This window comes from Pseudomonas sivasensis (assembly GCF_013778505.1).
Taxonomy (GTDB): domain Bacteria; phylum Pseudomonadota; class Gammaproteobacteria; order Pseudomonadales; family Pseudomonadaceae; genus Aquipseudomonas; species Aquipseudomonas sivasensis.
This window is the reverse complement of the sequence record NZ_JAAOWU010000004.1, coordinates 173,015-230,520: the sequence shown is the minus strand read 5'-3', so window position 1 is coordinate 230,520 and position 57,506 is coordinate 173,015. Positions and strand designations below refer to the sequence as shown.

General features: G+C 60.1%; 54 protein-coding genes (1 of these 54 cut by a window edge). 43 read left to right on the top strand and 11 right to left on the bottom strand.

What is annotated here, in order from left to right:
- Positions 1–185 precede the first annotated feature (185 nt).
- Positions 186–491: a hypothetical protein gene (locus G9Q84_RS10020; protein WP_099603008.1), complete on the bottom strand. Its 306-nt coding sequence runs from the start codon at positions 489–491 to the stop codon at positions 186–188.
- Between the two features lie 456 nt (positions 492–947).
- Here G9Q84_RS10020 and G9Q84_RS10015 point away from each other — a divergent pair, with 456 nt between their 5' ends.
- Positions 948–1,271, top strand: a complete 324-nt coding sequence (locus tag G9Q84_RS10015; RefSeq protein ID WP_032887821.1) for an SEL1-like repeat protein — start codon at positions 948–950, stop codon at positions 1,269–1,271.
- A 61-nt stretch (positions 1,272–1,332) separates the two neighbouring features.
- On the top strand, positions 1,333–2,811 hold the full coding sequence (locus G9Q84_RS10010; RefSeq protein ID WP_375803671.1) for a DNA recombination protein RmuC: 1,479 nt from the start codon (positions 1,333–1,335) through the stop codon (positions 2,809–2,811).
- 32 nt (positions 2,812–2,843) lie between these two features.
- On the opposite strand, the gene G9Q84_RS10005 is transcribed toward G9Q84_RS10010, so the two are convergent.
- The 3 genes from G9Q84_RS10005 to G9Q84_RS09995 form a co-directional block, all read right to left on the bottom strand.
- Entirely contained in the window at positions 2,844–6,314 is a 3,471-nt protein-coding gene (locus G9Q84_RS10005) for a hybrid sensor histidine kinase/response regulator (protein ID WP_032887824.1), read from the bottom strand.
- 120 nt (positions 6,315–6,434) lie between these two features.
- Positions 6,435–6,818 carry a YbaN family protein gene (locus G9Q84_RS10000; protein WP_032887826.1) on the bottom strand — a complete coding sequence of 128 codons (384 nt, stop codon included), beginning with the start codon at positions 6,816–6,818 and terminating at the stop codon, positions 6,435–6,437.
- Positions 6,819–6,838: 20 nt separating this feature from the next.
- Positions 6,839–7,426 carry a UPF0149 family protein gene (locus G9Q84_RS09995; protein WP_032887828.1) on the bottom strand — a complete coding sequence of 196 codons (588 nt, stop codon included), beginning with the start codon at positions 7,424–7,426 and terminating at the stop codon, positions 6,839–6,841.
- A gap of 279 nt (positions 7,427–7,705) precedes the next feature.
- Between G9Q84_RS09995 and recQ the strand changes: the two genes are divergently transcribed.
- Entirely contained in the window at positions 7,706–9,832 is a 2,127-nt protein-coding gene (gene recQ, locus G9Q84_RS09990) for a DNA helicase RecQ (RefSeq protein ID WP_032887830.1), read from the top strand.
- Between the two features lie 121 nt (positions 9,833–9,953).
- A complete protein-coding gene (locus tag G9Q84_RS09985) occupies positions 9,954–10,388 on the top strand; it encodes a MarR family transcriptional regulator (protein WP_032887832.1) in 435 nt (144 codons plus the stop codon).
- Between the two features lie 101 nt (positions 10,389–10,489).
- On the opposite strand, the gene G9Q84_RS09980 is transcribed toward G9Q84_RS09985, so the two are convergent.
- A complete protein-coding gene (locus G9Q84_RS09980; RefSeq protein WP_122754437.1) occupies positions 10,490–12,679 on the bottom strand; it encodes a patatin-like phospholipase family protein in 2,190 nt (729 codons plus the stop codon).
- 84 nt (positions 12,680–12,763) lie between these two features.
- Here G9Q84_RS09980 and G9Q84_RS09975 point away from each other — a divergent pair, with 84 nt between their 5' ends.
- Positions 12,764–13,051 (top strand): Rdx family protein, encoded by a 288-nt coding sequence (locus G9Q84_RS09975; RefSeq protein WP_032888088.1) that lies wholly within the window; start codon positions 12,764–12,766, stop codon positions 13,049–13,051.
- 39 nt (positions 13,052–13,090) lie between these two features.
- Here G9Q84_RS09975 and G9Q84_RS09970 read toward each other — a convergent pair whose 3' ends face one another.
- From G9Q84_RS09970 to G9Q84_RS09960, 3 genes are all read right to left on the bottom strand, one after another.
- On the bottom strand, positions 13,091–13,372 hold the full coding sequence (locus G9Q84_RS09970) for a hypothetical protein (RefSeq protein ID WP_095185420.1): 282 nt from the start codon (positions 13,370–13,372) through the stop codon (positions 13,091–13,093).
- Positions 13,373–13,504: 132 nt separating this feature from the next.
- On the bottom strand, positions 13,505–14,389 hold the full coding sequence (locus tag G9Q84_RS09965; RefSeq protein ID WP_032887838.1) for a DMT family transporter: 885 nt from the start codon (positions 14,387–14,389) through the stop codon (positions 13,505–13,507).
- Positions 14,390–14,488: 99 nt separating this feature from the next.
- Complete coding sequence (locus G9Q84_RS09960) at positions 14,489–15,238, bottom strand: AraC family transcriptional regulator (RefSeq protein ID WP_122754436.1); 750 nt, start codon at positions 15,236–15,238, stop codon at positions 14,489–14,491.
- A gap of 133 nt (positions 15,239–15,371) precedes the next feature.
- Here G9Q84_RS09960 and G9Q84_RS09955 point away from each other — a divergent pair, with 133 nt between their 5' ends.
- A complete protein-coding gene (locus G9Q84_RS09955; protein WP_053133181.1) occupies positions 15,372–16,181 on the top strand; it encodes a UDP-2,3-diacylglucosamine diphosphatase in 810 nt (269 codons plus the stop codon).
- Positions 16,182–16,307: 126 nt separating this feature from the next.
- Here the strand turns inward: G9Q84_RS09955 and G9Q84_RS09950 are convergent, their stop codons facing one another.
- The 3 genes from G9Q84_RS09950 to phhA all read right to left on the bottom strand — a co-directional run bounded on the left by G9Q84_RS09950 (position 16,308) and on the right by phhA (position 18,754).
- Entirely contained in the window at positions 16,308–17,501 is a 1,194-nt protein-coding gene (locus tag G9Q84_RS09950; RefSeq protein WP_122754435.1) for an amino acid aminotransferase, read from the bottom strand.
- Entirely contained in the window at positions 17,501–17,857 is a 357-nt protein-coding gene (locus G9Q84_RS09945) for a 4a-hydroxytetrahydrobiopterin dehydratase (RefSeq protein ID WP_010208721.1), read from the bottom strand. Before G9Q84_RS09945 ends, G9Q84_RS09950 begins: the two co-directional genes overlap by 1 nt.
- Before the next feature lie 105 nt (positions 17,858–17,962).
- Positions 17,963–18,754: a phenylalanine 4-monooxygenase gene (phhA, locus tag G9Q84_RS09940; RefSeq protein WP_032887847.1), complete on the bottom strand. Its 792-nt coding sequence runs from the start codon at positions 18,752–18,754 to the stop codon at positions 17,963–17,965.
- A gap of 258 nt (positions 18,755–19,012) precedes the next feature.
- Here phhA and G9Q84_RS09935 point away from each other — a divergent pair, with 258 nt between their 5' ends.
- From G9Q84_RS09935 to flhA, 37 genes are all read left to right on the top strand, one after another.
- Positions 19,013–20,575, top strand: coding sequence for a sigma-54-dependent phenylalanine hydroxylase transcriptional regulator PhhR (locus G9Q84_RS09935; protein ID WP_032887849.1), 1,563 nt, complete (start codon positions 19,013–19,015; stop codon positions 20,573–20,575).
- Between the two features lie 273 nt (positions 20,576–20,848).
- Positions 20,849–21,589, top strand: a complete 741-nt coding sequence (locus G9Q84_RS09930; RefSeq protein WP_032887850.1) for a flagellar basal body rod protein FlgF — start codon at positions 20,849–20,851, stop codon at positions 21,587–21,589.
- 62 nt (positions 21,590–21,651) lie between these two features.
- The gene (flgG, locus tag G9Q84_RS09925; protein WP_032887852.1) at positions 21,652–22,437 is read left to right on the top strand and encodes a flagellar basal-body rod protein FlgG; all 786 of its coding nucleotides are present in this window, start codon (positions 21,652–21,654) and stop codon (positions 22,435–22,437) included.
- Between the two features lie 53 nt (positions 22,438–22,490).
- Positions 22,491–23,186, top strand: a complete 696-nt coding sequence (flgH, locus tag G9Q84_RS09920; RefSeq protein ID WP_032887854.1) for a flagellar basal body L-ring protein FlgH — start codon at positions 22,491–22,493, stop codon at positions 23,184–23,186.
- A 27-nt stretch (positions 23,187–23,213) separates the two neighbouring features.
- Complete coding sequence (locus tag G9Q84_RS09915) at positions 23,214–24,302, top strand: flagellar basal body P-ring protein FlgI (protein WP_081797739.1); 1,089 nt, start codon at positions 23,214–23,216, stop codon at positions 24,300–24,302.
- A 10-nt stretch (positions 24,303–24,312) separates the two neighbouring features.
- Positions 24,313–25,578: a flagellar assembly peptidoglycan hydrolase FlgJ gene (gene flgJ / locus G9Q84_RS09910; RefSeq protein ID WP_032887857.1), complete on the top strand. Its 1,266-nt coding sequence runs from the start codon at positions 24,313–24,315 to the stop codon at positions 25,576–25,578.
- 10 nt (positions 25,579–25,588) lie between these two features.
- On the top strand, positions 25,589–27,637 hold the full coding sequence (gene flgK / locus G9Q84_RS09905) for a flagellar hook-associated protein FlgK (RefSeq protein WP_181643240.1): 2,049 nt from the start codon (positions 25,589–25,591) through the stop codon (positions 27,635–27,637).
- A gap of 14 nt (positions 27,638–27,651) precedes the next feature.
- Positions 27,652–29,292: a flagellar hook-associated protein 3 gene (locus G9Q84_RS09900; RefSeq protein ID WP_122754434.1), complete on the top strand. Its 1,641-nt coding sequence runs from the start codon at positions 27,652–27,654 to the stop codon at positions 29,290–29,292.
- Between the two features lie 276 nt (positions 29,293–29,568).
- Positions 29,569–30,498 (top strand): ketoacyl-ACP synthase III, encoded by a 930-nt coding sequence (locus G9Q84_RS09895; RefSeq protein ID WP_032887863.1) that lies wholly within the window; start codon positions 29,569–29,571, stop codon positions 30,496–30,498.
- A gap of 265 nt (positions 30,499–30,763) precedes the next feature.
- Positions 30,764–32,242, top strand: a complete 1,479-nt coding sequence (locus tag G9Q84_RS09890) for a flagellin N-terminal helical domain-containing protein (protein ID WP_122754433.1) — start codon at positions 30,764–30,766, stop codon at positions 32,240–32,242.
- Positions 32,243–32,316: 74 nt separating this feature from the next.
- A complete protein-coding gene (locus G9Q84_RS09885; RefSeq protein ID WP_122754432.1) occupies positions 32,317–32,667 on the top strand; it encodes a flagellar protein FlaG in 351 nt (116 codons plus the stop codon).
- Positions 32,668–32,747: 80 nt separating this feature from the next.
- Positions 32,748–34,151: a flagellar filament capping protein FliD gene (gene fliD / locus G9Q84_RS09880; protein WP_122754431.1), complete on the top strand. Its 1,404-nt coding sequence runs from the start codon at positions 32,748–32,750 to the stop codon at positions 34,149–34,151.
- Positions 34,152–34,290: 139 nt separating this feature from the next.
- Entirely contained in the window at positions 34,291–34,695 is a 405-nt protein-coding gene (fliS, locus tag G9Q84_RS09875) for a flagellar export chaperone FliS (protein ID WP_122754430.1), read from the top strand.
- 26 nt (positions 34,696–34,721) lie between these two features.
- A complete protein-coding gene (gene fliT / locus G9Q84_RS09870; RefSeq protein WP_028617332.1) occupies positions 34,722–35,018 on the top strand; it encodes a flagellar protein FliT in 297 nt (98 codons plus the stop codon).
- Between the two features lie 170 nt (positions 35,019–35,188).
- On the top strand, positions 35,189–36,664 hold the full coding sequence (locus G9Q84_RS09865; RefSeq protein WP_032887872.1) for a sigma-54 dependent transcriptional regulator: 1,476 nt from the start codon (positions 35,189–35,191) through the stop codon (positions 36,662–36,664).
- Positions 36,665–36,774: 110 nt separating this feature from the next.
- On the top strand, positions 36,775–37,986 hold the full coding sequence (locus G9Q84_RS09860; RefSeq protein WP_032888090.1) for a sensor histidine kinase: 1,212 nt from the start codon (positions 36,775–36,777) through the stop codon (positions 37,984–37,986).
- A 6-nt stretch (positions 37,987–37,992) separates the two neighbouring features.
- A complete protein-coding gene (locus G9Q84_RS09855) occupies positions 37,993–39,369 on the top strand; it encodes a sigma-54-dependent transcriptional regulator (protein ID WP_122754429.1) in 1,377 nt (458 codons plus the stop codon).
- Positions 39,370–39,497: 128 nt separating this feature from the next.
- Positions 39,498–39,827: a flagellar hook-basal body complex protein FliE gene (fliE, locus tag G9Q84_RS09850; protein WP_017134937.1), complete on the top strand. Its 330-nt coding sequence runs from the start codon at positions 39,498–39,500 to the stop codon at positions 39,825–39,827.
- Between the two features lie 16 nt (positions 39,828–39,843).
- On the top strand, positions 39,844–41,625 hold the full coding sequence (gene fliF, locus G9Q84_RS09845) for a flagellar basal-body MS-ring/collar protein FliF (protein ID WP_032887876.1): 1,782 nt from the start codon (positions 39,844–39,846) through the stop codon (positions 41,623–41,625).
- Positions 41,618–42,634, top strand: a complete 1,017-nt coding sequence (gene fliG, locus G9Q84_RS09840; RefSeq protein ID WP_032887877.1) for a flagellar motor switch protein FliG — start codon at positions 41,618–41,620, stop codon at positions 42,632–42,634. Before fliF ends, fliG begins: the two co-directional genes overlap by 8 nt.
- Before the next feature lie 10 nt (positions 42,635–42,644).
- A complete protein-coding gene (fliH, locus tag G9Q84_RS09835) occupies positions 42,645–43,409 on the top strand; it encodes a flagellar assembly protein FliH (RefSeq protein WP_032887879.1) in 765 nt (254 codons plus the stop codon).
- Positions 43,399–44,757 (top strand): flagellar protein export ATPase FliI, encoded by a 1,359-nt coding sequence (gene fliI / locus G9Q84_RS09830; protein WP_032887880.1) that lies wholly within the window; start codon positions 43,399–43,401, stop codon positions 44,755–44,757. The genes fliH and fliI overlap by 11 nt, the downstream gene beginning before the upstream one ends.
- 3 nt (positions 44,758–44,760) lie before the next feature.
- On the top strand, positions 44,761–45,210 hold the full coding sequence (gene fliJ, locus G9Q84_RS09825) for a flagellar export protein FliJ (RefSeq protein ID WP_032887882.1): 450 nt from the start codon (positions 44,761–44,763) through the stop codon (positions 45,208–45,210).
- A 167-nt stretch (positions 45,211–45,377) separates the two neighbouring features.
- Positions 45,378–45,683, top strand: coding sequence for an STAS domain-containing protein (locus tag G9Q84_RS09820; RefSeq protein WP_095185430.1), 306 nt, complete (start codon positions 45,378–45,380; stop codon positions 45,681–45,683).
- The gene (locus G9Q84_RS09815; protein WP_122764586.1) at positions 45,680–47,398 is read left to right on the top strand and encodes a SpoIIE family protein phosphatase; all 1,719 of its coding nucleotides are present in this window, start codon (positions 45,680–45,682) and stop codon (positions 47,396–47,398) included. Before G9Q84_RS09820 ends, G9Q84_RS09815 begins: the two co-directional genes overlap by 4 nt.
- Positions 47,399–47,428: 30 nt before the next feature.
- Complete coding sequence (locus tag G9Q84_RS09810) at positions 47,429–47,773, top strand: Hpt domain-containing protein (protein ID WP_032887887.1); 345 nt, start codon at positions 47,429–47,431, stop codon at positions 47,771–47,773.
- 131 nt (positions 47,774–47,904) lie between these two features.
- On the top strand, positions 47,905–49,239 hold the full coding sequence (locus G9Q84_RS09805; RefSeq protein ID WP_122754427.1) for a flagellar hook-length control protein FliK: 1,335 nt from the start codon (positions 47,905–47,907) through the stop codon (positions 49,237–49,239).
- 222 nt (positions 49,240–49,461) lie between these two features.
- Positions 49,462–49,968, top strand: a complete 507-nt coding sequence (gene fliL, locus G9Q84_RS09800; protein WP_032887891.1) for a flagellar basal body-associated protein FliL — start codon at positions 49,462–49,464, stop codon at positions 49,966–49,968.
- Between the two features lie 9 nt (positions 49,969–49,977).
- A complete protein-coding gene (gene fliM, locus G9Q84_RS09795; RefSeq protein WP_010208755.1) occupies positions 49,978–50,946 on the top strand; it encodes a flagellar motor switch protein FliM in 969 nt (322 codons plus the stop codon).
- Between the two features lie 43 nt (positions 50,947–50,989).
- A complete protein-coding gene (gene fliN, locus G9Q84_RS09790; RefSeq protein WP_032887893.1) occupies positions 50,990–51,457 on the top strand; it encodes a flagellar motor switch protein FliN in 468 nt (155 codons plus the stop codon).
- A 1-nt stretch (position 51,458) separates the two neighbouring features.
- Positions 51,459–51,899: a flagellar biosynthetic protein FliO gene (gene fliO / locus G9Q84_RS09785; RefSeq protein WP_032887895.1), complete on the top strand. Its 441-nt coding sequence runs from the start codon at positions 51,459–51,461 to the stop codon at positions 51,897–51,899.
- Positions 51,899–52,642, top strand: a complete 744-nt coding sequence (gene fliP, locus G9Q84_RS09780) for a flagellar type III secretion system pore protein FliP (protein ID WP_032887897.1) — start codon at positions 51,899–51,901, stop codon at positions 52,640–52,642. The genes fliO and fliP overlap by 1 nt, the downstream gene beginning before the upstream one ends.
- 4 nt (positions 52,643–52,646) lie before the next feature.
- A complete protein-coding gene (gene fliQ / locus G9Q84_RS09775) occupies positions 52,647–52,916 on the top strand; it encodes a flagellar biosynthesis protein FliQ (protein ID WP_003214552.1) in 270 nt (89 codons plus the stop codon).
- A gap of 4 nt (positions 52,917–52,920) precedes the next feature.
- The gene (gene fliR, locus G9Q84_RS09770) at positions 52,921–53,706 is read left to right on the top strand and encodes a flagellar biosynthetic protein FliR (protein WP_032887898.1); all 786 of its coding nucleotides are present in this window, start codon (positions 52,921–52,923) and stop codon (positions 53,704–53,706) included.
- Between the two features lie 3 nt (positions 53,707–53,709).
- Positions 53,710–54,846 (top strand): flagellar biosynthesis protein FlhB, encoded by a 1,137-nt coding sequence (gene flhB, locus G9Q84_RS09765; protein ID WP_095185434.1) that lies wholly within the window; start codon positions 53,710–53,712, stop codon positions 54,844–54,846.
- Between the two features lie 411 nt (positions 54,847–55,257).
- Positions 55,258–55,461, top strand: a complete 204-nt coding sequence (locus G9Q84_RS09760; protein ID WP_122754426.1) for a cold-shock protein — start codon at positions 55,258–55,260, stop codon at positions 55,459–55,461.
- Positions 55,462–55,619: 158 nt separating this feature from the next.
- On the top strand, positions 55,620–57,506 hold the 5' portion of the coding sequence (flhA, locus tag G9Q84_RS09755) for a flagellar biosynthesis protein FlhA (protein ID WP_185160066.1). Its footprint extends 228 nt past the window's final position; only the first 1,887 of its 2,115 coding nucleotides appear in the window; it begins with the start codon at positions 55,620–55,622; the stop codon falls past the right edge of the window.

The following is a 57,506-nucleotide window of genomic DNA, read 5'->3' as shown; positions in this document are numbered from 1 at the left end:
GCGACACCCTTTGCTTGTTCAAAGGCAATGTCGTCGCAAGTGATACCTGGAAACCTTCGAGGTGGTCGATCCCGTGTTGTTCAGGGGAGTTGTTCGACCAGAATTGACTTTCAGCTTGGTACTAACGCCGCGGATAGTAACGGAATGAAACAGGTAATGGAAGTGTGTTACCAAAAAAACTTCAATCAGCCAGCCAGCAGGCTGCGGTAGACCAGTACGGTGATAGCTGCGGCCATCGAACAGCCCAGACCATAGGCGGCTAAGGTCAGGCGCAGTGATTGGCCGGTCTCAATGACCTTCATCACATCGCGCATATCGTTGATGCGGCCATCGCCGAGCTCGATGCACAGGCTTATGGCCGTGAAAGCGGCCGACAGCAAGATAGCGATGGCGAACAGCGCGCCATCCGGCGATGGCAGCGCGGCATTAATCCACAATGAGATGGCGCAGATGGCCAGTAACAGCACAGCGAATAACAGAATTCCTTTCATCGACCTAGTCCGCATTGCGTTGCCCGTCGGGCAGTGTGGAGAGCCGGTAAAGATTTGAAAAGTCCCCAATTGGCTTCGCGGTAACGTTTTTGAAGGCAGTCGCTCCAAAAAAAGCCGGGGATATAACCATCGGATCGGTACTTGTGCACATTGGTTGCGGCAGGTGTAACCAGGCTGTCCATCGCATCGCAGCCTCGCCATTTGCCTGTAATGGAAATTTAAGTCAATGAAAAATCTGGCTTTTTTTTATTGGTGAAAAAATCGTCAGTTTGACTGCGAGCCCCGCTCCATGGGCCTTTGCGCGAGTTTAAGGTAGGTTGTCCACTGAGTTATCCACAGCTTCTGTGGATTGTCCCAAGCGCTTGCTCTAGCACGGGCGTGCACGGTTTTTTGAGCTTTACCTGTACGAAAAAAAGAGTAGAGTGGCGCGCCTTCCGTTCTGTCCCACAGTGCTTTATGAAGTTTCGCTCAGTATCACCTTCTGTTACCGACACCCTACAGACTGTTACCGCACCCAAGCGCTTCTCATTGAAAGTGGCCCTGTGGTTGCTCGACAGCCCGCGCCTGGGACACAGCAGCAACGTCAAACACTTCGCCGGACGCTTGCTCAAGCAGCCGGCTCGTGAAGGCGTCGTCGCCGCACAAAGCCGCCTGGGCCAATTGATGTGCCGTGAATGCGGCAATGCCCGCGACCGCCGTATCGGTCACGACCTGCTGCGCATGGCCGCCCGTGCCGGTGACCTGCGCGCCCAACGCGAACTGGGCCAGGTCGAAGACTGAGCTGTCTTCCCGCCCTATGCTTGGTTAACCTTGCTCCTTTTCGGTGATGGCAGAAATGGCTATGGCTTTTGACTGGACCAGTATTGCCCTGGGCCTTGCAGGCGCTGCAGTGCCGTTGTTGGTCGTGTGCTGGCAGCTCCAGCGGCGGTTGACCGCGCGCACCACTGGCTGGGAACTGCTTGAAGAGCGCCTGGCCACTGCGCAACTGGCCCAGGAAGGCCTCGCCGCCCAACTGGATGCCAGCCGCGATGAAATCAGCGACCTGAGCCAGGCCAACGCCGCCAAGCAGGCCGACCTCGCCGCTGTGCGCCGTGAAGTCGAACTGCTGCAGATCGACCGTGACAACGCCCGCGACGCCGCCCACGCCTGGAACCTCGACCGCAGCGCAAAAGACACCGAATTACGGCGCCTCGACGCCCTGGCGGCCGGCTTGCGCGCCGAACTGCGTGAGCAACAGGACAGCCATCAACAGCGTCTGACTGACCTGCAAGGCTCGCGAGATGAGCTGCGCGCGCAGTTCGCCGAATTGGCCGGCAAGATCTTCGACGAGCGTGAACAGCGCTTTGCTGAAACCAGCCAGGAACGCCTCGGACAGTTGCTCGATCCGTTGAAGGAACGCATACAGTCCTTCGAAAAGCGTGTGGAAGAGAGCTATCAGAACGAGGCGCGTGAGCGTTTTTCCCTGGCCAAGGAGCTTGAGCGCTTACAGCAACTGAACCTGCGTCTGTCAGACGAAGCCACCAACCTGACCCGCGCCCTCAAGGGCCAGAAAACCCAGGGCAACTGGGGCGAACTGATCCTTGAGCGCGTGCTGGAACATGCGGGACTGGAGAAGGGGCGCGAGTACCAGACCCAGGTCAGCCTCAAAGGGCCGGACGGCGAACGCTTTCAGCCGGATGTGCTGATCATGTTGCCTGGCGACAAGCAGGTGGTGGTGGATTCCAAGGTCAGCCTGACGGCGTATCAACAGTACGTTGCGGCTGATGATGAAGTGATTGGCCAAGCGGCGCTGAAACAGCACGTGCTGTCGCTGCGCAATCACGTCAAAGGCTTGGCCGGCAAGGACTATAAGCGCCTGGAAGGCCTGCACAGCCTGGATTTCGTCTTGCTGTTCGTGCCGATCGAAGCGGCGTTTTCCGCTGCGTTGCAGGCCGAGCCGAATCTGTTTCAAGAGGCCTTCGACCGCCATATCGTGATCGTCAGCCCTACGACCTTGCTTGCGACACTGCGGGTGATCGACAGCCTTTGGAAGCAGGAACGCCAAAGCCAGAACGCCCGGGAAATCGCCGAGCGCGCTGGTTGGCTGTATGACAAGTTTGTGCTGTTTATCCAAGACTTGGACGAAGTGGGCAACCGTCTTCAGCAGTTGGATAAGGCCTACAGCGCCGCGCGAAACAAGCTGACAGATGGACGCGGAAATCTGGTCAGCCGCACCGAGCAATTAAGGCTGCTGGGTGCTCGCGCGAGCAAAAGCCTGCCGGCGGACTTGCTGGAGCGGGCGATGACCGATTCAGACGGCGTCGCACACCTTCCCGAATAAACGCAGCGCTAAATGTGGGGGGCGCATCCGGTTTATAGAGGTAAGTGTCGACTCAGCAACGCCCGCAACGCCGCCGGCTTCACCGGCTTGGCCAGATAGTCCAAGCCAGCCGCATGCACCTCGGCAACCATCTCCGGACGGCCGTCGGCACTGATGACCACACCGGGAATAGGCTCCGCCAACTGCGCGCGCAGCCAACCCATCAATTCAGTGCCGGTTTCTCCATGATCCAAGTGGTAATCCACCAGCGCCAGTTGCGGCCGCACCCCTTCGGCTAACAACGCCGCGCACTGCGCCTGGTCGGTGGCGGTCCACACTTCGCACCCCCAGCGCGTCAGCAGGCTGCGCATGCCGATCAGGATGCTTTCTTCGTTATCCACGCACAGCACTTGCGCGCCGCTCAATGGCTGGCCGTTATCCGCTGTCGGCTTGGGCTGCGGGCTGGCCTGGTTGCGCGCCAGTGGCACGCGCACGCTGAACACGCTGCCTTTGCCCGGCCACGAGCGCACGCTCAGACGATGGCCCAGCACCCGGCACAGGCCGTCGGCAATCGCGAGGCCCAGGCCCAGGCCTTTCTCGGCGCGGGTCTGATGGCTGTCCAGGCGCTTGAACTCTTCGAAGATCACCTTCTGTTTATCTTGCGGAATACCGGGGCCTCTGTCCCACACCTCCAGGCACAACTCGCCCTTGCGCCGGCGTACGCCAAGCAGCACCGGGCCGTCGGCATAACGGAAAGCGTTGGTCAGGAAATTCTGCAGGATTCGTCGCAGCAGCTTGATGTCGCTGTCGACCCGCAGGCGGCTACCGCGCAGGCGGAAGCGCAAACCTTGTTCCTGGGCCAGTGCCTTGAATTCCGCGCCCAGAGTGTCGAACAGCTCGTTGAGCACAAAGGGCTGGCGTTGCGGATTGATTTTGCCGTTTTCCAGGCGCGAGATATCCAGCAGGTCGCTGATCAGGTCTTCGGCGGAGCGCAGCGAACTGTCCAAGTGCTGCACCAGTTGCCGGGCTTCGCTGGACAGGCCGTCGTTCTGGTGGGAGAGGGCGGCTGAGAACAGGCGGGCGGCGTTCAATGGTTGCATCAGGTCATGACTGACGGCTGCGAGAAAGCGTGTCTTCGACTGGCTGGCGGATTCGGCCACGCCTTTGGCATCGGTGAGCGCCACATTGAGCTGCGACAGTTCATGGGTACGTTCGGTCACCCGCTGCTCAAGGCCTTCGTTCGCTTCGGTGAGCGCCTGCTCGGCTTCGCGGAACGCGGTGATGTCAGTGAAGCTCATGACAAATCCACCACCGGGCATCGGGTTGCCAATCAGCTCAATCACCCGTCCATTCGGGAACAAACGCTCGGAGGTGTGCGCGCGGCCCTGGCGCATCCAGTGCAGGCGTCGCGCCACATGCACTTCGGCTTCGCCCGGGCCACAAAGGCCGCGCTCGGCGTTGTAGCGGATGATGTCGGCGATTGGCCGGCCGACGCTGATCAGCCCGTCGGGGTAGTTGAACAGTTCCAGGTAGCGTCGATTCCAGGCCACCAGCTTGAGCGACTGGTCGACGACGCTGATGCCTTGGGTAATGTTTTCGATAGCACCTTGCAGCAGCGCGCGGTTGAACTGCAGCACTTCCGACGCTTCATCGGCGATGCGTACTACGTCCTCCAGCTGCATTTCCCGCCCTTCAATCGCAGCTTTTACCACCGCACGCGTCGAAGAGGCGCCGAGCACACCGGCCAACAGGCGTTCGGTGTGGGCGATCCAGTCGTTATCGGCATTCTGATTGGGGTTGAAGCCTTTGCCCTGGCGGTAGGCAAAGCGAATAAAGCTCTGCTGGGCACGTTCTTCACCAACAAAACGTGCCGCCAGGCTGAGGAGGTCGCTGATCTGTACCGACAGCATTGAGCGGGCGTTGGCGCGCTGGCTGATTTCCTGGCCGATAAAACGCCCGGCTTGCCAGTGCTCCGACACCCGCGTGCGCGACAGCATCGACACCCACACAAACAGCGTGAAGTTACCCGCCAGGGAGAACACCGTGCCTAGGGTCAGCGAGGTGACGGATAAACCCAACGGGTGTGAATGCATCCACGTAAGCCCTGGGAAAAGGCTGAGGGACCAGCCCAGGCTTTTCGCCGTTACGGGTAGGACCAATGTGTAGAACCACAGGAATGTGCCCGCCGCCAGGCCGGCAAACACACCGCGGCGGTTGGCCTGCTTCCAATACAGCGCGCCAAGCATGGCCGGGGCGAGCTGGGTCACGGCGGCAAAAGCGATCTGTCCGATAGTTGCCAGGCTTGCCGTAGAACCCAGTAAGCGGTAACTCACGTAAGCCAACAGCAAAATGATCACAATGCTGACCCGGCGCACCGAGAGCATCCAATGGCGGAACACCTCGAACGGGCGCTCTGCGCTGGAACGGCGCAACAGCCACGGCAGCAACATGTCGTTGGAGACCATGGTCGACAGTGCGATGCTCGCCACGATTACCATGCCGGTGGCCGCAGAGGCGCCGCCGATAAATGCCAGCACCGCCAACGCCGGATGGGCTTCGGCCATGGGCAGGCTGATCACGTAGGAGTCCGGCAATACGGAGCCGGGCAGCAGCATCTTGCCGCCGAGAGCGATGGGGATGACGAACAGAGCGGCGAGGATCAGGTAGGCGGGAAATACCCACTTGGCTACGCGCAGATCCTGCGGGTCGATGTTCTCTACCACCGTCACGTGAAACTGTCGGGGCAAGCAGATGATCGCCATCATCGCTACGCCGGTCTGCACCACCATTGACGGCCAGTTGACGGTCTCCTTCCAGTATTCCTCCAAGCGTGGCGCGAGCATTGCCTGGCTGAACAGGTCGCCGAAACCGTCGTAAAGGCCGTAGGTCACGAACGCGCCCACTGCAAGAAAAGCGAACAGCTTGACCAGGGATTCAAACGCAATCGCCAGCACCATGCCACGGTGGTGTTCCGTGGCGTCGAGGTTGCGCGTACCAAACACAATGGTGAACAGCGCCAGCACCAAGGACACGATCAGTGCCGTGTCCTGGGCCCGCGTGCCGGTGGTATCGGCGCCCGCGCCGATCAGCAGGTTCACCCCCAGCACGATGCCTTTGAGTTGGAGGGCGATATAGGGCAGCACGCCCACCAGGCAGATCAGCGCGACCACCACTGCCAGGGACTGGGATTTGCCGTAGCGCGCGGCAATGAAGTCTGCGATGGAGGTGATGTTTTCCTGCTTGCTGATCAGAATCATCTTCTGCAGCACCCAGGGTGCCAACACAAGCAACAGCACCGGTCCCAGGTAGATCGGTAAAAACGCCCACAACTGTTCGGCGGCTTGGCCTACGGCGCCGAAGAACGTCCAACTGGTGCAATACACCGCCAGAGACAGGCTGTACACCCAGGCGCGCACGCGCGGCGGCAATGGCGCGCGACGGCGGTCACCGTAGAAGGCAATGGCAAACATAATGGCCATATAGGCCAGGGCAACGGCTGCAATCAGCCCGCTGGACAGCGTCATGGTAACTCCGAGCATAGAAACACCCGGGTATTCCTGCCCCGGTTGGACAGTCTCGCATGATGGCTGAGGTTAGTCAGTGTCGACCAAGGTCGTGTGGGATCTAATGTCGCAGGGCGACACTTAGCGCGGTGGCAGGGTTTTCTGGCGCAGGATGTAGATCGTGACGAGTACCGCACTGGTCAGCATGAACCCGCGTGCCCACGGCAGCGGCACCAAGTAGCACGAGAGGCCGATGCTCAGCCACATCAAGCCAATGGCGTAGACCTTACCCTTGAGTGGGATGCCATTGCCGTCCAGATAATCGCGAATCCAGGGGCCCAGGCGCGGATGTTCCACCAGCCACTGGTAGAAACGCGGGGAGCTTCGAGCGAAGCAGGCGGCGGCGAGCAGGAGGAAGGGCGTGGTCGGCAATACCGGTAGGAAAATGCCGATTACCCCCAGCGCTACGCTTAACCAGCCGATGGCTAGCAGCACGTAACGCAGGAGGAGCGAGCGATTGCCCATGGGTGTCACGGGCAAGGGACTCAGTGGTGACGAGGCTTGAGGATCGCCGGTTTTTCGTCAGGGGCGTTGCACAGCAGGTACAGGGCGGTCAGGGCTTCCGGGATCTGTACGATCATGTCGTCCATCAGGTTGGCGTCGGCGGCGATGTCGGAAAACTCAGCTTCTTCTTCAAACAGCCCCGAACCGACCATGATCGGCAGCAGCATTTCGCTGACTTCTTCCTCGGCGGTTTCGAACCAGGCAGCTTCACGCAGGAACACGCCTTCCATGAAACCGATGCACCAGCCGCGCAGGTCGGAGTCGTCCGGATCTTCGCCCAGGTCCAGCTCGCATGGCAGTTCGAATTCCTCATCGGAGGCCAGTTGGCGAGCGATGTGGGCCTTGAGGGCCAGCAGGGTGGATTCGATTTCTTCGCGCTGGGCGTCGTCTGCGTAATGAGGCTCTTCAGCGAATAGCGCGTCAATCCATTCACGGTCGGGAACGACGTCGGAGCAGATCGAAAGGGCGGTCAGGTAGCCGTGGGCGGCCACATAGTCCAGCGCCTCGTCATGCAGCTCATCGGCGTCGAGGAAGGCTTGCAGGCGGGTTAGTTGCTCAGCGAAGGACATTGAAGGACTACCTTGGGAATAAACGATGCTGAATTCTAGGCGTTCTTGCGCGCCCAAGCCAGTCGGCATGCAGATTTGCCCGGTTTTAGAGACGGGCTGCAATTCGTCAGCGGCGCCCTTTGCCGGATGGTGCTCGGGTATACTGCCGCGTTTTGTGATGCCCCAGCAGGCCAAGCGCCAGGTCGAGAAAACTCCACTTACGGATTATTTTCCGTGAGGTCGGATTTTTTCGACCAGCCTGTACAGAGGGATTTCGGCACTATTTTGTTGGAGTTATACATGCTCGATCAGGCTCAACGCGTCCTCAAGGACATCTTCGGCTACGACAGCTTTCGTGGCCGCCAGGGTGCGATCATTGAGCGCGTGGCCAAAGGCGGTGACGCCCTGGTACTGATGCCTACCGGCGGCGGCAAGTCGTTGTGTTTCCAGGTGCCTGCATTGTTGCGCAACGGGCTGGCCGTGGTGGTGTCGCCGTTGATTGCATTGATGGACGACCAAGTGGCGACCCTGGAAGAACTTGGTGTCGCCGCCGCCGCCTTGAATTCCACCCTCAGTGCCGAGCAGCAGCGTGACCTGGCCGCACGCATCAAGCGCGGTGAAGTGAAAATGCTCTACCTGGCCCCCGAACGCCTGGTGCAGCCGCGCATGCTGGCGTTTTTGCAGAGCCTGGAAATTGCCCTGTTCGCCATCGACGAAGCTCACTGTGTATCCCAATGGGGGCACGATTTCCGCCGCGAATATTTGCAGTTGGGTCAACTGGCGGAGCTGTTCCCGGACGTTCCGCGCATCGCCCTGACCGCCACCGCCGACAAGCGCACCCGCGAAGAAATCGTCGAGCGCCTGCACCTGCAGAACGCCGAGCGTTTCCTATCGAGTTTCGACCGACCGAATATTTTCTACCGCATCGTGCCCAAGGAGCAGCCGCGCAAGCAGTTGCTCGCGTTCCTCTCTGAACGGCGCAGCGACGCGGGCATCGTCTATTGCCTGTCGCGCAAGAAGGTCGATGAGGTGGCCGCGTTCCTCTGCGAGCAAGGCTACCCGGCGCTGCCGTACCACGCCGGTCTACCTAATGAAACGCGCTCCGCTCACCAGAAGCGCTTCCTCAACGAGGAAGGCCTGATCATGGTGGCGACCATCGCGTTCGGCATGGGCATCGACAAATCCAACGTGCGTTTTGTCGCCCATATGGACCTGCCAAAATCCCTTGAGGCGTACTACCAGGAGACCGGGCGTGCTGGTCGTGATGGTTTGCCGGCGGATGCGTGGATGGTCTACGGCCTGCAGGACGTGGTGATGCTCAAGCAGATGCTGCAGAACTCCGAAGGCGATGAACGGCACAAGCGCTTGGAGCAGCACAAACTCGACGCCATGCTCTCGTTGTGTGAAGAGACTCGCTGCCGTCGTCAGACCTTGCTGGCGTATTTCGACGAAGACATGCCGGAGCCTTGCGGCCATTGTGATAACTGCATTGATGGCGTGCAGACCTGGGACGCTACCGAGCCCGCACGCCAGGCGTTGTCGACCATCTACCGCACCGGTCAGCGTTACGGTGTGGGCCATCTGGTGGATGTGTTGCTGGGTAAGGACAACGAAAAAGTCCGCAGCTTCGGTCACGAAAAACTCTCGGTCTACGGCGTCGGTAAAGCCCGCGCTGAGGGCGAGTGGCGTTCGCTGTTCCGCCAGATGGTCGCGCGCGGCCTGGTGGATATCGACATTGAAGGCTACGGCGGCCTGCGTCTGAATGACAGTTGCCGCCCGCTGCTCAAGGGCGAGGTCAGCCTGGAACTGCGTCGCGACCTCAAACCGCAAACCACTGCCAAGACCAGCACCAGCCAGGCCAGCCAGCTCGTGCGAGGCGAGGAGCGCGAGCAATGGGAAGCCTTGCGCACCCTGCGGCGCAAATTGGCACAGGAACACAGTGTGCCGCCTTACGTTATTTTTCCCGACTCCACCTTGCTGGAGATGCTGCGCGAGCAGCCCACCACCATGGCCGAGATGGCGCGGGTCAGCGGCGTCGGTGCACGCAAACTGGAGCGCTATGGCCAGGCGTTCCTCGAAGTGCTCGGCGGCCAGGCCGAAGCACCTAAGGAAATCGCCGACATTCGGCACGAGCTGATCAGCCTGGCGCGCGCTGGCATGACGCCGATCCAGATCGCGGGCCAACTGCAATGCTCGGAGAAAAACGTCTACACCCTGCTTGCTGAATCCATTGGCAAGCAGCAGTTGTCCCTGGAGCAGGCCCTTGATTTGCCGGAAGATTTGCTCGGTGAAATCCAGGATGCATTTCTCGACGGAGAAGGCGAACTGCCACCGGTAGCCGAGATTGCGCCACTGTTCACAGGACGTGTTCCAGAGGGTGTTTTGTACTGCGTGCGGGCCGCTTTGCAGTCTGAATTCGAAATTTAGTGTGCCAATTACGACAATGTAACGATTCAGTTCATAGCAACTCTTGCCTAGTGGCATGGCTCATGCTTAGCTGGCTAATAATTAGCCACACTTTATTTTCAGTCTAACCCATGAGTTTTTTATGCCGTTAACCGATCAACACCGATTTGGCATGCAGCTGGCGCAAATGTCCCGAGGTTGGCGCGCCGAGCTAGACCGCCGTTTGGCGGGGCTGGGCTTGTCCCAGGCGCGCTGGCTGGTGCTGCTGCACTTGGCCCGTTTTGAAGAAGCTCCCACTCAGCGTGAGCTGGCGCAAAGCGTTGGCGTAGAAGGGCCGACCCTGGCTCGCTTGCTCGACAGTCTCGAAGGCCAGGGCCTGGTGCAACGCCAGGCAGTGGTTGAAGACCGCCGCGCCAAGCGCATTCTGCTGTGTGACACCGCGCGGCCGCTGATCGAACAGATTGAAACCATCGCCACTGAGTTGCGTCACGAGCTGTTCGTGGGCGTGGATGAAGCGGATTTGAGTGTGTGCATGCGCGTGCACGGGCACATCCTGGCGAATCTGGAAAAGTCCTGAACCCAAGTGCAGTGAAGATCAACGTGTGTGGGGCTAATTGTGGTGAGCGGGGCAAGCCCGTTCACCACAATTAGCCGCTCCAACACTGATTCAGCGTTGTCTCAGAACGTCTGCCCCAGGTTCAGGTACACCGCCTTCTGATTATCATCGTTGAACCCGTAGCTGAAATTCAGCGGCCCCAACGGTGTATCAAACCCCAGAAAAATACTCGCAGCGTTGATATAACCGCTGTCGAACTCATTGTCGTTGTTCCATGCCCGGCCCCGCTCCAGAGACGCGCCCAGGTACAACGGGAAATCCAACGGTAAGTACGAGCGCGGCGTCAGTCGGCGGTAGTACACCGCGCGCATCAGGCTGATGTTCTGCCCGGAAATCGCATCCTGGCGGAAGCCCGACAACTGTCGCGCACCGCCCAGCAGGAAGCTGGAAATCACCACATCGGAATCATCCAGGGTGCGCCCATACCGGCCGCCCAGCACCAGCGTGTCCGGGCCATGGCTCATGGCCTTGTCCAGCTTGAATTCCCATTGTCGATAGCGCTGGTCCGAACCCAGTCCCGGTTCGAACTCGCGGTAGGCCAGGCCGATGTCCTCACCGGTGTGCGGGAAGTACACGTTATCCAGGGTGTCGAAGGAGTACTTCAGTTCATAGAAACCTTCGCTGAAGCTCACACTCGGCAGGTCGCGGTCGCCAATGCGCACATCCGCCTTGCCCCAGGCCTCGCCGACACCGAAGCGGATCTCGCCGCTGTTGCCGATCTGCCGCCCCACGTTCAGGCCGAAACCATAGCGTTCCAGGCGGTATTCGGAGATGGGGTCGTTGTCCAGAATCAGCTCGACGTTCTGCGCCTGGGCGCTGAGATAGGGCGCGATGAAGTAGCGCGAGCCAGCGTCCATCGGTTGATAGAACTCGCTGTACAACTCTTGCCGATCACCGATCTGCACGCGGGTCAGCCACTCGGCACCGAGGCGATTGATGCCGTTCATGCGGTAGCTCGCGCCGAGGTTGAAGGCGCTGTCGCCGCGCATATCGTCCGACAGGTTCAAGCCCAGGCGCAGGTAGTCGGTGCCGCTGCGCTTGCCCCGCGCGCTGATCACCAAGGTGTTGTCGTGGCCTTTTTTCACCACGCGGTATTGCACCTGCTCGAAGTAATCCAGGCCGTACAACGTGCCCATGTCGGTTTGCAGACGGCCAAGCTCCAACGGTTCGCCCAACGGTTGGCGGATGTAGTAGCGGATCACGTCGTCGCTGACTTTCGAATCGTTCTCCAGCTTGATCGCGGTGATCACCGGGGTTCGCTCGCCTGGAGTCCGCGCGGCCACCAATTCGGGGTCAACCGGTTCGGCAGGGCGCAAATGGGCCAGGCGAACGTCAAGGGCGCGGGTGGCACGGTAGCCGGCGTCGATCATGTCTTTGGCGCGGCCGAAATCGGTCACGCCAAAAGCGGACAGTGGCGGCTGGATCAGTACGTCCTTGGGATTGAGGGCCTTGAGCTGTTCTTCTGAGTTGCGCCGGGTCATCAGGGTGATGGACTGGTTGAGCACATCTACCACGGTCGCGAGTTGCTTGCGTGAGCGCAGCGGGGTGCCGATGTCGACCACGATGGCGATGTCCACGCCCATCTCACGCGCCACATCCAATGGGATGTTATCGGTCATGCCGCCATCCACCAGCAGCCGGCCATCCAGCTCTACAGGGGCGAACACCGCCGGGATCGACATACTGGCGCGGATTACCTGGGGCAGGTGGCCCTTGCGGAACACTACTTTTTCGCCGGTGGTGATGTCGGTGGCCACGGCGCGAAAGGGGATCGGCAGCTTGTCGAAATTACGCGTGTCGCTGCTGTGGGCGAACATGCTTTCCAGCAGCAGCGCCAGATTCTGGCCCTGGATCACGCCCAGGGGCAGGCCGAGGCTGCCGTCATCGCGGAAGCTGAGCTTCTGCTTGACCAGGAAGTCCCGGTCATCCTGCTTGCGCCGAAACGGCACGTCTTCACGCGGCGGTGCGTCGGATAACGCCTGCTGCCAGTCGATGCTCAGGGCGAGCTTTTCCAGCTCGTCGATCTTGTAGCCCGAGGCGTATAACCCACCAATCACCGCGCCCATGCTGGTGCCAGCGATGGCGTCGATATGGATGCCCTGTTCTTCCAGGGCCTTGAGCACGCCAATGTGCGCCAGGCCGCGGGCGGCACCGCCGGACAGCACCAGGCCGATTTTCGGTCGGGGTGGTTCAATGGCGTCGGCAAGCAGGGGGACGAGGCACAGAAACAGGCAGGACAGCAGGCGGCGCATCAGGAATCTCAGGGCTGGGCGATAAAGGCCGGTATTATAGCCACTCGATCCTCATCACTCGTCATGCCAGGAACTTGTCAAATGATGTCCGTCAGCAAACCCGAGATCGTTATCACCTATTGCACCCAGTGCCAGTGGCTGCTGCGCGCCGCGTGGTTGGCTCAGGAACTGTTAAGCACCTTTGCCGATGACCTGGGCAAAGTGTCGCTGGAGCCAGCGACTGGCGGCGCATTTCGTATCACCTGCGATGGCGTGCAGCTTTGGGAGCGCAAGGCTGACGGTGGTTTCCCTGAGGCCAAGGTGCTCAAGCAGCGCGTGCGCGATCAGATCGACCCGCAGCGTGACCTGGGGCACAACGACCGTACACAGTGAAGGTCACCGCCATCGGCTGACGGTGACTGATGGAGGCCGCTACTTGGCGGCCATTTTGCTTTTGATGAAGCCCACGACCCACGTCAGCACCAGGCCTCCGACGCCGCCGCCGACAATATTGCTGCCGACCGCCGCCACATCCAGCGCCTCACCGCCCGAAGCGCCCGTCAGTGCCGTCACTATCTGGCCCAGTACAAGCCCGCCGACACCGCCCAGCATGGTATTGAGCCCGGTCCCCAGGCTTTGTTTGGTCATGCCGGCCAAATTGCCGCCGACGGCACCGCTGATGATTTGAACTAGTAAGCTGATAAACATTTCCATGATGTAGCCTCTGCATCGCGTTTAAGGAGTGACTACTCGCTTGCAGCAACTGCAGGGCACACCAAGGCTGTCGTCGAGCGGTCAGTTATCCGTTGAACGACTCCAGACTGTTGCGGATGTTTAAAGTATAGATCAGGTCGTTGCAGTCGGCTGTTTGGCCTGGCTGGCGCTGCCCATCAGCCCTGAGAGCACGATGGCGACGATGATCAGCGCGCCCCCCAGCAGCATGCGCAGCGTCGGGGTTTCGGCGAACAGCAGCCAGGCCGCGGTAATGCCGTAGACCGGCTCCATGGCAAATACCACGGAGGCGGTACGCGCCTTGATTACTGCGAGGCTGGCGACAAACAGGCTGTGGGCCAAGCCTGTGCAGAACACGCCGAGCAGGCCGATCCACAACCAGTCCAGCGCACGCACATCCGCCAACCCCGGCGCGGCCACGGGCAATAGGCACACCGCAACGACCACGTTCTGGCACAGGGCTGCCTGTACGGCAGGAATGCGCCCGGAGCTGGCACGGTTGTTCAGCGACAGTAAAGAGAACAGCAGCCCCGACGCGATGCCCCACAGCAGGCCGCCGGTGGCTTCGCTGGCCAGGTTGAAGTCCGGCGTCACCAGCACCAGGCCAACGGTGACCAGCGCCACCAACACGACTTCATTGGCGCGGATACGCTCGCGGAAGATCAGCCCTTCAAGGATCACGGTAAACGCCGGAAACGCCGTGAACCCGAGCGTGGCGACGGCCACGCCAGCGACTTTGACCGCCATAAAGAACGTCACCCAATGTGCGGCCAGCAACACGCCGCTGACCAGCAGGCGTTTCCAGTCGCGCAGTTCCAGCGTTTTCCAGGGTGCGTTGCTGACGAAGCGCGCAAACACTGCCAGGGCAATCACGGCAAATGCGGCGCGACCGAATACGATAATGGCCGGTGAGGCGGCCGCCAGCTTGCCGAATACGCCGGTAAGGCCAAACATCAGTGCGCCGATATGCAGGGCGCCGAGGGCTGAACGGGGAGTCATTGCGATCCTTGAACCAACGGGAGTGACAGGACCGCAGTCTAGAGGGTGCTACTACGCACGTCTGTCGCGCAGCTCGCGATTTTTAGCGCCAGCCTCGCCCTATGCCGAGCGCCGCAACGCGCCGGGAGAGGCGCCAAACTCGCGCAACATAGCGGCGGCAAAGGCACTTTGCGAGGTGTAGCCGACACGCTCGGCGATTTCACCGATGGGCAATGGCGTTTCGCGCAGCAGGTTCAGGGCCAGTTGCAGGCGACGGCTGCGGATGTAATCCATGGGCGTTTGGCCGCACTCGGTCACAAAGCGCGCATGCAGGCGCGCCACCGACAGGCCGGCAATCCGAGCAAGGTCGGCGACCTGCAGCGGATGGGCGACGTGGCGCTCTATATGCGTATTGAACGCCGCATACGGCAGGCGCCGGCCAGGTACCGGTTGGGCCAGTGAATGATTGAGGCTGGCCAGCAACAGCACCGCGCCCTGTTGCACGATCAGTGGGTCATCCACCGGGCTATGGGCCAGCCATTGCACCAGTTGGTGTTGTCGCGAATCCAACGCCAGGCGCGCCGGTTGATCCAGCAAGCGGCGGCTTGTATCGGCGTGTTCACCCAACGATTGCAGCACCCAATGCTCCGTGGGCACATCCAACACCAGGCAGCGGCTGCCATCGCGACTGCCGCAGGCATGGTGGGCAGAGAAGGGCAGGACCATCACGCTGCTTTCACGCACCTGGCTGCCACGGCCATCGACTTCCAGGTCCAGATGACCGGACAGGCCGAACACCAACTGCGCATGTTCATGGCTATGGGCGATGGGCGCTTCGAGGTAGTGGCGCAGGGTGAGGGTCGGTCTCATCGCGTTCTCCTATGCAGGTCGCCAGTCTACAACGCTTCGCGAACACGGGCGTTGTCATCAGACTGACGCACAGTTGTCATGGGCTATTAATCGCTATGGCGCAAGCTCGCGAAAACAGCGTCGAGTGATGCCCATGACCAGTGCCGAGTTCACCAAGCCCAGCCGCAAGCAACGGGTACGTACCCTGTGGATTTCCGACGTGCACCTGGGCACCCGGGATTGTCAGGCCGAACATTTGTCGCAATTCCTCAAGGGTTACCACGCCGACAAGGTGTACCTGGTGGGCGATATCATTGACGGCTGGAAAATGCGCGGCGGCATGTATTGGCCCCAGGCCCATACCAACGTAATCCGTCGCCTGCTGACCATGGCCAAGCGCGGCACCGAGGTGATCTACGTCACCGGCAACCATGATGAGTTCCTGCGGCGCTATTCCAAGCTGATCCTGGGCAATATCCAGTTGGTCGATGAAGCAGTGCACGTCACCGCCGATGGCCGGCATTTGTTGGTGATCCACGGTGACCAGTTTGATGTGATCACCCGCTATCACCGCTGGCTCGCATTCCTCGGCGACTCTGCCTACGAATTCACCCTCACGTTGAACCGCTGGTTGAACCATTGGCGTGCGCGGTATGGCTACGGCTATTGGTCGTTGTCGGCGTATCTGAAGCACAAGGTCAAAACGGCCGTGAGCTTTATCAGCGATTTCGAAGAAGCCATCGCCCATGAGGTGACCAAACGCGAGTTGCACGGCGTGGTGTGCGGGCATATCCACCATGCGGAGATTCGCAAAGTGGGCGAGGTGGATTACCTCAACTGCGGGGATTGGGTGGAGTCGTGCACGGCATTGATCGAGCACTGGGATGGGAGTATCGAGTTGTATCGGTTGGCGGACGCGCAGGCGAAAGAGGCGCTGCTGAAAGCCGAGATGGTCGCCAGCTGAAGGGTGTACTCGGTCAAAATGTGGGAGGGGGTTTGCCCCCGATGAGGGAGTGTCAGCCAGTACACCTGTCACTGACCCACTGCCATCGGGAGCAAGCCCCCTCCCACATTTTCAGTCCCGGTTTCGTCAGTTGGAGACGTCGGCGATGGCTTCGGCCAGGAGTGTCAGGCGTGTCGCATCAATACCCGCCACGTTGGCTCGCCCCGAACTGACCATATACACGCTGTGCTTTTCCCTCAGTTGCTTGACCTGCTCGGCACTCAAACCGGTATAGGAAAACATCCCGCGTTGTGCGCCGATGTGCGCAAAGCGCTCCGATAAACCATGGGGCGCCAACGCCTCCACCAGTCCGGAACGCAACTGCGCGATCCGCGCACGCATGGCTTCGACTTCCTCGCTCCACTGCTTTTTCAGCTCGGCATCACCGAGGATAGTCGCGACCACTGCCGCACCATGGTCCGGCGGCGTAGACCACAGATTACGCGCGATATTCGCCAGTTGGCTGCGTACATCCGTCAGCTTCTCGGCGTCTGCAGCGCACACGATCAGCGCGCCAACACGGTCGCTGTACAGGCCGAAGTTTTTCGAGCACGAGCTGGTGACCAATACTTCCGGCAACTCTCTGGCAAACAAGCGCACCGCCCAGGCGTCCTGCTCCAGGCCATCGCCGAAGCCCTGGTAGGCGAAGTCGATCAGTGGCAGCAGTTGGCGCTCGCGCACGATCTGCAGCACGTGGCGCCAGTCATCCTGGGACAGGTCGAACCCGGTGGGGTTGTGGCAGCACGCGTGCAGCAGCACCACATCACCTTTTGGCACGGTGGAAAGGGTCGCTAGCATCGCCTCCACATCTAGGCGGTTGTCGGCGCCTACATACGGATAGTGGCTGACCTTGAGCCCGGCCTTGGCAAAGATGCTTTCGTGGATTGGCCAGGTCGGGTTGCTCAGCCACACGCCGCGTCCTGGAAGGTTTTGAGCGATGAAGTCGGCACTGAGGCGCAAAGCACCGGTACCACCCGGGGTTTGCGTGGCGCCGGCCCGGCGTTCACGGATAAGTGCAGAATCGGCACCGAGGACCAGCTCGCTGATCAATGTGCCGAACGCTGCATTGCCGTGGCCGCCGATGTACGTTTTGGTGGTTTGGGTGTCAACCAGGCGCTGTTCGGCGAGCTTCACCGAATGGGGAATCGGCGTCAGGCCCTGATCATCTTTATAGACGCCCACGCCGAGGTCGAACTTGTTCGGGTTGGTGTCCTGGGCATACAGGTCCATCAGCCCGAGGATCGGGTCGCCGGGCACGCGGCCAATGGCATCGAAATGCATTACTTGCGGCCCTCGGCGTCCTTGGCCACTTCGTCGGTGCGGGCGGCCATGATGAAGTCGTTGCGGTGCAGGCCTTTGATGGAGTGGCTCCACCACGTCACGGTGACTTTGCCCCATTCGGTGAGCAGGCCCGGGTGATGGCCTTCGGCTTCGGAGATTTCACCCATGGCGTTGGTAAAGGCCAGGGCGAATTTGAAGTTCTTGAACAGAAAAACCTTTTCCAACTGCATCACGCCGTCGCGGACTTCGATGTTCCAGTCTGGGATCTGCTTGAGCAGCACCGGCAATTCTTCATCGCTGACTTGTGGGGCATCGGCGCGGCAGGCTTCGCAGTGGGCTTGGTTCAAGGTGGTCATGTGGTGGTGTCCTGAATTCGAGTGTTTAAAAACGGTCGTCAGTGGCGTCACCCTAAAGCAACGCGGGGCCAGGGAACAGACTCACCTGGCCTTAAAAGCCACGGTTCATGCGGCCTTGGGTTTTGGCGGGAATTTCGGCGCATGCAACCCAAGCTGCATACCGCGCTCGACCATGCCCATGATGTCTTCCTGCGCGACTTCGAACAGGCGCTTGAGGTTGGGCAGTACGAAATACAGCGGTTGGAGGATGTCGATGCGATACGGCGTGCGCATCGCTTCCAGCGGGTCGAAGGCCTGGTGCTCGGGCTCGTCCGACAGGCAGTACACGCTTTCCTTGGGCGACGACAAAATCCCGCCACCGTAGATGCGCCGACCCTCGGGCGTATCCACCAAGCCGAACTCGATGGTCATCCAGTACAGGCGCGCCAGGTACACCCGTTGCTCCTTGCTGGCCGCCAAGCCGAGCTTGCCGTACGTGTGAGTGAATTCGGCGAACCAGGGGTTGGTCAGCAGTGGGCAGTGGCCAAAGATCTCGTGGAAAATATCCGGCTCTTGCAGGTAGTCCAGTTCTTCACGGGTACGAATAAATGTCGCCACCGGAAATTGCTTGTTAGCGAGCAATTCGAAGAAGGTCTGAAAGGGGATCAGCGCGGGGACCCGGGCCACTTGCCAGCCGGTGGTCTCGGCCAGCACTTTATTGATTTCGCCCAACTGTGGAATGCGGTCCAGGGGCAGGCCAAGTTTGTCGATACCGTCCAGGTATTCCTGGCAAGCGCGGCCTTCGATCACTTTCAACTGGCGCGTGATCAGAGTGTTCCACACCGCGTGTTCTTCCGGCGGGTAGTGGATAAAACCTTGCGCATCGGGCTCGCGGGCCACGTAGTGCGTCTGCTTCATACGGCTCTCCTGCTAGGCATTCGTTCTTGTTATGTCCTGCGATGAACCTATTGATAACCCGCGCGGAGCAGGATTCCATCTGTTTGTGAGCGGATATTGTAGGAAAAAATACCGATTTTCGTAAATTAATCGTTACGCTTGTGTGGTTCATCGCGCCGTTGGGCTGTGAAAAGCACATAAGCTGTCACATAATCTTGACGACTATCTGCGCCCAGCGACAAAAAGACGCGGCGCCTACCCACTTTTTCGGGCCCTTTCATGCGTATCAAAGTGCACTGCCAAAACCGCATCGGCATATTGCGGGACATTCTCAATCTGTTGGTGGAGTACGGCGTCAACGTCGCCAAGGGCGAGGTCGGTGGTGAGCATGGAAATGCCATTTACCTGTTTTGTCCGAACCTGGTGAACATGCAGTTCCAGGCATTACGTCCGCAGTTCGAAGCCATTGCCGGGGTGTTTGGCGTGAAAAGGGTAGGGCTGATGCCCAGCGAGCGCCGGCACATGGAGCTCAATGCCTTGCTCGGTGCGTTGGAGTTTCCGGTGCTGTCCATCGACATGGGCGGCTCCATTGTCGCCGCCAACCGCGCGGCGGCGCAGTTGCTCGGGGTGCGCGTGGACGAAGTTCCGGGTATTCCGCTGTCGCGCTACGCCGAGGACTTCGACTTGCCGGAACTGGTGCGCGCGAGCAAGTCGCGGATCAATGGTCTGCGGGTCAAGGTTAAGGGTGACGTGTTCCTGGCGGACATAGCGCCACTGCAATCCTCCGAGCACGACGACAGCGAGGCCATGGCTGGCGCGGTGCTGACCCTGCACCGCGCCGACCGCGTGGGCGAGCGCATCTACAACGTGCGCAAGCAGGAACTGCGCGGCTTTGACAGCATCTTCCAAAGCTCCAAAGTCATGGCGGCGGTGGTACGTGAAGCCCGGCGCATGGCGCCGTTGGACGCACCGCTATTAATAGAAGGCGAAACCGGCACTGGCAAAGAATTGCTGGCCCGCGCCTGCCACCTGGCCAGCCCCCGTGGGCAATCGCCGCTGATGGCGCTCAATTGTGCTGGTCTGCCGGAGTCGATGGCTGAGACCGAGTTGTTTGGCTATGGCCCCGGCGCGTTCGAAGGCGCGCGGGCCGAAGGCAAGCTCGGGCTGCTGGAGCTGACGGCGGGCGGTACGTTGTTTCTCGATGGCGTGGGGGAAATGAGTGCGCGCTTGCAGGTGAAATTGCTGCGCTTCCTGCAGGATGGTTGCTTCCGTCGGGTGGGCAGTGATGAGGAGGTGTACTTGGATGTGCGGGTGATCTGCGCAACCCAGGTGGATTTGTCCGAACTCTGCGCCCGTGGCGAATTCCGCCAGGACCTTTATCACCGCCTCAACGTGCTGTCGTTGCACATCCCACCACTGCGCGAATGCCTTGATGGGCTGGGGCCGTTGGTTGACCACTTTCTTGACCAGGCCAGCCGTCAGATCGGCTGCCCACTGCCCAAGCTGGCGCCGGCGGCGATGGAGCGACTCAGTCACTACCACTGGCCGGGCAATGTGCGGCAGTTGGAAAACGTGCTGTTCCAGGCCGTGTCGTTGTGCGAGGGCGGGACGGTCAAGGCCGAGCATATTCGCTTGCCGGATTATGGCGTGCGTCAGCCGCTTGGCGATTTTTCCCTGGAGGGTGGGTTGGAGGCGATCGTCGGACGGTTCGAGAAGGCGGTGCTGGAGAGCCTGTATGCCGAGCACCCGAGCAGCCGGCAGTTGGGCAAGCGGCTTGGGGTATCGCACACCACCATAGCCAATAAGTTGCGCGATTACGAAATTCTGAAGGCTGATAAATAACCTGTGTGGTTGGGGGGGCTGCTTCGCAGCCCGGCGTGGGGCAAGCCCGCTCACCACAGCAAGCTCGCTCTCACATTTGATCTACGTCGTTGCCGTAAGCGGCAGTAGTCCGCCGTTTTTTCGACTATCCCCAGTCCTTCAAATCCTGCTGACTCAACGCAAACCCCCGTCCTGCCTGGTCTTTCCCCTTTTTTTAAAAGTTGGTTCGCAAATTGCTTAAGCCTCATCAGTACAGCGGTGGGCGGCAAGCCTGCGTCAGAAAGAGGAAAGAATGTGGACAAGTACCTTTATGTGGCAATGACCGGCGCCAGCCAGAATGCTCTGGCGCAGAAGGCCCATGCCAACAACTTGGCGAACATTTCCACCAACGGCTTTCAACGTGACCTGGAACAGGCGCGTTCGATGCCGGTGTTCGGTGACAGCTTTCCGGCGCGGGCGTTTGCCCTGACCGAACGTCCAGCCACCGACTTCACTCCCGGCGCGATGATCGAAACCGGTCGTGATCTGGACGTGGCGGTCAACGGCGACGGTTGGATGGCGGTGCAAACCCCGGATGGCAGCGAAGCCTATGTGCGCAGCGCCAGCATGAACGTCGATGCGTTGGGCGTGCTGCGCGCCGGTAACGGCATGCCGATCATGGGCAACGGTGGCCCGATTGCCGTGCCGCCCCAGCAGAAGATCGAAGTTGGTTCCGACGGCACCATCAGCATCCGCGCCATGGGCGAAGGCCCACGGGTGATGGCTGAAGTGGACCGGATCAAGCTGGTCCAGCCTGACCTGAAGAATATGAATAAAGGCCTCGATGGCACCATTCACACCAAAGATGGCCAGCCGGCCGTGGCCGATGCGAGTGTCAAGCTGACCTCGGGTTTCCTGCAGGCAAGCAACGTCAATGCCGTGGAAGAAATGACGGCAGTGCTGGCGCTTTCCAAGCAGTTCGAGCTGCACATCAAGATGATGAACAGCGCCAAAGAAGACGACCAGGCCATGACTCGCGTCATGCAGATGAGCTGATCAGCGCTCACTCACTAATTTGCTAAACGGCGCCAACAAACAGGCGCACGAAGGAGAACACCATGCTTCCGGCTCTATGGGTTGCCAAAACAGGTCTGTCCGCCCAGGACACCAACCTGACCACCATTTCCAACAACTTGGCCAACGTGTCGACCACGGGCTTCAAACGTGACCGCGCCGAGTTCCAGGACTTGCTCTATCAGATCAAGCGCCAGCCAGGCGCCCAGTCGACCCAGGACAGCGAATTGCCGTCGGGCCTGCAATTGGGTACCGGTGTGCAAATCGTCGGCACCCAGAAGAACTTCAACGCCGGTAACCTGCAGCAAACCGGCCAGCCGCTCGACATGGCTATCAACGGCAAGGGGTTCTTCCAGATCCTGCAACCGGATGGGACCACTTCGTACACCCGTGACGGCACGTTCCACCTGGACGCCAACGGCCAGATCGTGACGGCCAACGGTTTCGCCCTGGAACCGGCCATCGTCGTGCCGAACAACGCCCAGACCTTCACCGTCGGCAACGACGGCACCGTGTCCATCACCGTGGCCGGTAACCCGGCATCGCAAGTGATCGGCAACCTGCAAACCGCCGACTTCATCAACCCGGCTGGCCTGCAGGCCATGGGTAATAACCTGTTCCTGGAAACCGCCTCCAGCGGCGCGCCGCAAATCGGCACCCCTGGCCTGAACGGTTTCGGCACCACGCTGCAAAGCACCCTGGAAACCTCCAACGTGAGCACCGTTGAAGAGATGGTCAACATGATCACCACTCAGCGCGCCTACGAGATGAACTCCAAGGTGATTTCCACCGCCGACCAGATGCTCTCGTTCGTAACGCAGAATCTGTAATCAAGTCTATGGGGCGCTCTTGAAGGCGCCTGCAACACCGTGAGGTATGGGTCATGAATCGCTATGTTTCCGTTTTGGCATTGAGTGGGATTGCCGTGCTCGCGGGCTGTGTCGCCCCGACGCCCAAACCCAATGACCCGTACTACGCGCCGGTGTTGCCGCGCACGCCGTTGCCGGCGGCGGCCAACAATGGCTCGATCTACCAGGCGGGTTTCGAACAGAACCTGTACAGCGACCGCAAGGCGTTCCGGGTTGGTGACATCATCACCATCACCCTTAACGAGCGGACCCAGGCCAGCAAGAACGCCAACTCGCAGATCGGCAAGACCAGCAAGGCCAGCATTGGCCTGTCCTCGCTGTTCGGCGGTGTGCCGAACACCAATAACCCATTGGGCAGCGGTGACTTGAGCCTCGATGCCGGCTACAGCGGCGACCGTGCTACCAACGGCAAGAGCGCTGCGGCGCAAGGCAACACACTGACCGGTTCGATCACCGTGACCGTGGCCGACGTGTTGCCTAACGGCATCATCGCGGTACGCGGTGAAAAGTGGATGACCCTCAATACCGGTGATGAACTGGTGCGCATCGCCGGCATGGTCCGTGCCGATGACATCGCCACCGACAACACCGTGCCGTCGACACGGATTGCCGATGCACGCATTACCTACTCGGGTACGGGTTCGTTTGCTGATGCGAGCCAGCCGGGTTGGTTCGACCGTTTCTTCCTTAGCCCGCTGTTCCCTTTCTAGGTGGCCACTTTGAAACTCAAACAGCTGATGGCTGCCGCACTCCTGCTTTCGTTAAGCGCTGTCGCCCAGGCCGAGCGCCTGAAAGACATTGCGAGCATCTCCGGCGTGCGTTCCAACCAGTTGATCGGTTACGGCCTGGTAGTGGGGCTCAACGGCACGGGTGACCAGACCACCCAGACTCCGTTCACTCTGCAGACCTTCAACAATATGCTCTCGCAGTTCGGCATCAAGGTGCCGGCGGGCTCGGGTAACGTGCAGCTCAAGAACGTCGCGGCCGTGTCTATCAGTGCCGACTTGCCGGCGTTCTCCAAGCCGGGTCAGGTGGTGGACATCACCGTGGCCTCCATCGGTAACTCGAAAAGCCTGCGCGGCGGCACGCTGCTGATGACGCCGCTTAAAGGTATCGACGGTAACGTCTATGCCATCGCCCAGGGCAACCTGGTGGTGGGTGGGTTTGACGCCGAAGGTCGTGACGGTTCGAAGATTACCGTCAACGTGCCATCGGCCGGTCGCATTCCTGGCGGTGCCACGGTGGAACGTACCGTGCCCAGTGGTTTCAACCAAGGCAACAGCCTGACCCTGAACCTCAACCGTTCCGACTTCACCACCGCCAAGCGCGTGGTCGACAAGATCAACGACATGCTCGGCCCTGGCGTGGCCCAGGCCATCGACGGCGGCTCGATCCGTGTAACTGCGCCGCTGGACCCAAGCCAGCGTGTGGATTACCTGTCGATCCTGGAAAACCTTGAAGTCGACCCAGGCCAGGCGGTGGCCAAAGTCATCATCAACTCGCGCACCGGCACCATCGTGATCGGCCAGAACGTCAAGGTGTCGCCGGCAGCGGTGACCCACGGCAGCCTGACCGTGACCATCACCGAAGACCCGATCGTCAGCCAGCCTGGGCCGTTGTCCAATGGCCAGACGGCGGTAGTGCCGCGCTCGCGGGTCAATGCTCAGCAGGAAGCCAAGCCGATGTTCAAGTTCGGCCCTGGCACCACGTTGGATGAGATTGTCCGCGCGGTGAACCAGGTGGGCGCTGCGCCAGGCGACTTGATGGCAATTCTTGAAGCCCTGAAACAGGCCGGCGCCTTGCAAGCCGACCTGATCGTAATCTGAGGCCGTGGCCATGGATATGCGCAAGAGCGGGATCAGCAGCACGGCGGACTCGGGGTCTTACTCCGACTTGAACCGGCTTAATCAGCTCAAGGTCGGCGACGACAAGAACAGCGAAGGCAATATGCGCAAGGTGGCGCAGGAGTTCGAGTCGCTGTTCTTGAGCGAGATGCTCAAGTCGATGCGCTCGGCCACCGAGGCCCTGGGCAAAGACAACCCGATGAACACGCCTGCGGCCAAGCAATATCAGGAGATGTACGACCAGCAACTGGCGGTGTCGTTGTCCCGTGAGGGCGGTGGTATCGGCCTCGCCGACGTGCTGATGCGCCAGATGCAGAAGAACAAACCGGTGGACGCCGCTGCGGCCACTTTGCAGGGCCCGGCAGCCGCTGAACCGGTTAAGAAAGTCGACGTGCCGACGGAAATTGCCGCCGGCACCCAGGCCCAGGGTCCGCTGGGTCGCTCCAATGGCCAGCGTCCGTTGTGGGCCTACCGCGTGGCAGAGCCCCAGGCCGGTGCCGCTGCTGCCCATAGCAACGATATGGAGCTGATGAACCAGCGCCGGATCGCCTTGCCAAGCAAGCTGACCGATCGCCTGCTCGCCGGCATCGTTCCGAGCACCCAAGTGGCGACCGAGGCCAAGGCCGCGCCGCTGCGTAACAGTGCCTCCGATGACAACGTCGTCAATAGCACCGCTCGCAGTTTTGCGGTGCCCAGCGACCGTATGCAGATCTACAGCCGTGCCGTGGCCCAGCCGCCGCTGGCACCGGCGAAGAAGGCGTTCAGTTCGCAGGACGAATTTGTCGCCACCATGCTGCCGATGGCCAAGGCGGCTGCGGCGCGCATTGGTATCGATCCGAAGTACCTGGTGGCCCAGGCCGCCCTGGAAACCGGTTGGGGCAAATCGGTGATGCGCGCCGAAGATGGCAGCAGCAGTCACAACCTGTTCGGCATCAAGGCCGGCCAGAGTTGGCAGGGCGGTCAGGCGCGTGCGATCACCAGCGAGTTTCGCGATGGCGCGATGGTCAAGGAAACGGCGCAGTTCCGTTCCTACGACTCCTACCAGGACAGCTTCCACGACCTGGTGACATTGCTGCAAAGCAATGATCGCTATAAAGAAGTTGTGAAGTCGGCCGACAACCCGGAACAGTTTGTGCGCGAGTTGCAAAAAGCCGGTTACGCCACCGATCCGGCCTACGCCAGCAAGATTTCGCAGATCGCAAAAACGATGAACAGTTATCAGAATTACGCTGCCGCGGGCGCGACCACTCATTTATAAGGTCTGAACCATGAGTTTGCTCAATATCGGGATGTCGGGGCTTAACGCCGCTCAAGGATCGTTGTCGGTCTTGAGTAACAACATCGCCAACGCCAATACCGCGGGCTATTCGCGTCAGCAGACCACCCAGAGCGCGAACGCGTCGAATCAGTACGGCGGCGTGTTCATCGGCAGCGGCACCACCCTGGCCGACGTGCGCCGGGTCTACAACGAATACCTGGACACCGCTTACCAGAACAGCACCTCGCTCAACAGCGATGCCAAGGCTTACCTGGACCAGATCAGTGCGGTCGACAAGACCCTGTCGGACAAGACCACCGGCATGTCCGCCGTGCTCAGCTCGTTCTTCGCGGCGGTGCAGACCGCCTCGGCCAGTCCGAACGATGCTTCGGCCCGTCAGATCCTGCTTACGAATGCCCAGACCCTGACCAACCGGTTCAACACCATCTCCAGCCAGTTGAGCCAGCAGAAAGAGACCATCAACAGCCAGTTGACCTCGATGAGCGATCAGGTCAACCAACTGACGTCGTCGATTGCGTCCCTCAACAAGCAGATCGCCCAGGTACAGGGTTCGTCGAACACCTCCCCGGCCAACCTGCTGGACTCCCGTGCCGAGGCTGTGCGCTCGCTCAATGAGTTGATTGGCGTGACCGCCACGGAAAAGAACGGCGTGTTCAGCCTCAGCACCGGCAGTGGCCAGTCCCTGGTGCTGGGCGATCAGTCCAGCAGCATTTCCGCGGTGCCGAGCAAGAGCGACACCAGCCAGTACACGATCCAGCTCAATGCGCCGGGCGGTACCGCCCTGGACTTGGGCAACGTGATCAGTGGCGGCAGCATCGGTGGCCTGCTGCGTTATCGCAGCGATGCGCTGATGCCGGCAATCAATGACTTGGGGCGTATCGCGATTGTCACTGCCGATGCGCTCAACAGCCAGTTGGGCCAAGGCCTGGACCTCAATGGCGAGTTCGGCGCCTCGATGTTCACCGACATCAATAACGCAGCCTCCGTTGCCCTGCGTAGCCAGGCGGCCCAAGGCAACCTGGGCGACGGCGCCTTGGGCGTGACGATCAAAGACAGCAGCCAGTTGACCAACTTCGATTACAAGGTCAGCTTCAACGATGTGACCAATCTCAACAAGGTGACGGTCCTGCGATCCGACGGCAAGGCTATGGGCACTTATGACCTGAGTGCCACGCCGCCGCCGGTTATCGACGGTTTCACCCTGGCGGTCCAGAGCGGCGCAGTGCAGGCGGGTGACAGCTTCAAGGTCAGCCCGACCGCCAACGGCGCCAAGGAAATCGGCACCGTGCTCAGCGATCCGAGCAAGATTGCCTTTGCCGCGCCGTTGCAGGGCGAGGCGGGTAAAACCAACCAGGGCACCGGCACCTTTACGCCGCCGACCCTCACAGTGCCTCTGGATATCCAGGGTGGCGCCGACACCGCGCAATTGCGTACGGGCATTGAGCACTCGATGCCGGTGACGATGGTCTTTGGTAAACCCGCGGCCGATGGCACTCAGGCTTACACCCTCAGCAACGCCCAGGGTGATCCGATCGGCTCCGGCACTATCATTCCAGGCCAGGCCAACAAGATCAGCATCAGCGTGCCGATGCGCGATGCCGGCGGTGTCTTGTTGTCGCCAGCCAAGAGCTTCAGCTTCGACACCACGGTGGGCGGTTCGCCAGCGAACGGCGACAGCACCTCCTTCTCGTTCAATGCCTCCGGCAAGTCCGACAACCGTAACGCCCAGGCCCTGCTCAACCTGCAGACCAAGTCAACCGTAGGCCTCGCGGCCGATGGCAGTGGCGGCACCAGCCTGGTGGGGGCCAACAGCAAGTTGGTCTCGACCGTCGGCGCCAAGGCCGCAGCGGCCACCACAGACACCACAGCGACCAACGCGCTGTTGACGGCCAACAAGAACGCACGCAACTCCGTATCCCAGGTCAACCTGGATGAAGAAGCGGGCGACATGATCAAGTTCCAGCAGTACTACACAGCGTCGTCGCAGATCATCAAGGCTGCGCAAGAAACCTTCAGCACGCTGATCAATAGTCTTTAAGGGAGTCTGGGACGATGCGCATTTCTACACAGCAGTATTTCGACACCAGTGCCAGCAAGTATCAGAACAATTATTCAGGTGTGGTGCAGGCCCAGCAGCAGGCCAGCTCCGGCGTGCGTGTGCAGACCGCCGCCGATGATCCGGTGGCTGCCCAGCGCTTGCTGATGCTGCAACAGCAGAAAGATATGCTGTCGCAGTACAGCGGCAATATCACCAGTATTCAGAACAAGCTGACTAACGAAGAAAGCATCCTGGATGCGATCAACACCACGATCCAGGCCGGCAGCCAACTGGCGCTGCGTGCCGGTGGCGTGACCAGTGATGCTGACCGCAAGTCCATTTCGGTTGAGGTGGGCGCGCTTGAGGATCAACTGTTGGGCTTGCTCAACAGCAAGGACTCGGCCGGCAATTATCTGTTCTCAGGCTCCAAGACCGACACGCCGCCGTACTCGCGCAACAACGATGGTACTTACAGCTATCAGGGCGACGAGAACGAGCTGAGCCTGCAGGTATCCGAGACCCTGACGGTTCGCACCGGCGACACCGGCAAGACCATCCTGGAAGGGGCGGTCAACACCAGTCGCACCCAGTCCAATTACCTCGCGCCTGCCACTGCGCCGGTGGCGCCTGCGATTTCGCCGCCGCTGGTCGACGACCACAAGGTCGCCTTATCGAGCGGCCTTGTGACTTCGGGTTCCGACTACACCCGGCAGTTTGCCGACGGCCAGCCGTACAAACTGACGTTCACCAGTAGCACCCAGTACGTCATTACCGACAAAGACAACAACGACATTACTTCGCAGGTTGCCGGTAACGGGACGTTCGACTCCACCAAGGAAGGCAGCGCCAGCGTCAACCTGCGTGGCGTCAAGTTCGATATCACGGTAGACCTGACCGACCTTGCCACCGGGCCTGATGCCGATGCGCTGGTCAAGGGGCGTGAGTTCAGCCTCAGTGCCAAGCCTGACGGGTTCAACATCGCTCGAACCCCGAGCAACACTTCCAGCGCGCAATTGACCAATGCCAGCGTCAGCAGTGCGGCCAACTATTCGAGCACGTTTCCTAACAGCGGCGTATTGATCAAGTTCGACGACACCGACCCGACGGCCTACAAGGTCTATGCCCAGCCGTATACCGCCGGCAGCAAACCGATCGTGGACAATGGCGTCATCACTCCCGGCACCGGCACCCCGCCAGGCCCGAGCACCATCACGGCGGCAGGCGTTACCTTCGAACTGAGCGGCACGCCGAACGTTGGCGACCAGTTTTCGGTGGGCAACACCACCCAGAAAACCCAGAACGCCCTCGATACGCTAGGTCAACTGCGCAAGGCTCTGGAACAACCGGCGGACGGCATTCCGGGCGCGCGGGTCAAGCTTCAGGACGCCCTCAACGCCGCCGTCAGTAACCTGACCAGCTCGGCCGACCAAGTGGACAACGTACGTGGCTCCATCGGTGCGCGTGAAAATGCGTTGACGGTGCAGGCCAGCGCAAACACTAGCATCAGCTTGGCCAACACCACGACCATGAGTGCACTGGCCAACGTCGACATGGGTGAGGCGGCGATCAACCTGACGCTTCAGCAAACCATGCTCGAAGCCTCGCAGCTGGCGTTCGTGAAAGTCTCGCAGTTGAGCCTGTTCAACAAGATGTAAGTGGCGCCAAGTCAAGCGGCCCGCTCTGGAAACAGGGCGGGCCGTTGTCGTTTCTGGGGTTAAATTGTTGAAACGTTTTGCATAAAGCGCACAAAATTGAGTGACCTGTGAGTCATAAAGCGCATCTTCACTGTATCGTGTGAAAAGGATAAGTCGTCACAGGGTCCTTGCGGGGCGGCTTTCAGCGAGATTTTTATGGGGTTATCCCCTTTATTGTCAGCACTCCGGGCGCAGTCCTCGGGGTGTTCTCCAGCTATTTAGTATTGGGAAGCCACAATGATTGGCATAAAAAGCATCGCCAGTTACGTGCCGGCAGACGGGATCGATAACTACGCCCAGGGTGCCAAATTCGCCAAGGATGAAGAATTCATCATTGGCAAGATCGGTTCTGCGTTCCTGCCGCGCAAGGAAGCCGCGCAGGAAACCTCCGATCTGTGTGTCGAGGCGGTCAACGCTTTGTTTGCCAACAACCCGGATCTGAAGCGCGAATCGATTGATGCGCTGATCGTCGTCACCCAGAACGGTGATGAAGAGGGTTTGCCCCACACCGCCGCGATCGTCCAGGACAAACTGGGCCTGCCGACGCATGTGGCGGCCTTTGATATTTCCCTGGGCTGCTCCGGCTACGTCTACGGTATCTACGCGATGAAGGGCTTCATGGAAGCCACTGGCCTGAAAAACGGCCTGCTGATCACCGCCGACCCGTATTCGAAGATCGTCGACCCGGAAGACCGTAACACCACCATGCTGTTCGGCGACGCCGCTACCGCCACCTGGATGGGTGAAGACGCGCCGTGGTTGCTGGGCAAGTCCAAATTCGGCACCGATGGTTCCGGCGCACCGCACTTGAAGGTCAGTGATGGCGTGTTCTTCATGAACGGTCGCCAGGTCTTCAACTTCGCCTTGCTCAAGGTGCCGGCGCATTTGCACGAACTGCTCAACGAGTCGGACCTCAAGGCTGATGAGATCGACGCGTTCTGCATTCACCAGGGCAGTGCGGCCATCGTTGATGCCGTGGCACGCCGTTTTGAAGATGCCCCGGTGGACAAGTTCATCAAGGACATGGTCGAGACCGGCAACACCGTGTCGTCGAGCATTCCACTGCTGCTGGAAAAGCACGTGATGGACGCCAAGTGGAAGCGCGTGGCAATCAGCGGTTTTGGTGTGGGTCTGTCGTGGGGTTCGGCGATTCTGTATCGCCCGTGACGCTTTAATAGGCTGCATAAAAAAACGCCGATGATCTAGAGATCATCGGCGTTTTTTATTTGGCGCCAGAAAAGCCAATGAATCCGGGGTTTTGAGCTGATGTAAGCCGTTGAATTGCAAAGGGTGGCACGGCGCCAGTAAAAAAAATCAAAAAAATCCTCAAGCAACTGCCTACCACGACGATAACTATTACGTAGGTTCTCAGGCCACACCCGGCGGTTGCCAGGGCCGGAAGCCGCAGTATCCATCCAACGAGGATTTCGTCATGGCTTTAACAGTAAACACCAACATTGCTTCGATCACTACTCAGGGCAACCTGAACAAAGCTGGCGGCGCCCTGGCCACTTCCATGCAGCGCCTGTCTTCCGGCCTGCGTATCAACAGCGCTAAAGACGACGCAGCTGGCCTGCAGATCGCTAACCGCCTGACCAGCCAAATCAACGGCCTGGGTCAAGCAGTAAAAAACGTGAACGACGGTATCTCCATCGCTCAGACCGCTGAAGGCGCGATGCAGGCTTCGACCGACATCCTGCAAAAAATGCGTACCCTGGCTCTGTCTTCCGCTACTGGCTCCCTCAGCAATGACGACCGTAAGTCGAACAACGACGAATACCAGGCTCTGACTGCTGAACTGACCCGTATCTCGCAGACCACTACTTTCGGTGGCCAGAAGCTGCTGGACGGTTCGTACGGTACCAAGGCTATTCAGGTTGGCGCCAACGCTAACGAAACCATCAACCTGAGCCTGGAAAACGTTGCTGCCAACAAAATTGGTTCGCAGCAGATTAAAAGTTCTGACGTCACTATCACCGAAAAAGGTTTGGCTGCAGGCGACATCGCTGTAACAGGTAACGGCCAGACCAAAACCGTAAGCTACCTTGAAGGGGCTTCCGCAAAAAGCATTGCTGCTCAGCTCAATGGTTCGATCGGTGGCCTTACTGCGAGCGCCAGCACCGAGGTCAAGCTGAGTGTTGATACGTCCAAGACCACTGGTGCAGCGACACCGACCTCTGCCAACTTCACGCTTACTGTTGGTGATGGTAAAGCGGTGAACTTCATCGGTGTTACCGATAACGCTAGCCTGGCTGACCAGCTGAAGTCCAACTCCGCTAAACTGGGTATCAGCGTCAACTATGACGAAATTAACGATACCTTGGAAATCAAATCCGATTCTGGCGAAAATTTGGTATTCGGTGCGGGCACGGATGCTAGTGCTGTTTCTGTAAACGCCAAAAACGGTAAGGGCGAATACACATTCGATACAGCTACTCCTCCTGCTGAGAAGTTCACCCCCCTGTCGGATACAGCAGCGTCCACCGTTACCGGTCAAGTCTCGCTTGATTCGGCTAAAGGCTACTCCCTGGCTGCCGGCGCTGGTGGTGATGGTGTAACCGCTCTGTTCGGTAAAGCCAGCGTTGTGGCAGAGAAGACTGCCATCTCTGACACCACCGTAACTGACGCCAACAGCGCTCAGAACGCCCTGGCTGTAATTGACAAGGCCATCGGCACCATCGACAGCGTGCGTTCGGGTCTGGGTGCTACCCAGAACCGTCTGACTACCACTGCAGACAACCTGCAGAACATTCAGAAGAACTCCACCGCTGCACGTTCCACCGTTCAGGACGTCGACTTCGCTTCCGAGACCGCCGAACTGACCAAGCAACAAACCCTGCAGTCGGCTTCCACCGCGATCCTGTCGCAGGCTAACCAGCTGCCATCCGCTGTACTGAAGCTGCTTCAGTAATCCCAGCGCTTGGTAACTAACGGAAGGGCGCGTCTACGTGCCCTTCCGTTTTTTCGGTTTAGAGGAGATTGGACATGGACATGAGTGTAAAGCTGAACCAGTCTTATCCGCCGGTTGCACCTCAAAGCGCACCTGCCAAGGTAGTGGCTGACAACAACGTTGTGAATGTCCAGGCAACGCCCGCGATTAGCCAAGAGCCCGCACGCGCCGACCTGGAAAAAGCAGTCACCGATATTCGCGATTTCGTTCAAGCTACCCAGCGTAGCCTCGATTTTTCCATTGATGATTCCACCCACCGTGTGGTGGTCAAGGTCATCAATACCGACAATGGTGAAGTGATTCGCCAGATTCCGTCGGAAACAGCATTGAAGCTGGCACAGAACCTCAGCAGCGCAAGCAACCTGTTGTTTGACGACAAGGCCTGAGCTGGCATGAAACTTGTTGCTGTCCGGTCTTGAGGCGTAATAAGTCAAGATAACGGCAGCCACCGAACAGGAGATAGATGATGGCGGGTTCAACGGTAAGTGGTATCGGTTCGAACATCGATACGCAAGCGATCGTGACATCCTTGGTTAACGCCGAAAAGGTGCCCAAGCAAACGCAGATCAATACCGCGTCTCAGAAGGCGACCACCACGCTGTCTTCGATCGGCAAGATTCAGGCCGCGCTGGATGCGTTTCGTGGTGCACTGGACAACATGGCAACCAGTTCCAGCTTCACCGGTTTGACCGGTTCGTCTTCGGACGAAAAAGTTGCAACCATGACTGCGAGTAATACGGCCTCGAACGGCAGCTTTCGATTAATTGTCAGTCAGCTGGCGCAGGCATCGAAATTGTCGTCTCAAACCTTCAAAGGCGGCACATCGACCGTGGTGAATGCCACTGACAAGCCGACGACATTAACTATCAGCCAGTCCGGCAAGAATTACGATGTCAGTATCCCCGTCGGCGCGACCCTGCAGCAGGTGCGTGATTCGATCAATACCCAGTTCGGCACGTCGGGGTTGAGTGCGAACATCCAGACTGACTCCAACGGATCGCGATTGATCCTGACCTCGACTACCATGGGTACGGGGTCTGATCTGAAGCTGTCGGGTAATTCGGGCTTGGATGTCGGCGCTACAGTAGTTGATGAGCCCAAGGATGCGCTTTACAGCATCGACGGTGTTGCTTCGGTCTCCAAGACCAATAGCATCGAAGGCGCATTGAGCGGCGTGAATATCAAGCTGGTATCGGTGTCGGCGCTCAAGACGGCGGGTGACACAGCTAAGGACCCAGATAGAACCGCCACGCTGATTACTGTAAGCACCAACAACGCGGCACTCAAATCAGGGGTCAAGGGTTTTGTAGATACTTACAATGCGCTGATTACTGCGATGAACGCTGAAACCAAGGTCACCACTAACCTGGATGGTAGCACCACGGCGGCAAGCCTCACCGGTGACTCCACCATGCGCTCGTTGCAGGCGGCAATTCGTAACGAGTTCAACCAGCTGTCGGGAACAGGCAAGTTCAAGTCCTTGGCTCAATTTGGTGTCACCACCAGTTCCAGCAACGGTTTGTTGGCCCTGGACGACAAAAAGTGGGACGCGGCGGTAAAAACCAACGCAGCCGATATCAACAGTATGTTCAGCGGCCCTGACGGCATGCTGGCGCGCATGAAAAGCGCTACGGATGATTACGCCAAGTCCACGACGGGCATCCTGGCTACGCGCTCCACGTCTTTGTCCGACACACTCAAAGACTTGACCAAGCAGCAGTCGTCCCTCGACGAGCGCATGACCCTGCTCACCAGCAGCCTGTCGGCCAAATACAACGCCATGGACACCCTGGTCGCCCAATTGCGCCAGCAAAGCACCAGCGTCATGACCACGCTCAACGCCTTGAACAATCCCAAAACCAATAGCTGATGCCTGCGCATGAAAAAGGCCAGGCAATCTGCCTGGCCTTTTTTTATCGCGGGACAACTGGCCCTAAAGCTTTTTGCGAACCCGTCGACATATTGGTTACTAGAATCCTTTTCGCTGTCGCCCGTCACGAGGTAGAAACATGAATCCCATGAGAGCCCTTCGCCAATACCAGAAGGTCAATTCCCATGCTCAGATCTCCGAAGCCAGCCCTCATCGCCTGGTGCAGATGCTGATGGAAGGCGGGCTCGACCGCATGGCCCAGGCCAAGGGCGCGCTGGCGCGTGGCGACATCGCACAGAAGGGGCTGATGCTCGGCAAGGCCATTGATATCGTGATCGGCCTGCGTGACGGCCTGAACGCTGATAAGAGTGATAACCCGGCTTACGTTCAGCAGTTGGAAAGTCTGTATGCGTACATGACCAACCGTCTGATGGAAGCCAACCTGCATAACGACGCTGACATGATCGACGAAGTTGCTCGTTTGATGATTACCGTTAAAGAAGGCTGGGATGCGATTGGCGCGCCACAGGCTGCAGCAGAATAAGGCCTGGGTGCCTTGAGGAACACGTCATGAGCCAAGCACTGCAACGCATTGATGAAACCCGTGAGGCGCTGATGGGCGCGCTGGCAGACCGTAACTGGGACGCCATTGGCGAGCTGGATATGGGCTGTCGCGACGTGATCGAGCAGGTGCTCAGCGAAGCACCGGTGGATGAGGATGCGTTGCGTGAAAAGCTTGAGAGTTTGTTGGCGGTATACCAGCAATTGCTTGAGGTGACGACCGGCGAACGCCAGGCGATTTTCGAAGAGATGTCGCAGATCAACCAAGCGAAAAATGCGTCAAAGGTTTACCATCTGTTCGGCTGAACAGTCGAAGTTAATCCTACCGGCGCGTCATAAATTTGACCGTGCCAGCATTTTTGACTTAACTAGTGCTGTTTTCAGATTTCAGACGTCTATAAGGTAAGAAGTCTTACAGGCGCCTCGATTGCCCTCAATCTCGGGGCAGGAAGTTTTACTAGGGAAGTTGCTATTGCATGTGGCGTGAAACCAAAATTCTGCTGATCGATGACGATAGCGTCCGCCGCCGCGACTTGGCGGTGATTTTGAATTTTCTTGGCGAAGAAAATCTGCCCTGCGGTAGCCATGACTGGCAGCAGGCGGCCAGCTCATTGTCATCGAGCCGTGATGTCATTTGTGTGCTGATCGGGACAGTAAACGCTCCAGGCGCTGTTTTGGGCTTGTTAAAGACACTGTCTACGTGGGATGAGTTCCTTCCGGTCCTGCTAATTGGAGATATTTCTTCTGTTGAGCTGCCGGAAGACCAGCGCCGCCGCGTGCTTTCCAGCCTGGAAATGCCTCCCAGCTACAGCAAATTGCTTGATTCCCTGCACCGTGCCCAGGTCTATCGGGAGATGTACGACCAGGCCCGCGAGCGCGGTCGCCACCGCGAACCTAATCTATTCCGCAGCCTTGTCGGCACCAGCCGCGCCATCCAGCACGTGCGCCAGATGATGCAGCAAGTGGCCGATACCGACGCCAGCGTGCTGATCCTCGGCGAGTCGGGCACTGGCAAAGAAGTGGTCGCGCGTAACCTGCACTACCATTCCAAGCGCCGCGACGGGCCATTTGTGCCGGTCAACTGCGGGGCGATCCCTGCAGAGCTGCTCGAAAGCGAACTGTTCGGCCATGAGAAGGGCGCCTTTACCGGGGCGATCACCAGCCGTGCCGGGCGTTTCGAGCTGGCCAACGGCGGCACCCTGTTCCTTGACGAAATCGGCGACATGCCGCTGCCGATGCAGGTCAAGCTGTTGCGCGTATTGCAGGAGCGCACCTTCGAGCGCGTGGGCAGCAACAAGACCCAGAGCGTCGACGTACGCATCATCGCCGCTACCCACAAGAACCTCGAAAGCATGATCGAGGTGGGCAGCTTCCGTGAAGACTTGTACTACCGCCTAAACGTTTTCCCAATCGAGATGGCCCCGCTGCGTGAGCGCGTGGAAGACATCCCGCTGCTGATGAATGAACTGATCTCGCGCATGGAACACGAAAAGCGCGGCTCGATTCGCTTCAACTCCGCTGCGATCATGTCCCTGTGCCGCCATGGCTGGCCGGGCAACGTCCGTGAGCTGGCCAACCTGGTGGAGCGCATGGCGATCATGCACCCCTACGGTGTGATCGGCGTGGTCGAGCTGCCGAAGAAATTCCGCTACGTCGACGACGAAGACGAGCAGATGGTCGACAGTCTGCGCAGTGACATGGAAGAGCGGGTCGCCATCAACGGCCATACCCCGGACTTCGGTTCTACCGCCATGCTTCCGCCGGAAGGTCTCGACCTCAAAGACTACCTCGGCAACCTGGAGCAAGGCTTGATCCAACAGGCCCTGGACGACGCCAACGGCATTGTCGCCCGTGCCGCCGAGCGCCTGCGTATCCGTCGAACCACCCTGGTGGAAAAGATGCGCAAGTACGGTATGAGCCGCCGAGAAGGTGATGAACAGGCAGATGATTGACGCCTGTTTTTCAAGCCGCTGATTAATCAGCGGTTTTTTTTCGGCACAAGTATTGCTACAGCCCTCGCAACGTTCCGTTTAACTGACGGTCAGCCAAGCGAGAGAGCATGATGCCCCACGCCGCCCAACTATCTTCGGCCCCTGCCATCCAGGGACTGATTGCGCCTGTAGAACCGCAGACCCGCCAGGGTCTTGAACAAGCGTTCTCGCAGTTCAACCAGATGTCGAGCCAACTGACTGATTCCTACAGCCTGCTGGAGGCCCGGGTCTGCGAGCTGAAAGGCGAACTGGCGGTAGTTAGCGCCCAGCGCATGCAAGAGCTGGCCGAGAAAGAGCGCTTGGCCAACCGTCTGCAGAACCTGCTGTCGCTGCTGCCCGGTGGCGTTATCGTCATTGACGAGGAGGGCCGCGTGCGCGAAGCCAATCCGGCAGCCTGCGACATGCTCGGCCTGCCGCTGGAAGGCGAGCTGTGGCGCCACGTCATTACCCGCTGCTTTGCGCCGCGCGAGGATGATGGTCACGAAATCTCCCTTAAAGACGGGCGCCGCCTGTCCATCGCTACCCGTTCCCTGGACGCTGAGCCAGGGCAATTGGTGCTGCTCAACGACCTGACCGAAACCCGTCACCTGCAAGACCAATTGGCGCGCCACGAGCGTTTGTCCTCGTTGGGCCGAATGGTCGCTTCTTTGGCGCATCAGATCCGTACGCCGTTGTCGGCGGCCTTGATTTACGCCAGTCATTTGACTGATGAACAATTGCCCGCTGCCACACAGCAGCGGTTTGCTGGTCGTCTCAAAGAGCGCCTGCACGAACTGGAGCATCAGGTACGCGACATGTTGGTGTTTGCCCGCGGCGAATTGCCGCTGACTGACCGCGTGACACCTGCCCAATTGATGCAGGCCCTGCAAGCGGCGGCGGCCACCCATATTCAAGACACTCAGGTGCGTTGGCAGTGCGACAGCCACCTTGGCGAGTTGCTGTGCAATCGCGACACCCTGGTGGGCGCGTTGCTTAACCTGATCGAAAACGCTATCCAGGCCAGCGGCCCGGGCGCACGGCTCAAGGTGCACCTGTACAACCGCGAGCAAACCCTGCGCCTGTGCATCAGCGACAGCGGTGCTGGCATTGATCCTGTGGTGCTTAAGCGCCTTGGCGAACCCTTTTTCACCACCAAGACCAATGGAACCGGCCTCGGCCTGACCGTGGTCAAGGCTGTGGCGCGTGCCCATCAGGGAGAATTGCAGCTGCATTCCCGACTGGGGCGTGGCACGTGTGCATTGATGAGCTTGCCGCTGTTTTCATGCGCGGCAAGCGCGGAGTAAAAAGTAATGGCTATCAAGGTTCTGTTGGTGGAAGACGATCGCGCCCTGCGTGAAGCATTGGCGGACACGCTGCTGTTGGCGGGTCATGACTACCGGGCGGTCGGTTCTGCCGAGGACGCCTTGGACGCGGTGGAGCAGGAAACCTTCAGCCTGGTGGTCAGTGACGTGAACATGCCCGGCATGGACGGCCACCAGTTACTGGCCTTGCTGCGCGCGCGCCAGCCGCAACTGCCGGTGTTGCTGATGACCGCTCACGGCGCGGTGGAGCGTGCGGTGGACGCTATGCGCCAAGGCGCGGCGGATTACCTGGTCAAGCCGTTCGAACCCAAGGCGCTGATCGAACTGGTGGCGCGGCACGCCCTGGGTGTTATCCCTGCCAACGAAGGCGAAGGCCCGATTGCCTTCGAGCCGGCCAGTGCGCAATTGCTTGAGCTGGCGGCCCGGGTGGCGCGCAGTGATTCCACGGTGCTGATCTCCGGCGAGTCCGGTACCGGTAAAGAGGTGCTGGCACGTTACATCCACCAGCAATCCACTCGCGCCAAACAACCGTTCATCGCCATCAATTGCGCGGCGATCCCCGACAACATGCTTGAAGCCACCTTGTTCGGTCATGAAAAAGGCTCGTTCACTGGCGCCATCGCGGCCCAGGCCGGCAAGTTCGAACAGGCCGATGGCGGCACCATTCTGCTGGATGAAATCTCGGAAATGCCTCTGGGCCTGCAAGCCAAGCTGCTGCGGGTGCTGCAAGAGCGCGAAGTGGAGCGCGTCGGTGCGCGTAAACCGATCCAGTTGGATATCCGTGTGGTCGCCACCACCAACCGCGACCTTGCTGGCGAAGTGGCGGCGGGGCGCTTCCGCGAAGACCTGTTCTACCGGCTATCAGTATTCCCCCTGGCCTGGCGCCCGCTGCGTGAGCGTCCGGCGGACATCATTCCGCTGGCCGAGCGGTTGCTGAACAACCACGTCAAAAAAATGAAGCACGCCCAGGCGCGGCTCTCGGCCGAGGCGCAAGCGTGTCTCATCAGCTATCCCTGGCCGGGCAACGTGCGCGAGTTGGATAACGCCATCCAGCGCGCGCTGATTCTGCAACAGGGTGGCTTGATCCAGCCCCAGGATTTCTGCCTGGCCATGGGCAGTGGTGCGGCCCCATTGCCTACCTTGGCGCCCACGCCGGTGGTTGCAGAGGCTGAGTCTGCCGGTGCCCTGGGGGACGACCTGCGTCGCCGCGAATTCCAGATGATCATCGACACCCTGCGCGCCGAGCGCGGCCGTCGCAAAGAGGCCGCCGAGCGTCTGGGCATCAGTCCGCGCACCCTGCGCTACAAGCTGGCGCAGATGCGCGACGCCGGGATGGACGTCGAGGCGTATCTGTTCGCCACATAACCGGTAACAACGTCGATAAGGTTTGTCGCCTTTTCTTACGAGTTGATACAGAGCTGGCACCCTTGTTGCTACCTCCCCTAGTAATCGCTGCGTAGTGTCAAAAATTTGCGGGTTGGAGAGAGAAGTTCATGAGCCAGGGTATTGAGTTCAATCGGTTGATGTTGGATATGCGCTCCATGCAAATGGATGCCATGGCTCAACCGAAATCCGTCGCGCCAGCGCCGGAATTGGGCCAAAGCAGCTTCGCCGACATGCTCGGCCAGGCCATCAACAAAGTCAGTGACACCCAGCAAGCTTCCAGCCAGTTGGCCACCGCGTTCGAGATCGGCAAAAGCGGCGTGGACCTCACCGATGTGATGGTCGCCTCGCAAAAGGCCAGCGTCTCCTTTCAGGCTCTGACCCAAGTGCGTAACAAGTTGGTTCAGGCCTATCAAGACATCATGCAGATGCCGGTTTAAGGGCGAGATTTAAGTCATGGCAGAAGCAGTCTCCGACAACGTACCCGCCAAGGCAGACGGCAAGCCGCCGCTGTTTGGCCTGTCGTTCCTGGAAAACCTCTCGGAAATGACCATGTTGCGTCAGGTGGGCCTGATGGTCGGCCTGGCTGCCAGCGTGGCGATTGGTTTCGCCGTGGTGTTGTGGTCGCAACAACCCGATTACCGTCCGCTTTACGGCAGCCTGGCGGGCATGGATTCCAAGCAGATCATGGAAACCCTCGCCGCCGCCGACATCGCCTACACCGTAGAGCCTAACTCTGGCGCGCTGCTGGTTAAGGCCGATGACGTGGCCCGTGCGCGCATGAAGCTTGCCGCTGCCGGCGTAACGCCGTCCGACAGCAATATCGGTTTTGAAATCCTCGACAAGGACCAGGGCCTCGGGACCAGCCAGTTCATGGAAGCCACGCGCTACCGTCGTGGCCTGGAAGGCGAGCTGGCCCGCACCATCTCCAGCTTGAACAACGTCAAGGGCGCCCGTGTGCACTTGGCCATTCCGAAAAGCTCGGTATTTGTGCGCGACGAGCGCAAGCCAAGTGCCTCGGTACTGGTGGAACTGTTTTCCGGCCGTTCGCTGGAGCCTGGCCAGGTTCTGGCGATCATCAACCTGGTGGCCACCAGCGTTCCCGAACTGAGCAAGTCGCAAATCACCGTTGTCGACCAGAAGGGCAACCTGCTGTCCGACATGGCGGAAAACTCCGCCCTGACCCAGGCCGGCAAGCAATTTGACTACAGCCGCCGTATGGAAAGCATGCTCACCCAGCGTGTGCACAACATCCTGCAACCGGTGCTGGGCAACGACCGCTACAAGGCTGAGGTGTCCGCCGACGTGGACTTCAGTGCCGTCGAGTCGACCTCCGAGCAGTTCAACCCGGACCAGCCAGCGCTGCGCAGCGAACAGTCCACCAGCGAACAACGCACCGCCAGCAATGGTCCGCAAGGTGTGCCGGGTGCCCTGAGCAACCAGCCACCAGCCCCGGCTTCGGCCCCGCAAACCACCGGTGGCGCTGCTGCCACCGCTGGCGCGATCCAGCCCGGCCAGCCATTGTTGGACGCCAACGGCCAGCAGATCATGGACCCGGCCACCGGCCAACCGATGCTCGCCCCGTACCCGGCGGACAAGCGTAACCAGTCCACCAAGAACTTCGAACTCGATCGCTCCATCAGCCACACCAAGCAGCAGCAGGGTCGCGTCAATCGCCTGTCGGTGTCGGTGGTGGTCGATGACCAGGTCAAGGTCAATGCGGCGGATGGCGCCGTTACCCGTGCGCCGTGGAGCGCCGACGAATTGGCGCGCTTCACTCGCCTCGTGCAGGACGCCGTCGGCTTTGACGCCAGTCGTGGTGACAGCGTCAGCGTGATCAACATGCCGTTCTCCGCCGAGCGCGGTGAAGTCATCGCCGAAGCGGCGTTCTACACCCAGCCGTGGTTCTGGGACATCGTCAAGCAAGTGCTGGGTGTGTTGTTCATCCTGGTATTGGTGTTCGGCGTGCTGCGCCCGGTGCTCAACAACATCACCGGCAACGGCAAGAACAAACAGCTGGCGGCGTTTGGCGGCAGTGACGTCGAGTTGGGTGGCATGGGCGGCCTAGACGGCGAACTGGCCAACGACCGCGTCAGCCTCGGCGGCCCGCAAAGCATCCTGTTGCCAAGCCCGAGCGAAGGTTACGACGCTCAGTTGAACGCAATCAAAAGTCTGGTAGCAGAAGACCCGGGCCGTGTGGCCCAGGTCGTGAAAGAGTGGATTAACGCAGATGAGTGATCGAGCCGCTGTTGCCAAGCTCACCAAGGTCGACAAAGCCGCAGTCCTGCTGCTGTCGCTCGGTGAAACCGATGCCGCCCAAGTGCTGCGCCACATGGGGCCCAAAGAGGTCCAGCGTGTGGGCGTGGCCATGGCGCAGATGCGCAATGTGCACCGTGAGCAAGTCGAGCAGGTGATGAGCGAGTTCGTCGAGATCGTCGGCGACCAGACCAGCCTGGGCGTCGGCTCCGACAGCTACATCCGCAAGATGCTCACCTCGGCCCTGGGCGAAGACAAGGCCAACGGCCTGATCGACCGCATCCTGTTGGGCGGCAACACCAGCGGTCTGGACAGCCTCAAGTGGATGGAACCGCGCGCCGTCGCCGACGTGATCCGCTTTGAACACCCGCAGATCCAGGCCATCGTGGTGGCGTACCTCGATCCGGACCAAGCCGGTGAAGTGCTCGGCCATTTCGACCATAAAGTGCGCCTGGACATCATCCTGCGCGTCTCGTCGCTGAACACCGTGCAGCCGGCGGCCCTGAAAGAATTGAACACCATCCTGGAGAAGCAGTTCTCCGGCAACTCGAATGCCTCGCGGACCACCTTGGGTGGTATCAAGCGTGCGGCAGACATCATGAACTTCCTCGACAGCTCGGTCGAAGGCCAGTTGATGGACTCGATCCGCGAGATCGACGACACCCTGTCCGGCCAGATCGAAGACCTCATGTTCGTGTTCAACAACCTCTCCGATGTCGACGATCGTGGCATCCAGGCGTTGCTGCGCGAAGTGTCCTCCGACGTGCTGGTGCTTGCCCTCAAAGGCTCGGACGAAGGCGTCAAAGAGAAGATCTTCAAGAACATGTCCAAGCGTGCTTCCGAACTGTTGCGCGACGACCTGGAAGCCAAAGGCCCGGTGCGCGTCAGCGACGTAGAAACCGCGCAGAAAGAAATCCTCACCATTGCCCGCCGTATGGCCGAAGCCGGAGAAATCGTTCTCGGTGGGAAGGGCGGCGAAGAAATGATCTAAGGCGCCCCTGATGTCGAACAAAGATGAGGCGCCCAGCGATCTGATTCGCGCACGGGATGTCGGTGGGTTCGACATCTGGTCGTTGCCCAGCTTCGACCCGCATGTGCCCGAGCCTGAGCCGGAACCCGTTGAAGAAACGCCGGTGGAAATGGAAGAAGTGCCGCTGGAAGAAGTCCAGCCACTGACCCTGGAAGAGTTGGAAAGCATCCGCCAGGAGGCTTACAACGAAGGCTTCGCTGCGGGTGAAAAAGACGGTTTTCGCAGCACCACTCTCAAGGTGCGCCAAGAGGCCGAAGCGGCGCTGAGCGTCAAGCTGGCCAGCCTGGAACGTTTGATGGGTGTGCTGTTCGACCCTATCGCCGAGCAGGATGCGCAGATTGAAAAATCCATGGTCGGCCTGGTGGAGCATATTGCACGCCAGGTGATCCAGCGCGAACTGGTACTCGACTCCAGCCATATCGAAAGCGTGATGCGCGAAGCACTCAAGCTGCTGCCCCTGGGTGTCGGCAATGTGCGGCTGTACATCAACCCGCAGGATTTCGAACAGGTCAAAGCCCTGCGCGAGCGCCATGAAGAAACCTGGCGCATCGTCGAAGACGCAGCGCTGCAGCCCGGTGGTTGCCGGGTCGAGACCGAACACAGCCGCATTGATGCGACGGTGGAAACCCGCATCAGCCAGATCATGGCCAAGCTGCTGGATCAAGTCCACGAGCAGGTGTTGAACCCAGCCGAACCTGACCTCAGCGTCGACCTGGACGCCGCCGATGCGCCTTGATCGCACCAGCTTCGTCAAGCGCCTGAGCGGCTACGTCGAGGCCACTGAATTGCCCGGCCAGCCGATCCTTGAAGGGCGTCTGTTGCGCATGGTCGGCCTGACCCTCGAAGCCGAGGGCCTGCGCGCCGCCATGGGCAGCCGCTGTATGGTGATCAACGATGACAGCTACCATCCGGTGCAGGTCGAAGCGGAAGTGATGGGCTTTTCCGGCAACAAGATCTTCCTGATGCCCGTCGGCAGCCTGGCGGGCATCGCCCCCGGCGCCCGCGTGGTACCGCTGGCCGATACCGGCCGCCTGCCCATGGGCATGAGCATGCTCGGCCGGGTGCTGGACGGCGCCGGTCGTGCGTTGGACGGCAAGGGCGGCATGAAAGCCGAAGACTGGGTGCCGATGGACGGCCCCACCATCAACCCGCTCAATCGCAACCCCATCAGCGTGCCGCTGGATGTGGGCATCCGCAGCATCAACGGTTTATTGACGGTCGGCCGCGGCCAGCGTCTGGGCCTGTTCGCCGGTACCGGTGTGGGTAAGTCGGTGTTGCTCGGCATGATGACGCGCTTTACCGAGGCCGACATCATCGTGGTGGGGCTGATCGGCGAGCGGGGCAGGGAAGTTAAGGAATTCATCGAGCACAGCCTCGGTGAAGAAGGCCTCAAGCGCTCCGTCGTCGTCGCCTCCCCAGCGGATGATGCGCCGCTGATGCGTTTGCGCGCGGCGATGTACTGCACGCGCATCGCCGAATACTTTCGCGACAAGGGCAAGAACGTCCTGTTGCTGATGGACTCGCTCACCCGTTTTGCCCAGGCCCAGCGGGAAATCGCCCTGGCCATCGGCGAACCGCCGGCGACCAAGGGCTACCCGCCGTCGGTGTTCGCCAAGCTGCCGAAACTGGTGGAACGCGCCGGTAATGCCGAGGCCGGTGGCGGCTCGATCACTGCGTTCTACACGGTGTTGTCCGAAGGCGATGACCAGCAGGACCCTATCGCCGACTCGGCGCGGGGCGTGCTCGACGGCCACATTGTGCTGTCGCGCCGTTTGGCCGAAGAAGGGCACTACCCGGCTATCGATATCGAAGCGTCCATCAGCCGGGTCATGCCGGCGGTGGTCACGCCGGAGCATATGGTCCGCGCGCAACAGTTCAAGCAGTTGTGGTCGCGCTATCAACAGAGCCGCGACCTGATCAGCGTTGGCGCCTACGTGGCCGGTGGCGATCGCGACACCGACCTGGCGATCGCCCTGCAACCGCAGTTGGTGACTTACCTGCGCCAAGGCCTCAACGACAAGATCAGCATGGGTGAAAGCGAAGCGCATCTGCATTCCATCTTCGCCCCTGCGCCAGGCGGCTAAGCCATGGCCAACAGCCGCGCCGCGCGCCTGGCCCCCGTGGTGGACATGGCCGAAAAGGCCGAAAAAACCGCCGTACAGCGCCTGGGTTATTTCCAGGGCCAAGTGCGCTTGGCGGAAAGCAAGTTGGGTGACTTGGAACGCTTTCGCGGCGAGTACCAACAGCAATGGATCGAGCGCGGCACCAAGGGCGTTTCGGGTCAGTGGCTGATGGGCTACCAGGGCTTTCTCAACCAGTTGGAAACCGCCGTGGGCCAACAGCGCCAGAGCCTGGCCTGGCACCAGAACAACCTCGATAAGGCCCGCGAAAGTTGGCAAGAGGCGTTTGCCCGGGTCGAAGGTTTGCGCAAGCTGGTGCAGCGCTATATCGATGAAGCGCGGGCGCTGGAAGACAAGCGTGAGCAGAAGTTGCTCGATGAGCTGTCACAACGTCTTCCCCGCCAATCACAATTCTGAATGTGCGAGGGGGCTTGCCCCCGATAGCGATAGATCGGTCACTGAATTTGTTGACTGACCCACGGCTATCGGGACCAGGCCCTCTTCCGCATTTGACCTGCGGTGTTGCCCGGATCTCATTCGCCTGCTACACCTTGTGTCTATGCCCATGACAAGGAAGCAGTCGCATGTCAATCGAGTCAGAAGTATCCCTGGACGGGAAGAAGTTGACGATCGCTATCAAGGGACGGTTTGATTTCGGCAGTCATCAGACGTTTCGTGACGCCTACGAGCGTTACTACAAAGTGCCTGAGCTGTATGTGGTCGATCTGAAAGAAACCACGTACATGGACAGCTCGGCCTTGGGCATGCTCCTGCTGTTGAGGGACCATGCTGGCGGCGAAGAGGCGCAGGTTGAGGTGGTCAACACCAACTCCGATGTGCGCAAGATCCTCGCCATCTCCAACTTCGACAAGCTGTTCGACATCAAGTGAGCGCCCAGGCCCCCGCGGTTGAGCCGCTGACGATCCTGATCGCCGATGATAACGCTGCCGATCTTCTGTTGCTGTCGACCATTGTGCGGCGCCAGGGGCATCAGGTGCTCACCGCTACCAACGGCGAGGAAGCCGTCGAAGTCTTCGCCCGCGAACGGCCGCAGCTGGTGCTGATGGATGCCTTGATGCCAGTGATGGATGGCTACGGCGCTGCGCGGTGGATCAAGCAACTGGCGGGGGAAGAATTGGTCCCCATCATTTTCCTCACCTCCCTGCGCGAAAGCGCTGCCCTGGCCGAGTGCCTGGATGCCGGCGGTGATGACTTCCTGCCCAAACCCTATAACCAACTGATCCTGGCGGCCAAGATCAACGCCATGGACCGCCTGCGCCGCCTGCAAGCCACGGTGTTGCAGCAACGCGACATGATTGCCAAGCACCACGACTACCTGCTGCATGAGCAGCGCGTGGCCAAGGCAGTGTTCGATAAGGTCGCCCACTCCGGCTGCATCAATGCCGCACCGAACATCCGCTACCTGCAATCGCCCTATGCGCTGTTCAATGGCGACCTGCTGCTGGCGGCCTACACGCCGTCAGGCGACATGCATGTGCTGCTCGGAGATTTCACCGGCCATGGCTTGCCGGCGGCGGTGGGCGCTATGCCCCTGGCGGAAGTGTTCTACGGCATGACCGCCAAGGGCTATGGCCTGACGCAGATCCTTCGGGAGATGAATGCCAAGCTCAAGCGCATCCTGCCGGTAGACATGTTCTGCTGCGCCACCCTGTTGTGCCTGAGCACCGAGCGGCGCGTGGTGGAGGTGTGGAACGGGGGCATGCCCGACGGTTATGTGCATGACATCGCCAGCGGCAAGCGCACCCCGATGCAGTCGCGGCATTTGCCGTTGGGGGTGTTGTCGGCGCAAGCCTTTGATGACCGCACCGAAGTCTGGCCCATGGCGTTGGGCGACCGTGTGTTCCTGCTGTCCGACGGCGTGTTGGATACCGCAGATGCCAACGATCAACTGTTCGGCGCCGAGCGTTTACAGCAGGTCTTTGCGGCCAATCGCGAGCCCAATCGTCTGTTTGAAGACATCGAACAGGCCCTGGCGGCGTTTCGCGGTGAAGCGCGTGACGACGTGAGCATGGTGGAAATCACCCTGCAGCACGGCCAATCCCTGCGCGCCACCGGGCCGTTGTATGCCGACAGCGGCCAATCCTGCCCGCTGGATTGGTCGGTGAGCTTCGAGTTTCGCGCCGAGACCCTCAAGCGCTACAACCCTTTGCCCTATCTGCTGCAACTGCTGCTTGAAATCCACGGCCTGCGCGAGCAGAGCGGGGCGCTCTACAGCGTGATGGCTGAGCTGTATTCCAACGCCCTGGAACATGGTGTGCTGGGGCTGGACTCGCGGCTCAAGCGCAATGCCCAGGGGTTTGCCGAATATTACCGCCAGCGCAATGACCGCCTGGCGAAGTTGAACAGCGGTTACGTGCGGGTGCATGTGCAGGTGGCGCCCACCCACATGGGCGGCAAAATGACGTTGCGCCTGGAAGACAGCGGGCCGGGTTTCGACGTGGAACAGATGCTGGCACGGCCGCTGGACGTCGATCGTCTGTCGGGTCGGGGCCTTAGCCTGGTGCGCCAGTTGAGCAGCGACGTACGCTGGTCTGACGGCGGGCGCAGTGTCTGCGTGGAGTTTTGCTGGGGGGCTCTGGCATAATCCGCCGATTCTTGATCAAGGAGCGAGCAAGTGGCAGAGATTCATATGGACCCGCAGGTGTTGTCGGGTTTGCAGGAGGTTATGGAGGGCGAGTATCCCAAGCTGCTTGATACCTTTCTTGATGACTCCCAGAAACGCATCGAGGCCCTGCACCAGGCGCGGGATGATGCCAAGGCGTTGGGACGGATTGCGCATAGTTTCAAGGGGAGCAGTGGGAACCTTGGGGCGCTGCGGTTGGCGCAGTTGTGTCAGTCGCTTGAGGCCAGGTCTTCTGAGCCGGCTTCGGACTTGGGGGAGTTGGTGGATCAGATTGATCGGGAGTTTGCGTTGGTGCGGCCCTTGTATGAGCACGAAAGGCAACGGTTTCAACTTTGATGGGTGACCTATCCGTTACCGAATAACGGATAGGTCCACCCAAAAAACCGCAATCCAACAAACCTGGCCCAACTCTTGCTCTATCTCCAGATACTGCATCCCCGACCCCCATGCAGTGGAGACCTTTACCTATGCCAGTCGCCCCCAATTCGCTTCTTCAGGCTGCCCCCGCGGCCAAGCCTCAAGCGCCCGCTGCCAACCCCCAGGTAGCGGCTGCGGACCCACGGGACAAGGGCCCTGGCTTCGCTCAAGTGTTCGCCAGCCAAGGCTCGAAACCGTCGGTCAAAACCGACGACAACGCGGCTAAACCCACACGCGACAAGCCTGTCGACGCCAGCGCCAAGCCGGCTGCCGGTACCGACAAGCCTGCCGCCAGTACACCGGCGGTTGCCGATAGCGGCAAGACCTTGCCTGCCAAGCCGTCCGACGACAGCGCCAATAAGGATGACGACGCACCCGCCGATCCAGCACTCGCGCAGCAGCCCCCGACTGATCCCGTCGTCGACCCGGCCATGATTGCCGCTGTGACGCCTGTGGTCTTGCCGGTGGTCGTGCCGGTGGAAACCCCGGAACCCGCCGCTGCCGCCCAGGACGACAAGGCCCTGCCGTTGGTCGCTGTGCCCATCGCGGCGACCGAGGAGGTCAAGCCGGTCTTCGATCCTGAGGCTGATCCCCTGGATGCCATGCCGGCCGTGCGCCTGGCGATGGAGCAGGGCGGGCATGTGTCGGCCAGCAGCCAGGCGCCGGCCAAAACCGCACCGACGACTACCCAGGACCAGCCAACCGCCGCGCAGAACTTTGCCGCTGGCCTGGCCACAATGGTCGACCAGCAAGCCACCAAAGACAGCACTGACCAAGGCGGTGACAAGGCCTTCAGCGGCTTGATCGAAGACGGCCTCAAAGACCTTAAAAACGCCACCAGCGACACCCGTGTCGATGATTTCGCCAATCGTTTGGCGGCATTGACCCAGGCGGCCACGCCGAGAACGGCCAACGCTTTGCCGCCGGTGACGAATGCGCCACTGGCCATGCACCAGAGCGGTTGGACCGACGAGATCGTCAATCGGGTGATGTACCTGTCCAGCGCCAACCTCAAGTCGGCGGAGATCCAGTTGCAACCGGCTGAACTCGGTCGTCTGGATATCAAGGTCAACATGACCGCCGACCAGCAAGCCCAGGTCAACTTCATGAGCGCCCACCCGGTGGTGCGTGAAGCGCTGGAAAGCCAGTCGGGTCGCCTGCGGGAAATGTTTGCGCAACAGGGCATGGGGCAGGTGGACGTCAACGTGTCCGACCAATCCCGTGGTCAGGAGCAGCAACAGCAGCAGGCCCAGACCAGTGGCGTGAGTCGCAGCGGGCGAGGGGCTGACAGCGGCGACAGTGGCAACCACATTGATGTGGCAGAAGCCGTGGTGCCAGTGAGCTCTACAGTGATCGGCTCCAGCGCCGTCGATTACTACGCCTGACTTGAGCCGCGTACAGATCCAAATTGTGGGAGGGGGCTTGCCCCCGATGAGGGTGTATCAGTCAACCGATGTATGAACTGACACACACTCATCGAGGCAAGCCCCCTCCCACATTTGTTTTGTGGTGTTCGTTCGTCTCTGCCTGCCAGACAACTCTGGCATAACACTTGCTCTTGCCTATCCGTAGATCTATGAATTCCCGAATAGTGACGGATTATTGGCATGGCGAAGAGCGACGACGCAGCAAAAGCACCCGCACCGGCAGGCAAAGGCAAGCTCAAGCTTATCCTGATGATAGTCGTGGGCCTGCTCCTGGCCATCGGGGCCTCGGTGGGCGGCACTTGGTACATCATGCATAGCAGTGCAAGCAAACCGGCACCTGCCGCCGAAACCGCCAGTAACGTCAAGCCACCGGCAATCTTCGAGCCGATGCTTCCGGCCTTTGTCGCCAACTTCAATCAGAACGGTCGCCAACGCTACCTGCAAGTGAGCATCACCTTGCTGGCACGGAATGCGGCGGACCTGGATGCCCTCAAAGTGCATATGCCGGTGATCCGCAACAACCTGGTGATGCTGTTCTCCGGGCAGAGCTTCGACACCTTGGCCACCCCGGTGGGCCAGGAAATGCTGCGCCAGAAGGTCACTGCCAGCGTGCAGGAAGTGGCCCAGAAGGAGCTCGGCAAAGTCGTGGTCGAGCAGGCGCTCTTCACTAACTTCGTATTGCAGTAGGATCACGACATGGCCGTGCAAGACCTGCTGTCCCAGGATGAAATCGACGCGCTGTTGCATGGCGTCGACGACGGTCTGGTACAGACCGAAATGGCTGCCGAGCCCGGCAGCGTCAAAAGTTATGACCTGACCAGCCAGGATCGCATCGTCCGTGGACGCATGCCGACGCTGGAGATGATCAACGAACGCTTCGCTCGCTACACCCGGATCAGTATGTTCAACATGCTGCGCCGCTCGGCGGACGTGGCGGTGGGCGGCGTGCAGGTGATGAAGTTCGGTGAGTACGTGCATTCGCTGTACGTTCCCACCAGCCTTAACCTCGTCAAGATCAAACCGTTGCGCGGCACTGCGCTGTTCATCCTCGACGCCAAGCTGGTGTTCAAGCTGGTGGACAACTTCTTCGGCGGTGACGGTCGTCACGCCAAGATCGAAGGCCGTGAATTCACCCCCACCGAATTGCGCGTCGTGCGCATGGTGCTGGAGCAGGCCTTCATCGATTTGAAGGAAGCCTGGCAGGCGATCATGGAAGTCAATTTCGAGTACATCAACTCGGAAGTGAACCCGGCCATGGCCAACATCGTCGGCCCGAGCGAAGCGATTGTGGTGTCCACTTTCCACATCGAACTCGATGGCGGCGGCGGCGACCTGCACGTGACCATGCCGTACTCGATGATCGAGCCGGTGCGCGAGATGCTTGATGCCGGTTTCCAGTCCGACCTGGACGACCAGGACGAGCGTTGGGTCAAGGCCTTGCGCGAAGACTTGCTGGACGTCGATGTGCCGCTGAGCGCCACCGTGGCCCGTCGCCAATTGCGCCTGCGGGATATTTTGCACATGCAGCCGGGAGACATCATCCCGGTCGAATTGCCGGAAGAAATGATCATGCGCGCCAACGGCGTGCCGTCGTTCAAGGTCAAGCTGGGTTCCCATAAGGGCAACCTGGCGCTGCAAGTGGTTGAGCCGATCAACCGTCGCTGATGCATCCCCTATTTATGAATGTTTGCTCCGCCGAGGACATGTAATGGCTACCGAACACGAAAACACTTCCGCCGAAGACCAGGCTCTGGCTGACGAATGGGCTGCGGCCCTGGAAGAAACCGGCGATGTTGGCCAAGACGATATCGACGCCCTGCTGGCCGCCGATGCCGCCACTGCCCCCGCAGGTAACCGCCTGCAGATGGAAGAGTTTGGCAGCGTGCCGAAAAACAACGACCCGGTGACCCTCGATGGGCCGAACCTGGACGTGATCCTCGACATCCCGGTGTCGATTTCCATGGAAGTGGGCAGCACCGACATCAACATCCGCAACCTGCTGCAACTCAACCAGGGCTCGGTGATCGAGCTGGATCGCCTGGCGGGTGAGCCCTTGGACGTGTTGGTCAACGGCACCCTGATTGCCCACGGTGAAGTGGTGGTGGTCAACGAAAAGTTCGGCATCCGCCTGACGGACGTGATCAGCCCAAGCGAACGCATCAAGAAGTTGCGCTGATATGAAGCGGCTGATGGTGGGACTGTTGGTCGCGCTGCCATTGGGCGCTTGGGCCGCAGAGCCGGTGGCCCAGGCGGCCGCCGCGGCGGCGCCGGTCGGCAGCGGCCTCGGTGGCCAGTTGACCCAACTGGTGCTGGGGCTGTTGCTGGTGGTTGGCCTGATCTTCGTGTTGGCCTGGCTGTTGCGCCGCGTACAGCAGGTGGGTCCGGGTAACGCGCAGGTGATCGAGATGATCGGCTCCCGCGCCCTCGGCCCGCGTGATCGGCTGGTGCTGGTGCAAGTGGGTGAAGAGCAGATCCTGCTGGGCCTCACTCCTGGCCGCATCACCCCGTTGCATGTGCTCAAGACTCCAGTGAACGTGGATCAGTCCAAGCCCGCCACGCCCGAATTCGCTCAGCGCCTGATGGAACTGCTGGGCAAGGATCAGAAGGATAAGAAGTAATGCGCGTGTTATTGACGCTCATGCTGTGGCTGGCGGCGCCGTTGGCGTTTGCCGCCGACCCGTTGTCGATCCCGGCGATTACGCTGGGTACCAACGCGGCCGGGGCCCAGGAGTATTCGGTCAGCCTGCAGATCCTGCTGATCATGACCGCGCTGAGCTTTATCCCGGCGTTTGTGATGCTGATGACCAGCTTCACGCGGATCATCATCGTGTTCTCGATCCTGCGTCAGGCCCTGGGCCTGCAACAGACGCCGTCGAACCAGATCCTCACCGGCATGGCGTTGTTTCTGACCATGTTCATCATGGCGCCGGTGTTCGACAAGGTGAACCAGCAAGCCCTGCAGCCCTATCTGGCGGAAACCATCACCGCCCAGGTGGCGATTGACCGGGCACAGGTCCCTATCAAGGATTTCATGCTGTCGCAGACCCGCTCCAGTGACCTTGAGCTGTTCATGCGCCTGTCCAAGCGTACCGACATCGCGACCCCGGACCAGGCGCCGCTGACCATTCTCGTACCGGCCTTTGTGACTTCCGAGTTGAAGACCGCGTTCCAGATCGGCTTCATGATCTTTATCCCGTTCCTGATCATCGACCTGGTGGTGGCGAGCGTGCTGATGGCCATGGGTATGATGATGCTGTCACCACTGATCATCTCGTTGCCGTTCAAGATCATGCTGTTTGTGCTGGTAGACGGTTGGGCGCTGATTATCGGCACCCTGGCCGGCAGTTTCGGCGGGGTATAGCGCAATGACGCCAGAAGTAGCCGTCGACCTGTTCCGAGAAGCGCTGTGGCTGACCACCATGATGGTTGCCGTGCTGGTGGTGCCGAGCCTGTTGGTGGGCCTGCTGGTGGCGATGTTCCAGGCTGCCACCCAGATCAACGAACAGACCTTGAGCTTCCTGCCGCGCCTGCTGGTGATGCTGATCACCCTGATCGTCGCCGGCCCGTGGCTGGTGCAAACCTTTATGGAATACATCCTGCAGCTGTACGGCAGTATTCCGCAGTTGATCGGCTGATCGGGTGAATTCCCTGCTGGCATTGACCGACACCCAGATCAGCACGTGGGTGGCGTCGTTCATCCTGCCGTTGTTCCGCGTGACGGCCATGTTGATGGCCATGCCGGTGTTCGGCACGACCCTGGTGCCACGCCGGGTGCGCCTGTATTTGGCGGTGGCGATCACGGTGGTGCTGGTGCCGGGCTTACCGCCGATGCCGTCGGTGAATGCGCTGGACCTGAGTGCCCTGATGCTGATCGCCGAACAAGTCCTGATCGGTGCCATGTTGGGGTTTTCCCTGCAACTGTTCTTCCAGGCGTTTGTGATTGCCGGGCAAATCATCTCGATCCAGATGGGCATGGGCTTCGCCTCCATGGTCGACCCCACTAACGGTGTGTCGGCGGCGGTGATCGGGCAATTCCTGACGATGCTGGTGACCTTGCTGTTCCTGGCGATGAACGGGCATCTGGTGGCGTTCGAGGTGCTGACCGAAAGCTTCACCACCTTGCCGGTGGGGTCGGGGTTGGTGGTCAATCACTTCTGGGAAACGGTCGGGCGCCTCGGTTGGGTGCTGGGGGCTTCGCTGTTGCTGGTACTGCCGGCGATTACCGCATTGTTGGTGGTCAACATCGCGTTTGGCGTGATGACCCGTGCGGCACCGCAGTTGAACATCTTTTCGATTGGTTTCCCGTTGACCCTGGTATTGGGCATGGGGATTTTCTGGATCGGCCTGGCCGACATTCTCAATCAGTATCAACCGCTGGCGACCGACGCCTTGCAGTTCTTACGTGATCTGGCACGGGCGCGCTGAGCCATGGCCGAGAGCGAGAGTGGTCAGGACAAAACAGAAGACCCCACGGAGAAACGTAAAAAGGACTCCAGGGAAAAGGGCGAGATTGCGCGCTCCAAAGAGCTCAATACCGTTGCGACGATGATGGCCGGTGCCGGCGCCTTGCTGATCTACGGCGGTGGTTTGGCGCTCGACTTGCTGGAGCTGATGAAGCACAACTTCACCTTGCCTCGTGAGGTGTTGCTCAACCCGGATGCGATGGGGCAATACCTGTTGCACTCGGGCAAGATCGCGATCCTGGCGGTGCAGCCCATCCTGATTACCTTATTGCTGGCCGCGCTGATCGGCCCGGTAGCCCTCGGCGGCTGGCTGTTCGCCGCGAGCAGCATGGCGCCCAAGTTCAGCCGCATGAACCCGGGGGCCGGGCTCAAGCGCATGTTCTCCGCCAAGGCCCTGGTGGAGCTGCTCAAGGCCCTGGCCAAGTTCATCCTGATTCTGTTTGTGGCGCTGATGGTGTTGTCGTCCGACATCGACGACCTGCTGCGTATCGCCCACGAACCGTTGGAGTCGGCGATCATCCACAGCGTGCAGGTGGTCGGCTGGAGTGCGCTATGGATGGCCGCCGGGCTGATCATCATTGCGGCAGTGGATGCGCCGATCCAGCTGTGGGAAAGCCACAAGAAACTGCTGATGACCAAGCAGGAAGTGCGCGACGAACACAAGGATCAGGAAGGGCGGCCCGAGGTCAAGCAACGCATCCGCCAGCTGCAGCGGGAAATGTCCCAGCGCAAGATGATGGCGTCGGTGCCCGACGCCGACGTGGTCATCACCAACCCGACCCACTACGCCGTGGCCCTCAAGTACGACCCGGAGAAGGGTGGCGCACCGATGCTGCTGGCCAAGGGTAGCGACTTTACTGCGCTGAAAATCCGCGAAATCGCCGTGGCCCACGACATTCTGTTGCTCGAATCGCCGGAACTGGCGCGGTCGATCTTCTACTCCACCGATCTCGATCAGGAAATCCCCGCCGGGCTTTACCTGGCCGTGGCTCAGGTGTTGGCGTATGTCTATCAGATCCGCCAATACCGCGCGGGCAAGGGCAAGCGTCCGGACCCGCTCAAGGATCTGCCGATCCCGCCGGAATTGCGCCGCGATTCCTGATTATCAGCTGCCCCGAACTCTCCCTCCCGGCTCCATTCTTCCCCCTACCACTCGTCGTTGTCGGTCGTCTACCTGTCAACTTTGACAGTAGCTGCCGTCCCTTTATCGCGGTTCCATAACACTGGGTTTTCCACGCACATTGCTGTGCGTGAGGCAGAGGGTGTTGCAATGGAAGTGGTTAAAGGGACGGTCGAGGAATACGACCGCAAAACAGGGGAGGGAGTGATTGCAATGGATGGCGGCGACGAACACGTGTTGGTGGATCTCACGAGTTCTGCAGGGATTTGGCTCAGAGAGGGCCTAAGGGTGCAATTTACGAGGATCCACCGCCCTGAGGGCGTATTCGCGTCCCATATCAAGATTATCCAGTGAGTCTCGTGTGGTGTGCTGAGCGAGGTCAGGAGAGCGGCAATGTCGACAGGTACGGTGAAGTGGTTTAACGGGGAAAAAGGCTATGGCTTTATCGGTCAGGATGGTGGGGGAGATCTCTTCGTCCACTATTCGGCGATCAAGGGCGAGGGCTATAAAACCCTTGAGGAGGGGCAGAAAGTGGAGTTCAAAGTAGAAACAGGTCAAAAGGGTGATCAGGCTACCGAAGTGCAAATCGTCAGTTGAATTGCCCGGCTTGATAGTGCTCCAGCGTGCTTGGGAGCAATCCGCGTTTTTTAAAGCAAAAGTTGGAAGGCTTCTTGCAATACCGCCTCCAGGACGCCTTCCGGCGTCAAAAGTTTGCTTCAAGGAAACGAGGAATACCGGTGGTGGATCGCTCTCAAATGCTCGGCACGGCCCGTACGACCCTGACTGACCTCTCGCGGGGCAATCTGGGTGTGCCGTTGTTGTTGCTGGTGATGCTGGCAATGATGATGTTGCCGATGCCGCCGTTCCTGCTGGACGTGTTCTTCACCTTCAACATTGCGTTGTCGGTCGTGGTTCTGCTGGTGTGCGTTTACGCCCTGCGGCCGCTGGACTTTGCGGTATTCCCGACGATCCTGCTGGTGGCGACCCTGCTGCGGCTGGCGCTCAACGTGGCGTCCACCCGCGTGGTCATGCTCCACGGCCAGGACGGCCACGCCGCCGCCGGTAAGGTGATCCAGGCCTTCGGTGAGGTGGTGATCGGCGGTAACTACGTGGTCGGTATCGTGGTGTTCGCGATCCTGATGATCATTAACTTCGTGGTGGTCACCAAGGGCGCCGGGCGGATTTCCGAGGTGAGCGCACGCTTTACCCTCGACGCCATGCCCGGCAAACAAATGGCCATCGACGCCGACCTCAACGCCGGTCTGATCGACCAGAATCAAGCCAAGACCCGCCGCCTGGAAGTGGCCCAGGAAGCCGAGTTCTACGGCTCCATGGACGGTGCCAGCAAATTCGTGCGCGGTGACGCCATCGCTGGCCTGTTGATTCTGTTCATCAACCTGATCGGCGGCATGGCCGTCGGTATCTTTCAGCACGGCATGACCTTCGGCGATGCGGGCAAGGTGTACGCCTTGCTGACCATCGGTGACGGTTTAGTGGCGCAATTGCCATCACTGTTGTTATCTACAGCTGCAGCCATCATGGTGACCCGTGCGTCGGGCTCCGAAGACATGGGCAAGCAGATCAGCCGGCAGATGTTTGCATCGCCCAAGGCGTTGGCCGTGGCGGCGGGCATCATGGCGATCATGGGTATCGTCCCGGGCATGCCCCATGTGTCGTTCCTGAGCATGGCGGCCATGGCGGGCGGTGGTGCCTACCTGTTCTGGAAGAAGCAAAACGCGGTCAAGGTCCAGGCCCTGCAAGAAGTTGCGCGTCAACAAGAACTGCTGCCATCGCCAGCCCGCGCCCAGGAAACCAAGGAGTTGGGCTGGGACGACGTGACCCCCATCGACATGATCGGCCTGGAAGTCGGCTATCGCCTGATCCCGCTGGTGGACCGCAACCAAGGCGGCCAATTGCTCGCGCGGATCAAGGGTGTGCGCAAGAAGCTCTCGCAGGACCTGGGCTTCCTGATGCCCACCGTGCACATCCGCGACAACCTCGATCTGGCTCCGAGCGCCTACCGCCTGACCCTGATGGGGGTGATCCTGGCCGAAGCCGAGATCTATCCGGATCGCGAGTTGGCGATCAACCCAGGCCAGGTGTTCGGCAGCCTCAACGGCATTACCGCCAAAGATCCGGCTTTCGGCCTGGAGGCGGTGTGGATCGAAATCAGCCAGCGCAGCCAGGCGCAGTCACTGGGCTATACCGTGGTGGACGCCAGCACGGTCGTCGCGACCCACCTCAACCAGATTCTGTACAAGCACTCTCACGAGCTCATCGGCCACGAAGAAGTCCAGCAATTGATGGGCTTACTGGGCAAAGCCTCGCCAAAACTGGCGGAAGAGCTGGTGCCCGGCGTGCTGTCGCTGTCGCAATTGCTCAAGGTGTTGCAGGCGCTGCTGGCCGAACAGGTGCCGGTACGCGACATTCGCAGCATTGCCGAGGCCATCGCCAACAACGCCGCCAAGAGTCAAGATACCGCCGCGCTGGTGGCTGCGGTGCGTGTCGGATTGTCCCGTGCAATCGTGCAAAGCATTGTAGGGCTTGACTCCGAGCTGCCTGTGATCACCTTGGAACCAAGGTTGGAACAAATATTGCTCAATAGTATTCAGAAGGCAGGACAAGGCCAGGAAGAGGGCGTT

Bases quoted from the DNA above. Each gene is read 5' to 3' on its own strand.
- G9Q84_RS10020 (WP_099603008.1), bottom strand. From the start codon at position 491: ATGAAAGGAATTCTGTTATTCGCTGTGCTGTTACTGGCCATCTGCGCC.
- G9Q84_RS10015 (WP_032887821.1), top strand. From the start codon at position 948: ATGAAGTTTCGCTCAGTATCACCTTCTGTTACCGACACCCTACAGACT.
- G9Q84_RS10010 (WP_375803671.1), top strand. From the start codon at position 1,333: ATGGCTTTTGACTGGACCAGTATTGCCCTGGGCCTTGCAGGCGCTGCA.
- G9Q84_RS10005 (WP_032887824.1), bottom strand. From the start codon at position 6,314: ATGACGCTGTCCAGCGGGCTGATTGCAGCCGTTGCCCTGGCCTATATG.
- G9Q84_RS10000 (WP_032887826.1), bottom strand. From the start codon at position 6,818: ATGGGCAATCGCTCGCTCCTCCTGCGTTACGTGCTGCTAGCCATCGGC.
- G9Q84_RS09995 (WP_032887828.1), bottom strand. From the start codon at position 7,426: ATGTCCTTCGCTGAGCAACTAACCCGCCTGCAAGCCTTCCTCGACGCC.
- recQ (WP_032887830.1), top strand. From the start codon at position 7,706: ATGCTCGATCAGGCTCAACGCGTCCTCAAGGACATCTTCGGCTACGAC.
- G9Q84_RS09985 (WP_032887832.1), top strand. From the start codon at position 9,954: ATGCCGTTAACCGATCAACACCGATTTGGCATGCAGCTGGCGCAAATG.
- G9Q84_RS09980 (WP_122754437.1), bottom strand. From the start codon at position 12,679: ATGCGCCGCCTGCTGTCCTGCCTGTTTCTGTGCCTCGTCCCCCTGCTT.
- G9Q84_RS09975 (WP_032888088.1), top strand. From the start codon at position 12,764: ATGTCCGTCAGCAAACCCGAGATCGTTATCACCTATTGCACCCAGTGC.
- G9Q84_RS09970 (WP_095185420.1), bottom strand. From the start codon at position 13,372: ATGGAAATGTTTATCAGCTTACTAGTTCAAATCATCAGCGGTGCCGTC.
- G9Q84_RS09965 (WP_032887838.1), bottom strand. From the start codon at position 14,389: ATGACTCCCCGTTCAGCCCTCGGCGCCCTGCATATCGGCGCACTGATG.
- G9Q84_RS09960 (WP_122754436.1), bottom strand. From the start codon at position 15,238: ATGAGACCGACCCTCACCCTGCGCCACTACCTCGAAGCGCCCATCGCC.
- G9Q84_RS09955 (WP_053133181.1), top strand. From the start codon at position 15,372: ATGACCAGTGCCGAGTTCACCAAGCCCAGCCGCAAGCAACGGGTACGT.
- G9Q84_RS09950 (WP_122754435.1), bottom strand. From the start codon at position 17,501: ATGCATTTCGATGCCATTGGCCGCGTGCCCGGCGACCCGATCCTCGGG.
- G9Q84_RS09945 (WP_010208721.1), bottom strand. From the start codon at position 17,857: ATGACCACCTTGAACCAAGCCCACTGCGAAGCCTGCCGCGCCGATGCC.
- phhA (WP_032887847.1), bottom strand. From the start codon at position 18,754: ATGAAGCAGACGCACTACGTGGCCCGCGAGCCCGATGCGCAAGGTTTT.
- G9Q84_RS09935 (WP_032887849.1), top strand. From the start codon at position 19,013: ATGCGTATCAAAGTGCACTGCCAAAACCGCATCGGCATATTGCGGGAC.
- flgG (WP_032887852.1), top strand. From the start codon at position 21,652: ATGCTTCCGGCTCTATGGGTTGCCAAAACAGGTCTGTCCGCCCAGGAC.
- flgH (WP_032887854.1), top strand. From the start codon at position 22,491: ATGAATCGCTATGTTTCCGTTTTGGCATTGAGTGGGATTGCCGTGCTC.
- G9Q84_RS09915 (WP_081797739.1), top strand. From the start codon at position 23,214: ATGGCTGCCGCACTCCTGCTTTCGTTAAGCGCTGTCGCCCAGGCCGAG.
- flgJ (WP_032887857.1), top strand. From the start codon at position 24,313: ATGGATATGCGCAAGAGCGGGATCAGCAGCACGGCGGACTCGGGGTCT.
- flgK (WP_181643240.1), top strand. From the start codon at position 25,589: ATGAGTTTGCTCAATATCGGGATGTCGGGGCTTAACGCCGCTCAAGGA.
- G9Q84_RS09900 (WP_122754434.1), top strand. From the start codon at position 27,652: ATGCGCATTTCTACACAGCAGTATTTCGACACCAGTGCCAGCAAGTAT.
- G9Q84_RS09895 (WP_032887863.1), top strand. From the start codon at position 29,569: ATGATTGGCATAAAAAGCATCGCCAGTTACGTGCCGGCAGACGGGATC.
- G9Q84_RS09890 (WP_122754433.1), top strand. From the start codon at position 30,764: ATGGCTTTAACAGTAAACACCAACATTGCTTCGATCACTACTCAGGGC.
- G9Q84_RS09885 (WP_122754432.1), top strand. From the start codon at position 32,317: ATGGACATGAGTGTAAAGCTGAACCAGTCTTATCCGCCGGTTGCACCT.
- fliD (WP_122754431.1), top strand. From the start codon at position 32,748: ATGGCGGGTTCAACGGTAAGTGGTATCGGTTCGAACATCGATACGCAA.
- fliS (WP_122754430.1), top strand. From the start codon at position 34,291: ATGAATCCCATGAGAGCCCTTCGCCAATACCAGAAGGTCAATTCCCAT.
- fliT (WP_028617332.1), top strand. From the start codon at position 34,722: ATGAGCCAAGCACTGCAACGCATTGATGAAACCCGTGAGGCGCTGATG.
- G9Q84_RS09865 (WP_032887872.1), top strand. From the start codon at position 35,189: ATGTGGCGTGAAACCAAAATTCTGCTGATCGATGACGATAGCGTCCGC.
- G9Q84_RS09860 (WP_032888090.1), top strand. From the start codon at position 36,775: ATGCCCCACGCCGCCCAACTATCTTCGGCCCCTGCCATCCAGGGACTG.
- G9Q84_RS09855 (WP_122754429.1), top strand. From the start codon at position 37,993: ATGGCTATCAAGGTTCTGTTGGTGGAAGACGATCGCGCCCTGCGTGAA.
- fliE (WP_017134937.1), top strand. From the start codon at position 39,498: ATGAGCCAGGGTATTGAGTTCAATCGGTTGATGTTGGATATGCGCTCC.
- fliF (WP_032887876.1), top strand. From the start codon at position 39,844: ATGGCAGAAGCAGTCTCCGACAACGTACCCGCCAAGGCAGACGGCAAG.
- fliG (WP_032887877.1), top strand. From the start codon at position 41,618: ATGAGTGATCGAGCCGCTGTTGCCAAGCTCACCAAGGTCGACAAAGCC.
- fliH (WP_032887879.1), top strand. From the start codon at position 42,645: ATGTCGAACAAAGATGAGGCGCCCAGCGATCTGATTCGCGCACGGGAT.
- fliI (WP_032887880.1), top strand. From the start codon at position 43,399: ATGCGCCTTGATCGCACCAGCTTCGTCAAGCGCCTGAGCGGCTACGTC.
- fliJ (WP_032887882.1), top strand. From the start codon at position 44,761: ATGGCCAACAGCCGCGCCGCGCGCCTGGCCCCCGTGGTGGACATGGCC.
- G9Q84_RS09820 (WP_095185430.1), top strand. From the start codon at position 45,378: ATGTCAATCGAGTCAGAAGTATCCCTGGACGGGAAGAAGTTGACGATC.
- G9Q84_RS09805 (WP_122754427.1), top strand. From the start codon at position 47,905: ATGCCAGTCGCCCCCAATTCGCTTCTTCAGGCTGCCCCCGCGGCCAAG.
- fliL (WP_032887891.1), top strand. From the start codon at position 49,462: ATGGCGAAGAGCGACGACGCAGCAAAAGCACCCGCACCGGCAGGCAAA.
- fliM (WP_010208755.1), top strand. From the start codon at position 49,978: ATGGCCGTGCAAGACCTGCTGTCCCAGGATGAAATCGACGCGCTGTTG.
- fliN (WP_032887893.1), top strand. From the start codon at position 50,990: ATGGCTACCGAACACGAAAACACTTCCGCCGAAGACCAGGCTCTGGCT.
- fliO (WP_032887895.1), top strand. From the start codon at position 51,459: ATGAAGCGGCTGATGGTGGGACTGTTGGTCGCGCTGCCATTGGGCGCT.
- fliP (WP_032887897.1), top strand. From the start codon at position 51,899: ATGCGCGTGTTATTGACGCTCATGCTGTGGCTGGCGGCGCCGTTGGCG.
- fliQ (WP_003214552.1), top strand. From the start codon at position 52,647: ATGACGCCAGAAGTAGCCGTCGACCTGTTCCGAGAAGCGCTGTGGCTG.
- flhB (WP_095185434.1), top strand. From the start codon at position 53,710: ATGGCCGAGAGCGAGAGTGGTCAGGACAAAACAGAAGACCCCACGGAG.
- G9Q84_RS09760 (WP_122754426.1), top strand. From the start codon at position 55,258: ATGTCGACAGGTACGGTGAAGTGGTTTAACGGGGAAAAAGGCTATGGC.